The sequence below is a fragment of the Paraburkholderia sp. MPAMCS5 genome (assembly GCF_036016995.1).
Lineage (GTDB): Bacteria > Pseudomonadota > Gammaproteobacteria > Burkholderiales > Burkholderiaceae > Paraburkholderia.
In genome coordinates this window covers 1-57,654 of the sequence record NZ_JAYXBK010000025.1, presented here as the reverse complement: position 1 = coordinate 57,654, position 57,654 = coordinate 1, and the positions used below count along the sequence as shown (strand labels likewise).

43 protein-coding genes and 5 pseudogenes are annotated in these 57,654 nt (G+C 60.9%); 16 read left to right on the top strand and 32 right to left on the bottom strand.

Annotated features, from left to right (window positions below; all coding sequences use genetic code 11):
• Window positions 1–178 precede the first annotated feature (178 nt).
• Window positions 179–517 (top strand): integrase core domain-containing protein, encoded by a 339-nt coding sequence (locus tag VOM14_RS31530; RefSeq protein WP_442955606.1) that lies wholly within the window; start codon window positions 179–181, stop codon window positions 515–517.
• A gap of 37 nt (window positions 518–554) precedes the next feature.
• Here VOM14_RS31530 and VOM14_RS30310 read toward each other — a convergent pair whose 3' ends face one another.
• The 8 genes from VOM14_RS30310 to VOM14_RS30275 form a co-directional block, all read right to left on the bottom strand.
• Entirely contained in the window at window positions 555–1,682 is a 1,128-nt protein-coding gene (locus tag VOM14_RS30310) for an ATP-dependent helicase (RefSeq protein WP_327632398.1), read from the bottom strand.
• 184 nt (window positions 1,683–1,866) lie between these two features.
• A complete protein-coding gene (locus VOM14_RS30305; RefSeq protein WP_327632397.1) occupies window positions 1,867–4,272 on the bottom strand; it encodes a S8 family peptidase in 2,406 nt (801 codons plus the stop codon).
• Window positions 4,273–4,486: 214 nt separating this feature from the next.
• A complete protein-coding gene (locus tag VOM14_RS30300; RefSeq protein ID WP_327632396.1) occupies window positions 4,487–5,461 on the bottom strand; it encodes an AAA family ATPase in 975 nt (324 codons plus the stop codon).
• A gap of 48 nt (window positions 5,462–5,509) precedes the next feature.
• Window positions 5,510–5,830, bottom strand: a complete 321-nt coding sequence (locus tag VOM14_RS30295) for a helix-turn-helix domain-containing protein (protein WP_327632395.1) — start codon at window positions 5,828–5,830, stop codon at window positions 5,510–5,512.
• Between the two features lie 1,021 nt (window positions 5,831–6,851).
• A complete protein-coding gene (locus VOM14_RS30290; protein WP_327632394.1) occupies window positions 6,852–7,727 on the bottom strand; it encodes a DUF3800 domain-containing protein in 876 nt (291 codons plus the stop codon).
• Between the two features lie 554 nt (window positions 7,728–8,281).
• A complete protein-coding gene (locus VOM14_RS30285; RefSeq protein WP_327632393.1) occupies window positions 8,282–9,280 on the bottom strand; it encodes a tyrosine-type recombinase/integrase in 999 nt (332 codons plus the stop codon).
• On the bottom strand, window positions 9,277–10,233 hold the full coding sequence (locus tag VOM14_RS30280) for a tyrosine-type recombinase/integrase (protein ID WP_327632392.1): 957 nt from the start codon (window positions 10,231–10,233) through the stop codon (window positions 9,277–9,279). Before VOM14_RS30280 ends, VOM14_RS30285 begins: the two co-directional genes overlap by 4 nt.
• The gene (locus tag VOM14_RS30275; protein ID WP_327632391.1) at window positions 10,230–10,697 is read right to left on the bottom strand and encodes a tyrosine-type recombinase/integrase; all 468 of its coding nucleotides are present in this window, start codon (window positions 10,695–10,697) and stop codon (window positions 10,230–10,232) included. The genes VOM14_RS30280 and VOM14_RS30275 overlap by 4 nt, the downstream gene beginning before the upstream one ends.
• 202 nt (window positions 10,698–10,899) lie before the next feature.
• Between VOM14_RS30275 and istA (VOM14_RS30270) the strand changes: the two genes are divergently transcribed.
• Both istA (VOM14_RS30270) and istB (VOM14_RS30265) read left to right on the top strand, forming a co-directional pair.
• Window positions 10,900–12,396, top strand: a complete 1,497-nt coding sequence (istA, locus tag VOM14_RS30270; RefSeq protein WP_327632390.1) for an IS21 family transposase — start codon at window positions 10,900–10,902, stop codon at window positions 12,394–12,396.
• A complete protein-coding gene (istB, locus tag VOM14_RS30265; protein WP_062092298.1) occupies window positions 12,393–13,214 on the top strand; it encodes an IS21-like element helper ATPase IstB in 822 nt (273 codons plus the stop codon). Before istA (VOM14_RS30270) ends, istB (VOM14_RS30265) begins: the two co-directional genes overlap by 4 nt.
• Before the next feature lie 259 nt (window positions 13,215–13,473).
• Here istB (VOM14_RS30265) and VOM14_RS30260 read toward each other — a convergent pair whose 3' ends face one another.
• Complete coding sequence (locus VOM14_RS30260; protein WP_327632389.1) at window positions 13,474–15,153, bottom strand: phage integrase family protein; 1,680 nt, start codon at window positions 15,151–15,153, stop codon at window positions 13,474–13,476.
• A gap of 359 nt (window positions 15,154–15,512) precedes the next feature.
• Here VOM14_RS30260 and VOM14_RS30255 point away from each other — a divergent pair.
• Together VOM14_RS30255 and tnpC (VOM14_RS30250) are read left to right on the top strand one after the other, a co-directional pair.
• Window positions 15,513–15,782: pseudogene (locus VOM14_RS30255) on the top strand (transposase); the annotation flags it as partial.
• Window positions 15,758–16,357, top strand: a pseudogene (gene tnpC / locus VOM14_RS30250) (IS66 family transposase); the annotation flags it as partial. The pseudogenes VOM14_RS30255 and tnpC (VOM14_RS30250), both read left to right, overlap by 25 nt.
• 306 nt (window positions 16,358–16,663) lie before the next feature.
• Here tnpC (VOM14_RS30250) and VOM14_RS30245 read toward each other — a convergent pair.
• Window positions 16,664–17,077, bottom strand: coding sequence for a type II toxin-antitoxin system VapC family toxin (locus VOM14_RS30245; RefSeq protein ID WP_042304111.1), 414 nt, complete (start codon window positions 17,075–17,077; stop codon window positions 16,664–16,666).
• The gene (locus VOM14_RS30240; protein WP_042304110.1) at window positions 17,077–17,310 is read right to left on the bottom strand and encodes an antitoxin; all 234 of its coding nucleotides are present in this window, start codon (window positions 17,308–17,310) and stop codon (window positions 17,077–17,079) included. The genes VOM14_RS30245 and VOM14_RS30240 overlap by 1 nt, the downstream gene beginning before the upstream one ends.
• A 653-nt stretch (window positions 17,311–17,963) precedes the next feature.
• Between VOM14_RS30240 and VOM14_RS30235 the strand changes: the two genes are divergently transcribed.
• Window positions 17,964–21,977: a CheR family methyltransferase gene (locus VOM14_RS30235; RefSeq protein ID WP_327632388.1), complete on the top strand. Its 4,014-nt coding sequence runs from the start codon at window positions 17,964–17,966 to the stop codon at window positions 21,975–21,977.
• Between the two features lie 879 nt (window positions 21,978–22,856).
• On the opposite strand, the gene VOM14_RS30230 is transcribed toward VOM14_RS30235, so the two are convergent.
• A complete protein-coding gene (locus VOM14_RS30230) occupies window positions 22,857–23,510 on the bottom strand; it encodes a response regulator transcription factor (protein ID WP_327632401.1) in 654 nt (217 codons plus the stop codon).
• A gap of 1,013 nt (window positions 23,511–24,523) precedes the next feature.
• On the opposite strand from VOM14_RS30230, the gene VOM14_RS30225 reads away from it, so the two are divergent.
• The 3 genes and pseudogenes from VOM14_RS30225 to VOM14_RS30215 form a co-directional block, all read left to right on the top strand.
• Window positions 24,524–24,754 (top strand): hypothetical protein, encoded by a 231-nt coding sequence (locus VOM14_RS30225; RefSeq protein ID WP_327632387.1) that lies wholly within the window; start codon window positions 24,524–24,526, stop codon window positions 24,752–24,754.
• A 364-nt stretch (window positions 24,755–25,118) separates the two neighbouring features.
• On the top strand, window positions 25,119–25,544 hold the full coding sequence (locus VOM14_RS30220) for a response regulator (protein WP_327632386.1): 426 nt from the start codon (window positions 25,119–25,121) through the stop codon (window positions 25,542–25,544).
• Window positions 25,545–25,906: 362 nt separating this feature from the next.
• Window positions 25,907–26,160 (top strand): annotated as a pseudogene (locus VOM14_RS30215) (hypothetical protein); the annotation flags it as partial.
• A 2-nt stretch (window positions 26,161–26,162) separates the two neighbouring features.
• On the opposite strand, the gene VOM14_RS30210 reads toward VOM14_RS30215, so the two are convergent.
• Complete coding sequence (locus VOM14_RS30210; RefSeq protein WP_327632400.1) at window positions 26,163–26,435, bottom strand: DUF1488 domain-containing protein; 273 nt, start codon at window positions 26,433–26,435, stop codon at window positions 26,163–26,165.
• Window positions 26,436–27,544: 1,109 nt separating this feature from the next.
• Here VOM14_RS30210 and VOM14_RS30205 point away from each other — a divergent pair.
• Window positions 27,545–27,940 (top strand): type II toxin-antitoxin system HicB family antitoxin, encoded by a 396-nt coding sequence (locus VOM14_RS30205; RefSeq protein ID WP_042304026.1) that lies wholly within the window; start codon window positions 27,545–27,547, stop codon window positions 27,938–27,940.
• Window positions 27,941–27,986: 46 nt separating this feature from the next.
• Here VOM14_RS30205 and VOM14_RS30200 read toward each other — a convergent pair.
• Both VOM14_RS30200 and VOM14_RS30195 read right to left on the bottom strand, forming a co-directional pair.
• A pseudogene (locus VOM14_RS30200) lies at window positions 27,987–28,357 on the bottom strand (IS3 family transposase); the annotation flags it as partial.
• Window positions 28,358–28,473: 116 nt separating this feature from the next.
• The gene (locus tag VOM14_RS30195; protein WP_042304025.1) at window positions 28,474–28,677 is read right to left on the bottom strand and encodes a cold-shock protein; all 204 of its coding nucleotides are present in this window, start codon (window positions 28,675–28,677) and stop codon (window positions 28,474–28,476) included.
• Window positions 28,678–29,074: 397 nt separating this feature from the next.
• On the opposite strand from VOM14_RS30195, the gene VOM14_RS30190 reads away from it, so the two are divergent.
• The gene (locus VOM14_RS30190) at window positions 29,075–29,215 is read left to right on the top strand and encodes a hypothetical protein (protein WP_327632385.1); all 141 of its coding nucleotides are present in this window, start codon (window positions 29,075–29,077) and stop codon (window positions 29,213–29,215) included.
• Window positions 29,216–29,522: 307 nt separating this feature from the next.
• On the top strand, window positions 29,523–38,126 hold the full coding sequence (locus VOM14_RS30185) for a GH36-type glycosyl hydrolase domain-containing protein (protein WP_327632384.1): 8,604 nt from the start codon (window positions 29,523–29,525) through the stop codon (window positions 38,124–38,126).
• A 62-nt stretch (window positions 38,127–38,188) separates the two neighbouring features.
• Here VOM14_RS30185 and VOM14_RS30180 read toward each other — a convergent pair whose 3' ends face one another.
• The 4 genes and pseudogenes from VOM14_RS30180 to VOM14_RS30165 form a co-directional block, all read right to left on the bottom strand.
• Window positions 38,189–39,058, bottom strand: coding sequence for an ADP-polyphosphate phosphotransferase (locus tag VOM14_RS30180; protein ID WP_042304030.1), 870 nt, complete (start codon window positions 39,056–39,058; stop codon window positions 38,189–38,191).
• Between the two features lie 352 nt (window positions 39,059–39,410).
• Window positions 39,411–39,731 carry a hypothetical protein gene (locus VOM14_RS30175; protein WP_126878239.1) on the bottom strand — a complete coding sequence of 107 codons (321 nt, stop codon included), beginning with the start codon at window positions 39,729–39,731 and terminating at the stop codon, window positions 39,411–39,413.
• A 457-nt stretch (window positions 39,732–40,188) separates the two neighbouring features.
• Window positions 40,189–40,344, bottom strand: coding sequence for a hypothetical protein (locus VOM14_RS30170; RefSeq protein WP_327632383.1), 156 nt, complete (start codon window positions 40,342–40,344; stop codon window positions 40,189–40,191).
• 264 nt (window positions 40,345–40,608) lie between these two features.
• A pseudogene (locus VOM14_RS30165) lies at window positions 40,609–41,555 on the bottom strand (tyrosine-type recombinase/integrase); the annotation flags it as partial.
• A gap of 777 nt (window positions 41,556–42,332) precedes the next feature.
• Between VOM14_RS30165 and VOM14_RS30160 the strand changes: the two are divergent.
• Together VOM14_RS30160 and VOM14_RS30155 are read left to right on the top strand one after the other, a co-directional pair.
• On the top strand, window positions 42,333–42,569 hold the full coding sequence (locus VOM14_RS30160; RefSeq protein WP_327632382.1) for a hypothetical protein: 237 nt from the start codon (window positions 42,333–42,335) through the stop codon (window positions 42,567–42,569).
• A 676-nt stretch (window positions 42,570–43,245) separates the two neighbouring features.
• Window positions 43,246–43,452 carry a hypothetical protein gene (locus VOM14_RS30155; protein ID WP_042304023.1) on the top strand — a complete coding sequence of 69 codons (207 nt, stop codon included), beginning with the start codon at window positions 43,246–43,248 and terminating at the stop codon, window positions 43,450–43,452.
• 181 nt (window positions 43,453–43,633) lie between these two features.
• Here VOM14_RS30155 and VOM14_RS30150 read toward each other — a convergent pair whose 3' ends face one another.
• From VOM14_RS30150 to VOM14_RS30115, 8 genes are all read right to left on the bottom strand, one after another.
• Window positions 43,634–44,503, bottom strand: a complete 870-nt coding sequence (locus tag VOM14_RS30150) for a slipin family protein (protein WP_327632381.1) — start codon at window positions 44,501–44,503, stop codon at window positions 43,634–43,636.
• Window positions 44,500–44,946 (bottom strand): type II toxin-antitoxin system HicB family antitoxin, encoded by a 447-nt coding sequence (locus VOM14_RS30145; RefSeq protein WP_042304021.1) that lies wholly within the window; start codon window positions 44,944–44,946, stop codon window positions 44,500–44,502. Before VOM14_RS30145 ends, VOM14_RS30150 begins: the two co-directional genes overlap by 4 nt.
• 42 nt (window positions 44,947–44,988) lie before the next feature.
• Complete coding sequence (locus VOM14_RS30140; protein WP_327632380.1) at window positions 44,989–45,261, bottom strand: hypothetical protein; 273 nt, start codon at window positions 45,259–45,261, stop codon at window positions 44,989–44,991.
• A gap of 421 nt (window positions 45,262–45,682) precedes the next feature.
• Complete coding sequence (locus tag VOM14_RS30135; RefSeq protein ID WP_327632379.1) at window positions 45,683–46,018, bottom strand: hypothetical protein; 336 nt, start codon at window positions 46,016–46,018, stop codon at window positions 45,683–45,685.
• Between the two features lie 209 nt (window positions 46,019–46,227).
• The gene (locus VOM14_RS30130; RefSeq protein WP_126878242.1) at window positions 46,228–46,812 is read right to left on the bottom strand and encodes a DUF1003 domain-containing protein; all 585 of its coding nucleotides are present in this window, start codon (window positions 46,810–46,812) and stop codon (window positions 46,228–46,230) included.
• A 285-nt stretch (window positions 46,813–47,097) separates the two neighbouring features.
• On the bottom strand, window positions 47,098–47,463 hold the full coding sequence (gene tnpC, locus VOM14_RS30125) for a Tn3 family transposase post-transcriptional regulator TnpC (RefSeq protein WP_042304019.1): 366 nt from the start codon (window positions 47,461–47,463) through the stop codon (window positions 47,098–47,100).
• Window positions 47,460–50,456 carry a Tn3 family transposase gene (locus VOM14_RS30120; RefSeq protein WP_327632378.1) on the bottom strand — a complete coding sequence of 999 codons (2,997 nt, stop codon included), beginning with the start codon at window positions 50,454–50,456 and terminating at the stop codon, window positions 47,460–47,462. Before VOM14_RS30120 ends, tnpC (VOM14_RS30125) begins: the two co-directional genes overlap by 4 nt.
• A 55-nt stretch (window positions 50,457–50,511) precedes the next feature.
• On the bottom strand, window positions 50,512–50,982 hold the full coding sequence (locus VOM14_RS30115) for a hypothetical protein (protein WP_327632377.1): 471 nt from the start codon (window positions 50,980–50,982) through the stop codon (window positions 50,512–50,514).
• A 487-nt stretch (window positions 50,983–51,469) separates the two neighbouring features.
• Between VOM14_RS30115 and VOM14_RS30110 the strand changes: the two genes are divergently transcribed.
• Entirely contained in the window at window positions 51,470–51,628 is a 159-nt protein-coding gene (locus VOM14_RS30110; protein WP_327632376.1) for a hypothetical protein, read from the top strand.
• Window positions 51,629–51,715: 87 nt separating this feature from the next.
• Here the strand turns inward: VOM14_RS30110 and VOM14_RS30105 are convergent, their stop codons facing one another.
• The 3 genes from VOM14_RS30105 to VOM14_RS30095 form a co-directional block, all read right to left on the bottom strand.
• Window positions 51,716–52,234 (bottom strand): SET domain-containing protein, encoded by a 519-nt coding sequence (locus VOM14_RS30105; protein ID WP_327632375.1) that lies wholly within the window; start codon window positions 52,232–52,234, stop codon window positions 51,716–51,718.
• A 73-nt stretch (window positions 52,235–52,307) separates the two neighbouring features.
• Window positions 52,308–52,730, bottom strand: coding sequence for a hypothetical protein (locus tag VOM14_RS30100; protein ID WP_327632374.1), 423 nt, complete (start codon window positions 52,728–52,730; stop codon window positions 52,308–52,310).
• A 34-nt stretch (window positions 52,731–52,764) separates the two neighbouring features.
• Window positions 52,765–53,802: a DNA-binding protein gene (locus tag VOM14_RS30095; RefSeq protein ID WP_327632373.1), complete on the bottom strand. Its 1,038-nt coding sequence runs from the start codon at window positions 53,800–53,802 to the stop codon at window positions 52,765–52,767.
• Between the two features lie 522 nt (window positions 53,803–54,324).
• Between VOM14_RS30095 and VOM14_RS30090 the strand changes: the two genes are divergently transcribed.
• Window positions 54,325–54,531 carry a hypothetical protein gene (locus tag VOM14_RS30090; protein WP_442955605.1) on the top strand — a complete coding sequence of 69 codons (207 nt, stop codon included), beginning with the start codon at window positions 54,325–54,327 and terminating at the stop codon, window positions 54,529–54,531.
• Between the two features lie 183 nt (window positions 54,532–54,714).
• Here VOM14_RS30090 and istB (VOM14_RS30085) read toward each other — a convergent pair whose 3' ends face one another.
• Together istB (VOM14_RS30085) and istA (VOM14_RS30080) are read right to left on the bottom strand one after the other, a co-directional pair.
• Window positions 54,715–55,515 carry an IS21-like element helper ATPase IstB gene (istB, locus tag VOM14_RS30085; RefSeq protein WP_327632372.1) on the bottom strand — a complete coding sequence of 267 codons (801 nt, stop codon included), beginning with the start codon at window positions 55,513–55,515 and terminating at the stop codon, window positions 54,715–54,717.
• Window positions 55,508–57,031, bottom strand: a complete 1,524-nt coding sequence (gene istA / locus VOM14_RS30080) for an IS21 family transposase (RefSeq protein ID WP_327632399.1) — start codon at window positions 57,029–57,031, stop codon at window positions 55,508–55,510. The genes istB (VOM14_RS30085) and istA (VOM14_RS30080) overlap by 8 nt, the downstream gene beginning before the upstream one ends.
• Window positions 57,032–57,654: the final 623 nt, after the last annotated feature.

The following is a 57,654-nucleotide window of genomic DNA, read 5'->3' as shown; positions in this document are numbered from 1 at the left end:
TGCGACGGTGCACCTGGCGAGCGCATCGCTCCTCGCCCTGTCAACTTCTGCATCCACCCGGCTGGTCGTCCCATAAACACCTCCCCGATTAAAGGTGTTGCGACAACCGGTTGAATCCGCCCAATATACTTCCATTGCCTTTGGACGGCGCTGCCGCGAAGCAGGTGTACAGCCATCGATGGGCACGGCTGGCGATGCTTACGACAACGCGATGTGCGAGTCGTTCTTCGGCACGCTCGAAGCCGAACTGCTCTGTCGCGAACACTTCGCGACCCACGAACAGGCAAGGCGGCATTTGTTCTCGTTTCTGGAGAGCTGGTACAACATACGCCGCCTCCACAGCAGCATTGGCTACTGTTCGCCGCTCGAATTCGAAAACCTGCATGCGCAAGATCAAAGCTTATCGTCGCGCGGGTTGTCCACCGCCGGGCAGCGTCGTGGTCGTGACAGGCGACCCGCCGCCCGGCCGTGGACAACCCGCGATTCAACCTTATCGGGAGGTGCCACACCGCATTAGACTCAACTGCAGATCCGTCCGTCGAACCGGGTCAACCTCAGGCGACCTGATTCCAATCGGTGAGCTGGCCGCTGTCTCGAAGTCGATGGAGGAACGCCAATACCTCTTCGTGCCAGGAAAGCCCATCCTGGGCGCCAACCCTAACCACCGTCGGCACCGCTGGAAACGTCGCATCTTGTGGTTCAACAACCTTGTCGTATCGAAACGTCCGCGTACCGTCGGTCCAGATCTGGTCGGCCATCCATCCATTGTAGAAGCTGATGATGCCGGGATGGGACCGGTAGTTGGTCGTCAGCGTGATGCGCTTGCATGTCCCCGGCGGGAACTGCTCCGGAAACTCGAGGATGTTGCGGATTGTGGCCCCGCGAAACCGATACAGGCCCTGATCGTCGTCGCCGACGACGCATAGGTTGCGCCGTTCGCCCATCAACAACTTCAAGATCCTTTCCTGAATCGTGTTGGTATCCTGGTACTCATCAACCATCAAGTACGTCAGTTGCTTCTGCAGCGCCAGCAGCACGTCGGGCTGTTGTTCGAGCAGACGCAGCGCTTCCAACTGAATACCGGAGAAGTCCAAGGCGTTGTTTTCGAGCAGCAGTCGCTGATACAGCTCGAAACACCTACCGAGCGCCGCGACTGCCGCATCATCGGCTCCCACCAACCCGCCGACGTCCAACGCTTCTTCGGCCACGGTGTTGAGGCGCTTCAGCAACAGCTCGGACTGTCCCCAACGGCTGGTGTGCTCATCGCCCAAAACCAGATCGCTGTCTTCGATGGCACGAAAATCTGTGAGGTTTTTGTACAGGAAGAACTGTTGATCGAACTGGTCCATCAGCGTGAAACTTCGGCGCAAGCGGGTGAACTCCCGGTAGTCCTCCAGGAGCCGCAAACAGATCGAGTGGAACGTTCCGAGGTACATCTCGTTCAGGTTGAACGGGATTTCGAGTTCGTTGAGCCGATTCGAGACGCGGGTGGTCAGCTCGCGGGCAGCCTTATCCGTGAACGTGACAACAAACAGGTTCTCGGGAGCAGCGCCGTGATTCGTCACGAGGTTCACGATACGCTCAACCAGCGTGAACGTCTTGCCCGAGCCCGGGCCCGCTATGATGAGTACAGGCCCCTCGGTGGCCTGGATGGCCTCAAGTTGAAATGCGTTTGCCGTCATTGTTCAACCTTATTGCCGGGTGCCAACACGGCGTTCTCGACGCCATACTGCATGGGTGTGTTCGGTAACCAAAGATGGTGTTTGAGCGTCGATAAGACGTGGTCACTTCCCCAATATGGCCGTTCGACAGTGCCACGGACGGCATGCAATTTCTCCTTGATGGCCGTTCAACGAGCAATTCCCGCTACACGGGCTGGATGCCAATAGCCGGCGTTATGCGAGCGCGTATTTCCTGATAGACAGCGATTCCTGAGCCGACGCCGACCTCCAGCGAGACGCACAGGGCGAACTTCACCTTACCGGCCAGGTCGCCAGCGTCCGCAGCACAGTTCACCTTGCACACGAAGCGGTCGCCATCCACGAACGCCACGGCGTCTTCACCTTCCAGAATCTCGTGCTGTACCGTGCCGCGCATAACTGCCTTTTCGTGGGCGCTATTGAGGCGTTTGATGCGCAACTGCTCCTGCGGCGGAGTTACCCATAGCTTGGCGCGGCGATAGCTTTGATGAGCGAAGTTGATCGGAGACATCCAGGCCAGAGTGAGCGTCAACCGTCGCCATGCCCTTTTACCTGCAAGACTGGGTGGCAGCGGTGCAGAGAAGACAAACGCTTCGTCGGCGCCCAATTCACCGACGCCAAGCAGCGTCGCCCGTTCAGCGGTGCAAGTCACGGCTCGATCCACATCGACCACGCCATACCCCAACCAACGGGTGACGAAGTCTTTCTCGGCTATCCGCCTCGAATTTGCATTCTGAATAAGCTGGAAGTCCGGGCGTTGGGCCAGGAGCCTGTCTGACCATTCGCCCCATTGCGCACCATGTACCAACAAGGCCTTGAGTAAGACCGCATCGAACTCGGCGGCTGGAGCATCGGCGACTTGCACACGCAGCGATTCGATCACGTCGTACGCGTGCGCCGCAGCGCGGCTGGCCAGCGCGGCAGCGTTGCTGGTACCGCGACTGTAGGCTGTCTCGTTGAGGGTTTGCCCGGGTAGTGGCGGTACGGCTGCACGATGGCCAGGTGCGGCGCTAGCCGTAACCGCATCGAGCACGCTTACCGGCGCACCCGCCAACATACGTTCGCGATGGAGCACGCGGCCGCCGGGCATCAGGATGTCGGGTTTGACCGAACGCCGGTACCCGTGACCCACACGGGAGAGCGGGCTAATCCCTCCAATGGCGAACAAGTCGAAACGGTCTGGTACCACGGGAGGCTGCGCGTGATCTGCATGCAGGGCACCGACAGTCAGCACGTTCATGGCCTCCGCCGGCGCGATGAGTCGGCGGTCCATACTCTCGGCGGTCAGCGCCGTGAAGGCTAAGCCCGCACGGTCATCCGGCGTCATGCCGAGCAGGGTGTTGCTAGGGCTTTGCAGTGCGAGTGGGCGCAGGTCATTGCCGGCGCTGACAATGAACAGTAGGGAATACCGAAAAGCGAGCCAATCGAGCAGGCGCGCCCAAGGCGACATCTCGCGCACAAACAATCGAGTGTCGTCGCCGACGGAAAGATTGATGATGCGTACCGTCGGTGCCACAGCTTCCTGGCCAGCTTCCCCTTCGCAAATCCGTCTTACCGCGCGATGAATCAGGTCGATCAGCAGTTCGTCGTCCGGCGTGTGCTCGCGACGGCGCGGGTTGAAGGTGTCCAGAGGGTCCGGCCGCAGAATAGGACGGACATACAGTTTCCGATCCAGCGGCGCGGGAAATCCATCCAACTCACCGTGCAGGATCAGTGATGCCATGGACGTGCCATGCACGCGGTCCTTGGCTTCGTATTCGACCTCCCAGCCATCCGGATCATCGACCACAAGTCGGCCTGCCAACAAAGCATGATTGCTGAGTGGCAAGCCATCCAACAGTGCGATCACCGGAGCCTTGTCTGCCCCGGCGGGTATCTCTGCCTGCACGATGAGTTGAGGCTCGTTCACACCGTCGGTGACCGACTGCGCCTTAGGCCGGAAGAACATGATGCGATCCGATAGCACAAGTTCCGGCGTTTCTCCCGCCAGGATAGTCGCTATAGCTGCCGCAGGCAGCTCAACCAGAAAGCCGTGGTAAGCAATTTCGGGGATCAACGCACGGCTTAGAACACGACCATTCAGCCGCTGGACCAGTGCTTCCACCTCGACGCGCGCCGTCTCATTTTTCTGCGGTACGCTGAAGTGCCAGGCTTCAATCTCGAACCGTATGGCAGCCATGCCATTGTCGATGCCATCCTGCCAGTATCGGCGCATGTCGGCATCGACGCGATCGCCGATGCTCCAATGACGAATGGTGCGCAACTGCTCAAAGACGTGCTTGAACGGTGCCAAGCCTCGCGCGAACTGCACATCGGGATTCTGTTGGTGGCGATTCCATAGCGCCAACAGTTGTGTCAGCGCTTCCTGATTGGTTCCGAGCAGGAAAAGACGCCCGGCGTAAGGCTTATGTTGTTGCCCCCGGCTTTCGGCATAGAAATCTTCGTCGGGTTCGATTTGCTCCTCGGCCCATTCGAGCAGCCAATCCAGACCAGGCACCTTGCTGACGGCATTGGCGAAGTTCTGTACCGTGCCTGCAACTTCCAGCACGAGGATCAGCTCGGGGTTCTCCATCGGCGCGGCCTGCTGCAGCCTGAGGCGTTTCGCCTCGAAGGCTTGTTGCAGTACTGCGAGTTGTGGCGCTATACGCGCTCTCTGACGTCCGATTCCAGGGAAGTGAACTGAACCACTACCCCCACCTAGCGAGTTCCGACCAGCTTCAGTTGGCGCGGAGAAAAAAAGAAGCGGATAGTTTTCATTCGCCATAAGTCAGCGTTGCCCGTTCTTGTTATTGGTCGATCGTGAATCGCGTCTTCCACTGGTTGAGGCGTTCAACAATGATGCGTTTAAGATTGGCAGCAGGAAGCGCCAGAACGTAGCGGCGCTGTATGTCTTCACAGAACTGCTCCAGGTCGGAGAAGCTTGACGCCTCGAGCTTTGAGGCCAAGGTCTTCGGCGTTATGCCGAGGGGGGCGTCCAGTCGCTTTTGCAGACGCACGAACCATTCTTCTTTTTGCGCCACGGTGGGCTCCGGCAGCGCGAGGCGCAACTGGAAACGGCGCCACACGGCACGATCCAGCAGTTCAGCGTGGTTGGTGGCGGTCACAACGACTACATGGCTGGGCAGTGCATCGATCTGCAGCAGCAGAGAGCTGACCACGCGCTTGATCTCGCCGGTTTCGTGCGTATCCCCTCGCTCCTTGCCAAGGGTATCGAACTCGTCGAAGAACAGCACACACTGGTGCGTGCGCACGAAGTCAAAGAGCCGCTTCAAGCGGCCACTAGTCTCGCCAAGGAAGCTGCCGATCACCGCCTCGTAGCGCACGACGAACAACGGCACCATCAGTTCGGCGGCAAGCGCTTCAGCTAATGAAGTCTTGCCGTTACCCGGCGCGCCGGACAACAGTACTCGATGCCGAGGCTCTACTCCGTAGGAGCGCAGCAAGTCCTTACGATGCTGCTCCTCGACCAGCTCGCGACATGCAGTGAATACGGTTTCATTGAGCAATAGCGAATCCAAGGTTCTCCTTGGCTCAACTTCATACAGCAGGCCACCGTGTCCGCCATCGAAAGAGCGCACAACCTCGGCCGAGCGCGGGCCCGATTTGGCCGATCCCAGGTTCTCGACTAGCTTGTCGGCCAGTTGATGGTGATGCTTGGCGCGCTCTTCAGCCGCCATGGCTTCGACGGTCGTGCGCAGTAGTTGCTGGTCGCCCTGGCTTCCTGCCTTGACTAGGCTTACGAGTAGGTCTGCTCGCGACATGTGCTTACCTTGCCCAATATCTGTTTCATGTGTGTACTGCGGGTCCGTCTAAGCTGCGACAGTGATCGAAGCGCGGCTGGTCTTCCTTGCAGGCCTGACGACGATCTCAACATGCTGACCGAGCGATACCAGCGCCTGCATCAGGCGTTCGAGTGAAATGTTCTGCAGCTTATAACGACGAACCTGCGATATCTTCGGTTGCGTCATCCCGGTAATTTCGGCAACTTTCATCTGGCTGAGGCCGCGCTCTTCAATCAACGCGTTCAACTTGACAGCAAGGATGGTCTTTGCCGACAGATCCCCCGCATCGTTAAAGCCGGGGGTAGTTAGCACATTGTCTGTGCCGCCGTGCGTCTCTCTGCGTTGCATCGTCATCTCCCGCCTAGTCGTACCGCGCGTCAACGACATTTTGCGCTCCCGACTTTTGGGGGCGCTAGCGGCATTAGTCCGGATTATATCCGTTCATGTATAGAAAACAACCGACAAGAGGGCAGCGCCTGTGGTCTGACGTCACAAGGGGACTCGTAAGGGAGCACTGCTTTGCAAAACCACGCGCTCGTGTCTGGCCTACGACACGCCCGCTCCAGCGGGTTGTTCGCCTGTTTGTCGATAGTCGGGGGGTCCGGAAGCACCCGCGGCGGTGGATTCGAAAGCGCGAACACGGCATCCGCCTAGATAGTCGGCTGTCCGGCGGCGCCGCTCATCACGAGCCCGCGATAGATCGCAAGCCGCCAGATCGTCCGTGTAGGTGCGTTCGGATCTCTGCGCCGCGCGATCGGCAAAGGTGCCGGCAGCGAGGCTCTCGTCGAGGCGCGCGCCCCAGCCTTGATTTGCAAAGAGCGTTTCGAACGTGCCCGTCACATACCGGAGAATGCGGCAGATCCGGTGCCGCGCGCGCAATGCGGTCCGCCCTTGCCTTCCGGCCGTTTCGCAGGCAATAGCACGTCGTTTCCACCCCGGCAAGAAATCGCTACATCTGATAACTGGAGTTATCACGAGTGGTGATTTTCCTTGGCAGATTTGACGCGCTCCGCCATACTTCGCCGGAACGCCTGCCTAGCAAGGCTTTGCGGGCAAGCCCAACATCACCTCTGAACCGGGAGCTGCCGCCGATGCCGCCACCGACGTGCAATGAAGCGAAAGTAGAAGCGTTTCGGAAGTGAAACTAGCATCAGCGTAGGCTTAAACCTGGTGACCGAACGGGGACGCTCCTCGCCCCAATAGGGCTTATCGCTCGATAGACCAGCGCGGACTATTAAGCATACACTCAAGACACGGAATACCGCGGATCGGCTGGCGTACAAAAGTCTTGTCAGCAGTGTCTGTCGCCCCCATAATGGTGACCAAGTGGACTGGGAGTTCCCGGTCGGCGTCAAAGCCTCGGTGAGTCTCACCGGGGCTTTTCGCTTTCTCGCGACGGGAAAATCTTCAGTCCCCAGTCCTCGTAGCCTTCTCCCAGACGTTCGCGCCCGCCGCTGCAATAGAATTTTCGTTTCAGCACCTCGAATGCGCGGTTCTCCTGCCCCGGGCGAATAACACTCATCCCGACCGGCCGGGCCACAAGGTCAGCGAGTTGCAGCCCGGGCGAATCGACCTTCTTGTCAGCAAAGATGACGTCGAACGGCAGGGAGATGCCCAGTCGGTTGGCCCCGTCACAGATCCGACGAAACTCAAGCTCGAGCTCGTTATCCTCCTTCTTGCCGCGGCATTCGACGACCACGTGCGTCAGCGCGCCATCCTGATTCTTTTCCTGAAGGAATTCGTAGAGCGTTTCGAGACAGAACCCCAGCGCAAGATGGTAGGGGTTGTTCTCCGCGTCGCCGCGCTCACGAAGCCGGGTCTTGTCAATGACACAACTGATCAGGATGAAGTTGCTGAGCTCAATGATGCCGGTCAGCTCGGAGATGAACTGCTGCTTGTGCTCGCGATTGACGAAGAAACGAAAATCTCCTTTCTCCTTCCGGATTTCATGTTCGTGGAGGACCACCAGGTCGTGACCGAAGTGGTTGAACTTGAACTTGTGTAGCGCCGGCACGACCTTTTCGCTGTAGTGCCGCTTGTAGAACACACAGAAAGCCAGCACGAACACCGGATAGTTGGCGTCCAGTGTCTGCATGCCGTGATCACCACTCTCATCCACGTAGACGACAAAATTGCTGTATTTGCCCGGCACCGACGTCTCGCCGGCATCATCGTCCGCGTCATGGTGCGGCTCATCGCTAAACAGCGAAAATTGCTGCGGCATCGGCGTTGGATCGTTGCTCATGCGTTGGTTACGCTCCCTTGGTCGTCTTCGCGCCGTGCGCCGGATTCTCGACGCAACTGCGGCAACTCACGGCGGTGTTTTGGCACGTACCGCCGGGATCCTGTCCCGGTCCGGCGAGCCGACTATTTTACTGCCGACCGATGCGCATCCGCTTTCCCGCACGAGATGTCGGTCGGCCAGCCCCTGATACACATGACGGCACGCAGCCGGGAGCGTCGCTCGGTGTGTGCTCGGAACAGTTGCGCGTCCTGGCAGCTTATTACCACCATTTTCTGCGCAAAGCGCTACTCTTTATCGGTTCGCCTCGTTTGGCATTGAGCTGGCAAGGAGGTCTGAAATCGCGTCGCTCGCCTGTTGGCGCGACGGCATCGTGCCGCTCCGGACCCGCGAGAGAACATCCGGTGACAGCCAGACATCCTCCATTGGGGGATGAACAAGGTAAACGCTAATGCTCTGCAGAGCATAAGCGCTTTTAGATACAGTTCCGGGTTGTACGCAGTTGGTCCGCTGACGATCCGATGTTTCTGGATTGCCGGCGGATCAACTGTAAATAATCAGAGCTGTTGAAGGAAGGCAAGCACGCTGTCGGTGGGCTTGAACCGAAGGGAAGTTGCGTCTGTGGGCGCCAGCTTCTCAAGGGCCCGCTCCTTTGTTGCGAGGTCAGCGTCGATGTACATGTGCGTGGTCTCGATACTCTCGTGACCGAGCCAGAGGGCGATGATACTGATGTCGATGCCGGCCTGCAGCAAATGTGCCGCGGTCGTGTGCCTCACGACATGCGGAGAAATGCGCTTGTCTGCCAGGCTTGGACAATGCGAACTTGCCCGGCTGATGGCCTGCTGCAGGATGTAGTCGACACCGTTACGCGATAGTTGCCGGCCACGGTGACTGGGAAACGCGATCGTCGTGCGGGTACCCTCCAGTTCATGGAACCATGCCTTCAGGATTTGGGCAGTATTTGACCACAATGGGATGCTCCGCTCCTTGCGGCCTTTCCCCTTCAGGTTAATGAACGTGCTGCTGCCGAACTGAACCTGCGCCTGCTGAAGCGCCGTGATTTCTGAAACACGAGCGCCGGTGTTATAAAGCGTCAGCAGCAATGCATGATCACGGCGCCCCAGCCATTGGGACCGGTCAGGCGCAGCAAGTACTGCATCAATTTCGGCGCGGCTGAGCGACTGCACAAGCCGTCGATCAGTTCGCTTCACAGGTATGGCAAGAACGCGTGTGGCCAGCCCGGCCAGTTCTGGATCGCACAGCGCAATCCATCGGAAGAAACTGCGGATCGCCGCAAGCCGGACATTGCGCGAGCGTGCTGAGTTGTGTCGCGTAAATTCCAGATGATCGAGAAACGACAGAATGATTGGCGCATCCAGCGCGGCCACACGCAATGACGAAGGCTCGGTGTGGGTTCGATCCCGTACAAATTGGAGCAACATGCGAAACGTGTCCCGGTAACTCGAAACAGTCCGAGGACTGACATGTTTATGGGCGAGCAGATGCTCGACGAAGAAGCCCTGCAGCAATGGGCCGATCATGGTGGTGGACTTCATTTCGCTTCTCCCAGGCTGACGTATTCCCGAAATGCCATCGCCGCGGTCAGCAGGAGCGCGGGTGTCGCGGTTAGGTACCAGTACGTTTCCACGGGACTGACATGTCCCAGGTAGACCGACAGATTAGGTATCCATTGCTGGACTGGCGCCCCCGCCAGACTCCATTGCGTCAGTCGCTCTACGGCGAACGTGTGTCGGAGGCTGTGGAGGGTTGGTCGCCGGGCGTCGGAAGACGGCAGCATGCCTAGCCGACGCGCCGTACGTGTAAACCAAGTCGCGAAGAATCCGTAGTCGATCGCCGTTCCGATTTCGGACATGAAGAACCGATCCGACAGCCCGGCGTATCCCAGTTGCTCGCGAAGCCGCACGTAGGCCTTTAACTTCTCCGCTGCCGTCACATGCAGCGGCACGATCCTCGACTTGCGACACTTGGTCTCAAGAACGAGGATCCTTGGCGGATCAGCGTCGAGTAGCACGTCGTTGATAGTCAACCGAATGGCCTCGCCTGCGCGTATTCCGGTGCTGGCCAGCAGGCCTATCATCGACACGTACACGTGCGGCCGCAGTGTGCGACGCGGCCGCATCGCGGCGGCGGCATCAAGCATGCTGACGAGTTCCTGTTGCGTGAAGATGTAGGGCCGATGCCTCTGCGGCCGCGCAAGCAAGCCGGGCCCGGGAATCTGCGTTTCCGGAACGCTAGCCCGCAGATAGCAAAGGAATCTTCTGACTGTGGAAAGGCGGATTGCCTGCGCAGCAGGACCTCGGACGGACGATGGCCCGCATGCCCAGTTCACCGCGAGTTGAGAGTCAATCGGCCACCGTCCGTTAGGGGAGATCACATACTCGACGAAGTTTCTCAGCAAGACCTTTCTGGCTGCATCGTTAAATCCCAGCGCCTCCCGAACAGCAAGATAGGCATCAAGGTGGCTGCGCAATTCCAGAGGGCCGTTCATGATCTCGCTCCCGGCCATGGCAGCGCCACTTGCACGAGCGTGGCGACATCGAGCTTGGCATAGATCGCAGTCGTCGCCAGCGAAGCATGTCCCAGCACATCGGCGACGTCTTTGAAACTCGCTCCACGGCACACCATCCGGGTTGCGGCCGAGTGGCGTAGCGCGTGTGCAGCGGCCGGGATGCCCACCACGCCCGCTCGGGTCATCGCGCGGCGGACGGTTCTCGATATTACCGAAGAGTCCAGAATCGGCCCGTACGGCTCTTTGGTGCTCAGAAAGATCGTGCGGCAGAGGCTGGCAGGACGTTCATGATGAAGATAAGCATACAGAGCCTCACCAACATCGCGAGGCAAAGGCAAGCGTCGTTCGCGATGGGATTTCCCGGGGGCAATACCCACGCACCCTTCTGCCCAGTTGATATCATCGAGCGTCAGGTGCCTGACCTCGCAGGCTCGCAATCCCATTCTCGCCAGGATTAGCACGATGGCATGGTTGCGCAGCTCCTGCGGTGGACGGCGACAATCATGTTGGCCGGTGTAGCGGCGAAGGTTTTGGCCGGTGATGTGGAGTCAAAGGCGGCGTAGCCGCCGAAGGCGACGCATCACCGGCGGCGCCGAGTCGGCTGGGTTCTACGATGGCTGATCGAATAAAAAAGCGATCAGCTACATGTCTGGAACCCGCATTACCGACCAACAGGTTCGCCTCTACATGTCTAAACGCAAACATCACTCGCAGGAGATCGCCGCAGCGAAGGCTGGCATCAGCGTACGCAGCGCCCGGCGCATAGAAGGAGACGCCACGATGCCTTCCCAGAAGCCGCGCGGCTACTGGCGCTCACGCCCCGACCCGTTCGCTGACGTCTGGGACACCGAAGTCGTTCCGATGCTTGCAAATGCGCCGCAACTTCAGGCGATCACGATCCTGCGCAAACTGCAGGACGATCACGCCGGACAGTATCCCGACAGCACACGCCGCACACTTGAGCGGCGCGTGAGGCAATGGAGGGCGATGTCCGGTCCGCCCAAGGAAGTCTTCTTCCCCCAGCAGCATGAGCCCGGCGCACGCGGTCTGTCCGACTTTACCGACATGGCCGAAGTGCGCGTGACGATCGCTGGCATCCAGTTCGATCACCGCCTGTATCACTTCGTGCTCGCGTTCTCACGCTGGGAATACGTCAACGTCGTTGAAGGCGGCGAGAGCTTCGAGGCCCTGTCCATGGGATTGCAGAACGCCCTGTGGCAAGCGGGCGGATGTCCGCGCGAACATCGCACCGATAGCCTGTCAGCGGCGTTCAGAAACCTCGCCGACGAAGACGACTTCACGGCACGCTATGCGGCGCTGCTTGAGCACTACGGCATGCACGGCACGCGCAACAATCGTGGCCTTGGTCACGAGAATGGCAGCGTTGAATCGTCGCATCGCTATCTTAAAGAAGCCGTCGATCAGGCGTTGATGTTGCGCGGTCATCGAGACTTCGCCGATCGTGCGGCCTACAACGAGTTTCTGCGCGAGATCGTCATGCGCCGTAACCGGCGTAACGCGGCGGCGTTCCGCCTTGAGCGCGCACAGCTCATGGATCTGCCGCCAAGGCGCACGACCGACTTCGTAGAGGAAGAAGCGCGCGTCACACGCTGCAGCACATTCACTGTGCGCGGCATTCTGTACAGCGCGCCATCGCGCCTGATTGGTCACCGCCTGAAGGTGCGCGTTTATGGTGACCGGCTTGACTGCTATCTGTCCGGCGCACTGGTGCACAGTACCCCGCGAGGCTCGCGTGCCGGCGATAACCGTCGTTCACTGGATTACCGACACTTCATCGAGAGCCTCAAACGCAAGCCACAGGCCTTCAAGGGACTTGCGTTTCGCGACGAGCTGTTTCCGCGTGAAGCCTATCGCCGGACCTGGGAACAGCTGGAGGTGCGATTGGCGCAACGCGAGGCGTGCAAGACGATGGTCGGATTGCTCGAGCTCGCCGCGATGGATGGCGTCGAGGCTCTGTTGGCCGCGCGCCTGAATGCCTTGCTCGTTGACAGTAATCTGCCCGATCTGAAGGCGTTGCGCGAGGAATTTGCGCCACGTCATGCCACTTGCCCAGTCGTCAATGTCGAGATGCCACCCGTAAGCAGCTATGACGACCTGCTGCACAAGGAGGTGGCGGCATGAGCACACCCGCTTACGATGCTGGCCGTCTGGCCCTGATGCTCAATGAACTGCGCCTGCCGACGATCGCCCGTCTGTGGCCCGAGTTTGCGCAGCGTTCCGATAAGGAAGGCTGGCAGGCTACACGGTTGCTCGGAGCGCTGCTCGAGCACGAACTGGCCGAACGGGCGAAACGACGCATCGAACGACACCGTGCCGAGTCGCATCTGGACCCGACCAAAACGCTTGCAACCTTCGACTTCAGCATGGTGCCGATGGTCTCGAAGGCGCACGTTATGGCACTCGCGACCGGCGACGCATGGCTTGAGAAAGGCGCCACGGCGCTTCTGTTTGGGCCACCCGGGGCTGGAAAAAGCCATCTGGGTTCGGCCATCGGACACGCGCTGATCGACGCAGGCTACCGGGTGATGTTCACGCGCACCAGCGAGCTCGTGCAGAAGTTGCAGGCTGCACGGCAGAGCCTGCAGTTGCCGTCGGCCCTTGCCAAACTAGATCGGTTCGACCTGATCATCCTGGACGACCTGTCGTACGCCCGTAAGGACCAGGCTGAAACGAGCGTGCTGTTCGAACTGATCGCCGAAAGATACGAGCGCCGTAGCCTCCTCATCACGGCTAACCAGCCGTTCTCCGGCTGGAACGACGTGTTCCCGGATCCCGGCATGACCGTCGCTGCAATTGACCGGCTCGTCCATCATTCGACGATCTTCGAGATGAATGTCGAAAGCTACCGTCGTCGCACCGCCAGCGACAAACAGAACAGCCGGCGCCGACAATCATCCAGCGACAATCAAAAGGAAGGAGCGACAAACATGGCTGAATAACCGCCGACAATCAACCCGGTCGACCGGCCAAGATGGTTGTCGGTAAACCGGCCATCCTGCTTGACGTTATCCACTGCGGACTGCTATCCAATGCTGCTCCGAGCACGCGTTCGGTTTCATCGATAGCGAGATGGACAGGCAGTGATGCGTGTTTCCATTGAGGCATTGAAGGGGGATGAACAAGGTAAGCGCAATTTCCTATCATAATCCTCGAAGTTATGAAAATTCTTTTGCCTATTCGTAAATCGACATAAACGAGCTACCGCTTGAGGTCGCGTGCGGCGAACGCCTGATCGAACTGCCGGGCTCGCTGCACTTCATCGCTGTGCAGATAGGTTGACGTCGTCGAGATCGACGAATGGCGCAGATTGTCGCGCACCATGATTAGCTCGGCGCCTCGGGTCAGCGCATGTGACGCGTGCGTGTGGCGCATCCAGTGTGGGCTCGCGCGGCGCAGCTTCTCGGCTGTCGCGGGCCGCTCGTCCTGGATCGCATCTGCGACCAGCACGAAGAACCGCCTCAGCACGCGCCAAAGCCTTGTGCTTTCGATGTGCGCGCCGTCCCCCTCGAGGCTCGCGACGAGCGGCGTCGCCGGATTCCAGCGCGCGGGCGTGACCGGCAGGCCCCGCTGCACGAGAAACTGGTCAAGCGCTGTCCGCGCAAGCGGTGGCAATGCCACCTTGCCGCGCTTGCCACCCTTGCCGAGCACGTGCAGCCAATGATCGCCGTGCTCGTCCCGGCGAATGTCGGCAAGCGTCGCGCCGACCAGTTCGCTCGCGCGCAGGCCGGTCGCATAGCCGAAGTCGAGCAGAAACCGCAAGCGCTGCGCGGCCCGCACGCTCCAGCCATAAGACCATTCGAGGCCATCGGCCAGCGTGCGGATCAGCCGCCACTCGCCCTCGGAGAAGCCCCGCGACGCGTCCAATCCGGCGCTCGGCCCATGGCTCTTGACCTTGACGCCGGCGAACGAATTCGCGAGCACATAGCGCTGCTCGACCAGCCAGCGGAACAGTGCCGACAGGACATTCAATGCGTACGCTGCCGAGCGGGCTGACAGTGGGCCGGTAAACGGCCGCCATTCGACACTGTGCCTCGGCCGGGATGGTCCGACCCAGCGTTCGCGCGGCGTCGGCCGCCGCAGGAATGCCCGGTAGGCGATCGCGTCGTCGGTGTTGAGCGACGACAGCGCGCGGCCTCGTTCGACGATTGCCCACAGGATCAGGCGTTCCGCCTCTTTTCGGTAAGCGCGCTGCGTGGCCGCCGATTCGTGCAGCGACAGCCAGGACTGGACCGCTTCGTAGTCGTTGGACGCGTTCAGCAGACAGGCGGCCTGCGGTGCGCGGAACTGTCCGTGCGAGCCGTCGACTTCGTTCGGCACGCGCAACTGCTCCCATGGCACGACGTCTCCGGCCGGCGCCGCGACGATCAACGCCCGCGCCCGTTCGGTTAGCGCCGGATGGGCGGCAAAGAATGCCTCGATATGCCGTGCGCTCGCGACACCGAGACCATCGATTGCCGCCCACCAGCGGCGCCGGCGCGGAATCCGCACGGTCAGCTCGGCCAGCGTCCGGATGCCGTGCGCCTGCAGGGTGGCCACCGCCCGCGGCGGCAACCACCGGTCGATCTCGTCGGCGATGTGCGGCACCGGTGCTGGCAGGCTGCGCAACGTTTCGATTGCACGCGCAACGGCGTCGGCCGGCCTGGGCCCCCTTTCGCCGAATACCTCCGCCAGATCGTCGCGATGGCGGCTTGCCGCATATGCGACCAAGGCACGCCGGATGCGGCCGAGCACGCCGCGCGACGACGCGCCGGCTGCTCTTCGGTCGCCCAGATAGCGGGCGACCGCGGCCCGTGCGTCAAGGCCCGCGTACCAGGCGCGCAGCGCGGCCAGTTCGGCGTCGTCGGGAAACATGATCGGTTCGGTCTCACGCGTTTTCATGATCGGCAGTTTAGTTCAAAATGGGCAATGGACTGATAATGTTATTTATCAGTCCATCCGTATTCCGTGCACCCCAAACCGAGCCCAGAGCAGCCTGGTCTCGCCCTCCGGTCAACTCCTGAGGCATGACCTACGGGGCGGCAGCAGACGTTAAGGGTTATTCGATGCCGGCCCTCATTCGCGTGACGATGGGCGCGCGACGACGTGTGCGGGCCGGGATCGAATAACCGCTAACGCAGGCAAAGAAAATAGGCTTACCATTGGTTTTTGTGGCTTCTCACGCTGCTACAGTCCGAGGTCTTTGGAGTAGCCCCACGTATCTGAGGACACAAGGACTCTCTTAAAATACGGATAGTCTTGTGACCATCACGAAGCCTAGTCATTACGTGGAAAGCATCGAAATTTTGAGCGGACCGGAGCGTCGTCGGCGACGCACGGTGCAGGAAAAAATCGCCATCGTGCAGGAGACGTTAGCTCCGGGCGCGTCGGTATCGGCAGTGGCCCGACGGCACGGCGTCAATCCGAACCAGATGTTCGGCCGGCGCAAGCAGCACCAGGAAGGCAGCCTGGCGGCAGTCAAAGCGGGTGAGACAGTCGTCGCGGCGGCACCATCCAGGGAACTGCCTGCATGGCCCACGCTCGCCGAAAGATCCATGATCTACATGCCGTCCGTCCCAATGCGCTAACGGAAGAAGCGCTGCGCCGGATCGGCGCGCTCTACAAGATCGAGGAGCAGATCCGTGGCAGACCACCTGATGAGCGGCACAGCGTGCGCCAGGCGCGAGCGGTGGCGCTGCTCGACGACATGAAACGCTGGTTCGAAGCAACGCTCGCCACGCTTTCTGCAAAATCCGACACGACCAGGGCGATTCAGTACGCGCTGAATCGCTGGTCGGCGCTCATCTACTACTGCAGCGACGGGCGTGCGGAAATCGACAACCTGATCGCCGAGCGAGCACTGCGCGGCGTCGCCCTCGGCAGACGGAATTACTTGTTCGCCGGCGCCGACTCCGGTGGCGAACGTGCCGCCGCGATGTATAGCCTGATTGGCACGGCGCGCTTGAACGGCCTCGATCCCGAGGCGTATCTCACCTACGTGCTCGAGCGCGTCGCTGACCATCCGATCAACCGCATCGACGAACTGCTGCCGTGGAACGTGGCGTCGTCGCTACCCTCTACTGCCCACGTGGAGCCTATCCGATAGCATCGCGCTCCCGTCGTCAACGATCTACGCTACGGTGCTGGTCGAGTGCTTACCCTGTACGCAGCGGAACTTCGGGATCGCGGCGAACATGCTGGTCATGGAGGACCAGGACGCGTTCCATCGCTGCCTGCTCCTCTTCGAGCAGACACGGTCCGCTGCCATAGACGTGTCTGCCGATGGAAACAATCTCGGGTTCTTCCAGCGGTGGCAAATTCGCAGCGCCCCGAAGAGCGTTCACCGCTTCATGCTGGGCATTCCGTGCGCTGCCAGGAGTCGCGAAAGAAGCCAGTGGCCGGCGAGAGACGTTCAGCCGCGCTTGCGCACGAGCCAGTTCTCGATGTGCAGTCCGGCGATGCGCGCAAACTCGCCCTCGTTGTCGGTCACCAGCACCGCATCGAGCGCCAGCGCGTGCGCCGCAATCAGCATATCGTTCGCCCCGATCGGCTGGCCGGCGCGCTCGAGCGCCGCGCGCAGCTGCCCGTAGAAACGGTCCGCATCGCCGTTGAGTGCCATCACGGGCAGGCTCGCCAACACGCTTTCAATGCGGCCGGTGAGTTCGGCCGACCCTTTCTTTTCCGCACCGAAACGCAGCTCGGCGGCCACGATGATCGAGGTGCATAAACTGTCCGGGTCGCACTGTGCGATGCGCGCGGCACACGCACCGCGCGTATTACGCAGGGCGTCGGAAATGATGTTGGTATCGAGTAGATACAGCGGCATCAGAGCTCCACGGGCTCGGCCGGCAGATCGCCTATGTCGGGGAACCCGACGTCGAGCGGCGCCCACTGCGCCAGCAGCTCGCGCAGGGGCGTGACGGGCAGCGGCTCGATAATGAGACAGGCTCCTTCCCGCCGGATGACAGCTTCCTCGCCGGGCAGCTCCAGCTCGCGTGGGATACGGATGGCCTGGTTGCGGCCGTTACGGAACAGCCGGACGTGTCGACCTTCGATCATGGCTGACCTCGCAGTTGATTGGCATATGCCAAAGCATATGCTAAAAGAGGGCGGCGCGCAATTTCGCCTCCGCTCAGCTCGGGGCGGCTTCAGAATTCGGACAGAAAAGCTGTTGGCCTGGCGCCCATTATTCCTACTAAAACATGTTATCAAGATAATACTGGCGCACCGGTGGCCACCCTCATGGTGAGACTTTACGGGACAACCCCTTCATGCCAACCGGGGTGCCCTCAAGAAACGGATTTTTACGTACGCTAAACCGCATCGACGAACTACTGCCCTGGAACGTCGCGCCGAATCTGCCACGCTTACGTCTACGCCGGGCGCGGCTGAGCGGCACTGGGGTGCCCGGCGATCTGCAGTCTTGCGTTGCGCCAAACTACGCAGCCACCGGGCAGCGGTAAATGGCCAAACGACAGCCCATCTGGCGAACGCACCGGTGCGACTAGCCCCTCCGAACGCATGGTGGGAACAGGGGACTCGAAACTACTGGCGCGACAGGCCCCGAACGTGCACTGTGTGAGCACCCCAGCCGCAAACACGGATCGGCGCACGCTCGTGGCAGCGTCAGAGGCGCGAATCCCGGATGCGCACGCGAACTGAACCGCTTCCCCGGCCACCAGGCTCACTGACCAACAGGCGCAAATTCGAACATGAACGCCAACACCTCCTCGCCGGCGAGCGAGCCACCGCGGGCCTCACGTATCGTCGCGATCGGCGGCTCGGCCGGCGCGCTTCAGGCGCTTGGCCGGTTTTTCCGCGCGGCTAGTGTCATACGGCCCGATATCGCTTTCGTGGTCGTGGTGCATCTCGCTCCGGACGCCGAGAGTCATCTGGCCGAGTTACTGGCGCGGGCCACTCCCCTGGTCGTGTCAGTCATCGAAGACGGAGCACCGATTATGGGCGGACATGTCTATGTCATCCCGCCAAAATTCTCCGTCAGCGTTTTCCATGGACTGTTCCGGCTATCGCCCGCCGTCGGCCGGCCGGAGATTCCCATGCCAGTCGACCACCTGTTCAAGTCGCTTGCGACGGACCAGCACGAGCGCGCGATAGGCATCGTACTCACCGGCGCCAACGCAGACGGCGCAGCGGGTCTACGCCTGATCAAGGCGGAAGGCGGCATGGTGATGGCGCAGGATCCGGAAACGGCCGAGCACGGCGCCATGCCAGCGTATGCCATCGACACCGGTCTGGTTGATTACGTGCTGCCGGTGGAGGACATGCCGGCGGCGCTCATCGAGTACATCGGACGCTCGGAAGCGGTCATACTGTCAAGTTTTGCACCCGACGGCGATTCCCCCGACCTCGAGCCGGTGCTCAGAACCCTGGCGGACGCGGGTTTCGAGTTCAGGGGCTACAAGCGCGGAACTCTGGCGCGCCGCGTGGCGCGCCGCATGAGCGTCAACCGCGTCGCCAGTCTCCAGCTCTATTGCGACCTGCTCAGACGCCGGCCTGAAGAGGTCGAGGCACTCGGTCTGGACATGATGATTGGCGTCACCGAGTTTTTCCGCGACCCGCAGGCCTGGCAGGCGCTGTCCGAGCGGGTCTTGGCGCGCCTACTGGACGAACCTGCAGGTGACCAACCGTTGCGCGTCTGGATCCCCGCCTGCGCGACGGGTGAGGAAGCCTATTCGATGGCGATGCTGCTGGCCGAGGAAATCGAGAAGCGCGGCGAATTGCGAAAATTCATGATCCTTGCGTCTGACGTGAACCGCGTGGCGCTCGTGCGTGCGCGGCTGGGCATTTACGCTCCCGGCGTGGCGTTGCCGCTCGGAGAGGCGCGGCTCGAACGCTTCTTTCATGCGCGCAACGATGGCTATCAGGTCCGGCAGGAGATTCGCGAGACGATCCTGTTCACGCCACAGAACCTGATCGCCGACCCGCCGTTCTCCCGCGTCGATCTCATCAGTTGCCGCAACCTGCTGATCTATCTCGAGCCTGACGCCCAGCAGCGCGTGTTCGAACTGTTTCACTTCTCGCTCAATCCGAACCGCTTTCTGTTCCTCGGGCGCTCGGAGAGTACCGATCCCGACTCGACCCAGTTTCACGAGGTGTCCAAAGCCTGGCGCATTTACCAGCGCAGCCCCGTAGCGAGTCCCGGTGTCTCCGGCTATCGCTTTTCGACACGCACCGTGCGTCGCGAGGAGTTCCCGCCCGCGAGCCGCGTAGGTGTCCGGAACAAGGGCTACGCGGAGCTGGTGAATGCCACCTTGCTGGCCGAGCACCACGCGGCGTCCATCCTGGTCAACGCTTCGCACCAAGTCCTGTATGTGAGCGGCGCGGCGGACGAATATCTGAGCCAGCCTGCGGGCGAGCCGACCGGTAATCTCCTCGACATGACGCGCGAAGGGCTGCGCCTGAAGTTGCGGATCGCCCTGCGCCGCGCACTGGATAACAGCTCAGGGACACCGGTGAGCGAAATCGTATCGAACGCAGAGATGCCGGCAATCAAGATCACCGTGACGCGCCCGTTCGATACGGCGAATTCCGGCAAGGCCCTGCTCGTGCTGTTCGCCCGGCTGCCTGTGGTCGACCGCCCTGCGTCGCCGGTTACATCGGGAGTGGATTCGGACCTCTGGCACCTGGAGCGCGAGCTTCGCACAACCCAGGCGGCCCTTGGCGGCACGATCGAGGAACTGGAAGAAAGCAACAGCGAACTGAGGGTGTCGAACGAAGAAGTGCTTTCCATGAACGAGGAACTGCACTCGGCCAACGAGGAACTCGAAACGTCGAAAGAGGAACTGCAGGCGGTCAATGAACAGCTAAGCCAGGTGAACGCGCAGCTCGAACAGAAGCTGCACGAGCTGGAGGCGCTCAACGCGGACGTCACGAGCGTTCTGGCCAGCACGGAAATCCCGACCGTGCTGCTCGACGAGCACGGCATCATCAGACGGTTCACACCCAGTGCTGGTCGGTTGTTTGGTCTTGCGCCCGCAGATACGGGCCGCGCCATTGCCGAGGTGCTCGGCGCACCCCTGGGCGATGCGCTAATGTCGGACACGGAACACGTACTCGCCGGCCTCACCCGCTCCGCGGAAAAGGAGGTTCAGACGGCCACGGGCCTCTGGTATCTGCGCCGGATCACGCCCTATGCCGCGGCTGACGGCAGGCTGCCCGCTGGCGCAGTGCTCACGTGGATGGACATCACGCCCGTCAGACGCGCCAATGAGCGCTCGCGGCACCTGGCTGCAGTCGTGCAGGACTCCAACGATGCAGTCACGGTATTCGACCTGAAAGGCCACTTCCTTGCATGGAATCGGGCTGCCACCCGTATGTATGGCTACAGCGAGGAGGAGGCGCTGGACATGTCTGTCTCCGACCTGCAGCCGAAAGGGGCAAGACACGATCATCTTGACTTCATCCATCAGGCGTTGCATCACGAAGCGCTCCATTCCTACGAAACGCAGCGGGTCGCGAAGGATGGCCATGTGGTCGATATCTGGCTGACGATGTCGATTCTGCTGGATGATTCGGGCAACGCGGTAGCGGTTGCCTCGACCGAACGGGACATGATCGACCGCAGTGCGAGCAACGCGCAGCTCCGGGAGCGCGCGGAGCAACTCGCACTGGCCGACCGGCGGAAAAACGAGTTTCTGGCCATGCTTGCCCATGAGCTACGCAATCCACTGGCGGCGTTATATTCGGCCGGCAACCTGCTCGCGTCGGCGGCGGCCTCCGAAGCCCAGAAGACCTGGGCCGTGGGCGTGATCCAGCGCCAGGGCGCCGCCATGATGCATCTAGTGAACGATATGCTTGACATCACACGGATCACCAGCGGCAGCATTGAACTGAACCGGCGGACTGTCGCGCTGAAAACCATCGTGCAGAGTGGCATAGAGGTCTGCCAGCCTATCGTCGAAGAGCGTCATCACCGGCTGTCGGTCTCGCTGCCCGACGTCCCCCTCTTTCTCTACGCGGACCCAACCCGGCTCTCGCAGGTCATCGAGAACATCGTGATCAATGCGGCCAAATTCACTGCGCCCGGAGGATCCATCGAGCTGCGGGCGACCGCCACGGCTCATCGCTTGTCGCTGAGTATCAAGGATAACGGGCGAGGCATTCCGCCGGACATGATCGGGAGCCTGTTTGACATGTTCGTTCAGGGTCCCGCATCCGACGCACCGCGCCATCGCGGGCTGGGTGTTGGCCTGTCCATCGTCAGGCGCCTGGTCGAACTGCACGGCGGATCGGTCCGTGCGCTCAGCGACGGTCGCACCGGTAGCGAGTTTATCGTCGACCTTCCGCTAGATACGACGTCGCCCACCATCGGGCGCGACGCGATGCCAGTACCGGCCACCGCGCTTCCTAAACGGATTCTCATCGTTGACGACAACGCAGACGCGGGCGAAGCGCTTGCGACGCTGTTGACCATCGCGGGACACGAGGTGAAGACCTGCCTCGACGGTGCTTCGGGCATCGCCATGACGGCGAGCTTCGACCCGGAGGTCATCCTGCTCGACATTGGATTACCCGACATGGACGGCTATGAAGTCGCGCAAAGATTGCGCGCCGCAGATACGGGACGGCACATGACATTGATCGCACTCACGGGGTACGGGCTGCCTGTGGATCGTAGTCGGTCAGCCGCGGAAGGATTCGACCATCACCTAACCAAGCCGGTCGATCCCGAAGACGTGGTTCGACTGTTGGCCGCACCGACCTGAGTCGCTCGACAGGGCGGCCGATGATGCACCGGCCGCCCTCTGACTCTGCGCGATGTCTCCTGCGCTATATGTTGCCCATCGTGAGAGACAAGTCAGGAACGCACAATAGGCAGGGTGCTGGGAGCCGCCTGCACGCGCGAAATGGTCCCTTCTTCGGAGCAAGCCGATTCGCTACATCTGCGGACCAGTCAAAGGCGTCGTCATTTCTGCAGCGGCGAGTCTGCTCGCAATTGAAGAAGTGCTGGAAAAGCTGGGTAGTCTGCAGTTCCGCCTCCGCGGTGAGATAACGAGAGAGGTGGATAGCTGGCTTGCCGAAGCTGCACGATTGAGCCGGTGCACCTGCGAGCGATGCAGCGAGCCAGCGACGTTGCGTGGCCGCGAGGATGGCCGCGTACTGATCCTCTGCCCAGCCTGTGCGGCGGCGATGGGCTACATCGTTGAATGACGCGGCACCGACACGGCCTTTCATCATGAATTCACGGACGATGTGCCATGCCACAATTTATTGAACACATTGACGCAATTGCGCGGAAGCCCAAGCGGGACGTCCTTTATCTCGAGTTTCTGAAGGCGCAGCGCGCCTCACCGCTTGGACTACCGGCCTGCGGCCGTCGCGATCTGCGCGATGGCGGAAACCAGGCATATGATGAAGAAGATCAGTGCCCGCAAGGCGTGTCGGTAATGCACGCAAGCGCCACGGGAGGAACATCCCTACGCACAGTTTCATGCGAATCGCCGGGCTCCGGGCGAAGTACTCGCAGTCCCCTAGTGGCTGCGGCCGCTCCCTTCGAGTCATCAAGACGTTGGGTTACCAGCGACCAATTTCCCTCTGGCATTTGCCATTCGTGGTAAGCGCAACGACACAGCACGTTACCCGATTCAAAGTGCATCGAGCCCGTCTTCCTCAACGAGGCCGTGGCGCATCGCGTAGCGGACAAGCGCCGCGTCGCTGGCAAACCCCATTTTTTTCAGAACGTTCGTCCTGTGGGTGCCGATGGTCTTGGTGCTCAAACCAAGCTTTTGGGCTATCACGGTTCGCGATTCGCCTGCCGCAATCCGGAGAAGTATCTCCAATTCCCGCGCCGATAGCCGCTGGTGAGGCATCGCTGAAGCCGTGTCGCTTAAGCCTTGGGCAAACTGGTTGGCCACCGCAAGACTGACGTACACGCCACCTGCGGCAACCCGTCGGGCTGCATCGATGAAATCCACGGGCGAACACGCCTTTGTGATATAGCCCGACGCACCGGCTTTGAATGCACGGGCGGCATACGATTCCTCCGCTTGCATTGTTACAACGAGAATACGCAGGGAGGGATTCGTAGTCTTGATCAGAGGAATAAGATCAAGGCCGTGGACACCCCGCATCGACAGACCCAGCGTCAGGAGGACAGCGTCGGTGATTCTCGCAAGCGCCAGCGTGCTGGCACCATCAAAAGCTTCACCGACAATATCGAAGCCGCCACTGGCTTGCAGGGTCTGCCGCAAGCCTTCGCGTACGACGCCATGGGCGTCAGCTATCGCCACATTTATCACTAAAACTCCAAGGAGAGCGGTTTGTGCCCCCCTTGAGCATGCTCCGGGGGATACGCATGTCGAGCGCCAATTTGTAATAAGCGACGCGTTCCGGTTTTCCATACCGGACGTGTCAATCTCGCTGTGGAACACCTCGGCTTTGGTAATTGCTGCCTGCATAGCAGGCGTTATCGAAGCGTTCCGCAATCGGGCAACGTCTTTTTTGGAGCGGAACAGCAGGCGACCACAGACGCCGGCCGATTTCTCTTTCTAGCCGGGGATAAGCGCTCTTTTATCGGTTTGGGGCGCGTCCCCCTCCCGAAAAGCTCGCCCTAACGTCGACCACCATTGACGTGACTGCGTCCGGTGTCCCAAGCACGGGACGGCTGCACTCCGGACCGTGCACCCCTGGAAGCCGAATATGCGCTGTACAAATCCGCCAGTACGCGTAGTATGGGTCTGCCGATATGCCTGCCCGCGTTTTCTGCAGTTCCGCAGCTGTCTTGTCGGGCGGCAGGGGCTCGCCACTTTTCACTGAAGACCGTGCAACACGGTCGATCACATCGGTACGCGATGTCGTCGCTCACGTTTCCCGCTCTTCCTTTTCCCGCACGATGACGCGACGGGAAAGGCTCGCCACGACTACGGGTTCCCGTTCCGTCCGGGGCTAAACGTTTCACGGTGATATATCTGCATATGCTTCCCGGTGCGGGCGTGGGCACAACTACGAGGAAGGATTCTAGGCAGGTGTGCGTATCAACAGCCGCACGGCTCGACGGAGTATTGCGCAGCCGTGCGTTTTGATTCCGGCGAATCCGTCCGTTGAGGTGCGCTGCGGACACGCGTTGCGCGTCGACGGCGTTCGCGAAACATTTTGGCAATACCTGCTTGGGGTGCGGACGGCGAGCCGGTAATGCGTTCACGAGAGGGCCATCCCGTAAGGGTTGACCACGATCAGTTTTTCAATCGATGTACCTAAGCAGCATTTGCGATCGGCAACGTGAGCAAATGGCGGCCAGGGAAGAATAGCCGGCATGCGCTCCTACCACGAACTGGAACTTGAGCTGTTGCATATCAAGGCGGTAGTTTCGCTCCTCGAGCGGACACAACCGTATCTGTCACTTCGAACGCCGGTCGCCAATCCCGCGTATTGGAAGGCCCGGCTTAAAGCTATAGTCGACGATCTTCCTCGCGATGCCGCCCTGGAAAAGCGGGCCTTCGACCTGCTCGCTCGCGTCCATCAACTTCGAACCGGCAAGTCATAGGGTGAACACTCGTGGCACGCCGTGGATGCTGCGCCGATGGCGTGACGTTGGCGTCCGCAGGGGCACACTCGGCGTTCCGCGCAAGTCTGCGCAACATTCATCAGCATATTCCGGGTCAAGTTTCGCAGCACGACCAGGGGCGTCGACTACTCGCCCAGCTGTACGCACGGGCATTCTCCGCCGGGCTATCCATCCGGGCCTCAAGATTCGCCTCGATAAAGTCTGGCAGGCTCGTTCGTTTTCTCCATGGGTACGGAGTTTGCGCGCAGGCTCCTACATCCTGCCATTGCGGACGAGATGCGCAACGACGGCCATCGGGCAGTGAGTCTTCCGCTGCCAGCCAACTGCGAGGCACACCTTCGCCATGAAATCCTTCCCCGGCACAACACGCTGGACGGCGCGCACCGTACAGCATGCAGCAACGCACACCAACCGCCGGCTGCTCGTCGTCGACGATTATCGTCCCGGCGCAGAGTCACTCACGACAGTACTCTCACTGGCAGGCTATGACGCACAGTGCGTTCTGGACGGCTCAGCGGCGCTACTTGCAGTCGCCGCACAAATGCCGGACATCGTTGTACTGGACATCAACATGCCGGGCATGGACGGCTACACGGTGGCACGAATCCTTCGCCACGACGTTACGGCCCAGCACCTCGTCATTGTCGCCTTTACCGCGCAGGACGAGCGTACGGTTCGCTCCGACGGTGTGGCCTCAGGCTTCGACGCCTACTGCCAGAAGGGGGCAGCACCGGGGCCGCTTCTGCGACTGCTTGAACAGATTCAATGACCGGGCTGGAATTTCCGCAATTAACCTGACAAGGGATGCGCCAGTATCGCTGGGGCGGCGCGCGCCCGCTGACCATTTCCCTTTGTTACCTCATCTTCACGGGTGGACTCGAAGCCTGATTCGTACGTACGGCGGCCGGTCACTGATCCGCCGCGCGCAATGTCGCGGTCGGAGTCGCCTTGCCGCATGCGGACAAGGACTTGGCGATATTCAAACAATTCGAACCTCCTGTTGACCATGCACGCTCCGCTCAAAAAGAACGGAGCGTACCGACCTGGAAAGTTCGAGCCGCGCCTGTGTCCCGGAAACACTGGCGCCTACACGCCGATCACAGATTGGCTCCATAGCGGCGATCCATGACGGAAGCGGAACTGTCAGAACTCATGGAGCGGTTCGCGCACGTCGAGACGTGCACGAGCAACGCGCCTTGGTGCTCGACGGCTGCTTGCCAGAACGCGAGGTGTGGATGGCCGCCGCGCCGATTGCGGTGAAGGTGCCGAAGGTGCCGAAGGTGCCGAAGGTGCCGAAGGTGCCGAAGGTGCCGAAGGTGCCCGATCGACCAGGATCGGGCGTAAAGTTCAATTCGTCCATCGTGCCGCGTTACGTGAGGAAGTCGCTTCAGTCAATCGAAATTGAATATCTCGTCTGTGGGCCGCCTTTATACAAGCTTCTGGCTAGTCCCATAATCCTGTCGCGATTGCGGTCGAAGACTGCGAGCAACTCGGACTCATCCAAACCCGTACCAGGGCTCAGCTTCGTCAGCATTGCGTCGTCGACGAGAAAGGCAATCTCGCGAGCGTTGTCGTAACCCCAGAAGCACACACAATGTCTAGACGTGTCGTGGATACGACTGGGATTCGGAAAGTTGATAACTCCATTCCCTGTTCCCATCTCGTTACCGCCTGCTGTCATATCGCCACTTGCTGGCGTTAACATCAAGGAGGGCGTCATTCTCGCGTCGCCTCCGGGCGCGCTCGCTTTCCGCCTTCTCCAGTGCAGCAGCACGCACCTTCTGTGTGATGAAAAAGTCACCTTGCTTGATGGGTGACGCTGAATACCCGCCAGTTCGTTTGAGCATGCTAGCTCCAAGAAGCTAAAGTTAAAGGGTTCGATGACCGGCCGGTTGCGGGCGGCTGCTCGCAGTTCGAAACGCAAACAATCGCTTCGCAATGCTGATCGGGTTTGCGCTCTTGTGAGCGGATCGCGCTATAGCACCAACCGACTCATCAAATCGGTCGGATTGAACATTCGTGGAGGAAATTTCCGGTCGCCGGATGAAGCCGGTCGAACAAGACGTGGCGAACACGGCAGGCATGACGCACGAAACGTGTGGTCGGACGTCTTTCGTCGGTAATCGTCACGGTGTTTTCTTGTCAGGACACCATATTGGCTGCAGACATCTCGCGGTGCCGATGCTGAACCGAAGGCTCCGTACGTCGAACCCATTGAGAGTGCGCTCTTTGGATCAGCAATGCAAGCTCGATTGCAAACGCTTACCGCTACCGCCGCCGGCATGCTCTGCGAATTGCGGTGAGGTCTCGTAGCCAATTTAATCCGTACGCTTGTCGGCGGGATGATGCGGTCCGGTCCCAGAGAGCAGTCGTTGTGCGGTCTCACCACCAGACGGGAAGGCGGGCAGGACGCCCGCTCCCCCTTTTGCGCCGCGCGAGATTTGGATTGCGCAGCAATGGCATTGAGCGCATTGTGGAGCCGACAAGTGCTACGCCTGAACACGCGGCAGGAATTCCCGCTGCACCGCGATCCATGTGCCCAAGGTCCAAGGGAGTTCTTGTCCGCCGTGACGGTTGTCCCCTTCGGTCCGCAGGGGACAAGATCGGGCGCTACTCAACGGTGTTTGGTACGGCAAGTCCCACCACCCTGGACGAGTCCGTCGATTTCGCGATGCAATGCGGCAAAGACGTCATCGCCAGGAAGGTGCTGCCGACCGGACTCCGACACGCCGAATATCCTGTCAGCCGACAGATCGAGGAGAGCAGGTCATGGAATATCCACTTTATGTGCGCCGCGATGGCTACACCGGCTTTCGCGCCAGCTTTCCCGATCTTCCACTCGTCGATGCCCGAGGCGATTCGTTGGGCGAACTGATGAGCAATGCGCAGGAGATGGTCGAGTTGATGTACGACCGCAGCGCACAGCTCATACCCGTACCTACCTCCAGTACATCCGAATTGCATGCACTCGACATGGACGACGGGGAAGGGATCTGGATGTTTATCGACATCAATCTGGCGCGGGTTACCTCGGAAGCTGTGGGCATTCAATTCAGCCTGCTTGAGAGTCTGTTGCAGCAAATCGATGCGGCGGCAAAGGAACGTCATATGACGCGTTCGGCGTTCATCACGCTGGCTGCAGTACATGAGCTTGAGAACCGATAGGGATGGCAGTCGTCACGGGGCCTGTACACCGCGGGTCTTTGTCGACGAGCACGTTACCGGCAATCGCACTGCGAGCACCGGCATCCTTGGGCAAGCCACGACGCGGAGGCCGCGCGAGTAAGCCCAGAGCCTGCATGAGTCGTTTAATCCGATGATGGCCGTAGTGACAGCCTAAAGCCAGCACGTCGCGCCAAACGCGGCGAGCACCATAGATCCGGTCGCTTGCCATGAAGCTTTGGCGAATCTGTTCGCCAAGAATCTGGTCATCCCGGCGACGCTTGCTCGATGGCCGCGTCAGCCACGCATAGAAGCTGCTACGCGAGACACCGAGCGCATCGCACATCAGACTCACAAGCCAGATACCCCGTGTTTCGCCATGAAGCCGAATTTCACATCGACTCCCTGACGAAGAAGGCGTCCATGAAACCGGCAGCAGCCCAAACAGAGTGGCTAAAGATAGGCATCAGCGGTTCGCTGAGCGCAGCAGAAAACGCGACTATGCAGGGTGCCCGCAAACGCGGGCACCAGTCGCCTTACAGCGGCTTGATATTTGCTGCCTGCAGTCCTTTTGGACCGCGTTTCGTTTCGTAGCTAACCTTCTGGTTTTCAGCCAGGGTCTTGAAACCTTCGCCGCTCACTTCCGAGAAGTGGGCGAATAGATCCTCCCCGCCTGCGTCGGGGGTAATGAACCCAAAGCCTTTGCTATCGTTAAACCACTTTACAGTACCGGTATCCATAACATTCCTTAAGAAAAATATGTGTCAGCTCCAATGGTGGAGTGTCCGAAGAGTCAAGGAGTGAGAGGACAACGAATACCGCTGACGCAGCGAGCCATTGATGAGCAGCAATCGACTTTCTTGAGCTTCGTGTCTCACCATACGCTGATGACTGTAGTCAAGCAAGAAGAATGCGAATACGCGGTTCATCCTGTTAGCTGCCGTCGCGCATGCCGTGCCGTGACGCGTATCGGTGCAGCGCATTGCACGCCACGTCCGACGCGCATCCTCGCTGGCTCGCACGGTCTGCCCCCTTTCCTGCAGGCTTGTGAAAATAGATCGCGACAGAATCGGAAAACGCGCCCAGAATGAATAACAAGGCGGTCGCTTTCGCGGTCGAAGTAATTGGAGAAGCATCATGGCAAAGGGGCAACAACGCGGCAATCGCGAGGCTAAAAAGCCTAAACAACCCAAAAAAGTGCCGTCTCCCGAAACGGATGTATCCTGGACGACAGCCCGGAAAAGTTCCGCGACCAGTTCACCAATGAAAAAGAAATAGCAAGCCAACACCTGATGGCGCAGACCGGGATCTGTGCCTCCTGATCTCATCTTACGCCGGCACCGTCTGTTGCAGAGCCATACAGATTGGCCCAAGGGCCGGCTTATTTCTCTTTGCTACCGGATTTGTCGCCCGACACACGCGACTGACCGCACGCGCCGTAGAGCCGGAGTTCGTCCTACCGGCAATCCGTCCTCGCGCCCACGGAACATCGTAACGATGGTGTCCGGCACGCCTTTCAACGACATCGCGCGGGGCGTTTTGCCCTGCCCGCTCAAGTCACCTCACCACAAAAAGGATGGCGTCGGTGCACACATTGCTTCAGTACGCGATACGATTTCGCTCGCGCTCGCCGCCCTGGATAGACACCGCGCCGGTGCGCGCTGAATTGTTTGGCGTAGAACGCCTCGAACAGCACGCGCAAAGCCTCGCCGCCGCGCAACCGGTGACGAAAAAGCCGCCCGCCGTATTGGCGCTGCACACACGGCTAGACGACAACGCTGCCGTCCTGCTCGCAGCTTACCGGGCGAGCGCCACAGAACTGGGCAGTGGCCGGGACGTAGAGCCTGCGGCCGAATGGCTACTCGACAACTATCACCTGGTCGAAGAGCAGATCCGCGAGATCCGCGACGACCTCCCGTCCGGCTACTACCGTCAGTTGCCAAAACTTGCCGCGGGTCCGTTCGCCGGCTATCCGCGTGTATTCGGGCTTGCGTGGGCGTTCGTGGCCCACACCGACAGTCACTTCGACCCACAGGTGCTACGCCGTTTCATCGACGCCTATCAACGGATTCAACCGCTGACGATCGGCGAATTGTGGGCGGTGGCGATCACGCTGCGGATCGTGCTGATCGAGAACCTGCGACGTCTAGCCGACGAGATGACCGCAGCCCGCACCGCACATGCCGATGCCGACGCGCTCACCGAGCGTCTGCTCGAATCCGGCAGCGCGCGTTCCGCACTGGAAGTGGATATCGCCGCGCGTTCATTGAGCACGCTGTCGGAACCGTTTGCAGCGCAACTCGCCAAGCGCCTGCGTGATCAGGATCCGCGCACCACGCCGGCGCTGGGCTGGCTGGAAGATCGGCTGAAATGCCAGGGCCTTTCCATCGATGAGGTCGTGCAGCACGCGCAGCAACACCAAGGCGCGGCGAACGTCACAGTGCGCAACGTGATTACCAGCATTCGCCTGATTTCCGACATCGACTGGACGGAGCTGTTCGAGAGCATGAGCCTTGTCGACGCGCGGTTGCGTGCGGGCAGCTCGTTCGGCACGATGGATTTTCCCACGCGTAATCTGTACCGCAGTGCGATCGAGCAACTGGCGCGCGGCTCATCCGCGAATGAACTCGACGTGACCGATCTCGCCCTGCAGGCGGCGCAAGCGGCGATTGCAGAGGCGGGCGATACAGCGCGCGCGGGACGTGCGGGGGAGCCTGGCTATCACCTGATCGCCGAGGGCCGACGTGCGCTCGAACACGCATTGGAATTTCGACCGCCGCCGCGTCTGCGGATGACGCGATTCAGTGCCCGTCTCGGCATTGGTGGCTACGTCGGTACGATCCTTGCAGTTGCCGCGATGCTGGTGGCGCTGGCCTTGCAGGCTCTGTGGGCGCAGTGGACCTCACAGCCTCAGGGCACCGACGCGTGGATACTCGCGTCGTTTGCCGTATGCGGATTCCTGCCCGCCACGGAGATTGCGACCGCGCTCGTCAATCGCGCGGTGACATGGTGTTCCGGCGCAATCACGTTACCCGGGCTCGAACTGACGGGGGGCGTGCCGTCATCGCTGCGTACACTGGTTGCCGTGCCGACGCTCCTGACAAGCGAGACCGAGTTGCGCGAGCAGATCGAACGTCTCGAGGTGCATCATCTCGCGGGCGCTGGCGGCGACCTGTCGTTCGCCTTGCTGGCTGACGGGCTCGATGCCGATGAGCAAGAGCTGCCCGGCGATGCGCCTCTACTCGCCGTCGCAGCCGACGCCATCGAAGAACTGAACAGCCGGCACGGACGGGGTCCCGGCGGTAGCCGTTTCCTGTTGCTGCACCGCCGTCGCGTGTACAACGCGAGCGAGAACAAATGGATGGGCTGGGAACGCAAACGCGGCAAGCTGCACGAACTCAACCGGCTGCTGCGTGGCGCGACCGACACGAACTTTGTGCCCATCGCGGGGCGCGCACCGCAGGTGCCGTCGGGCGTGCGCTACGTCATCACACTCGATGCCGACACGCGTTTGCCGCGCGACACCGCGCTGCGCCTGATCGGCAAGATGGCACATCCGCTGAACCGGCCGCAATTCAGTGAAATCGGGCAGCGCGTGGTTAGCGGCTACGCGATCATGCAACCCCGTGTAACACCATCGCTGCCCGTTGGCCAGGAGGGTTCGCTTTATCAGCGCGTTTTCTCTGGTCCAGGAGGAATGGACCCCTATGCAGCAGCCGTATCCGACGTCTATCAGGACCTCTTCGGCGAGGGTTCGTTTACCGGTAAAGGCATCTACGACGTCGACGCGTTCGAAGCGGCATTACGTGGCCGCGTGCCGGAAAACGCCCTGCTCAGTCACGATCTGTTCGAGGGCATCTTTGCGCGTGCGGGCCTCGCCTCGGATGTCGAGGTAGTCGAGGAAGTGCCATCACGTTACGACGTCACGGCCAAGCGCCAGAATCGCTGGACACGCGGCGACTGGCAGTTGCTGCCGTGGATCGTTGGGCATCGAGGCCGTGCACAACCAGCAATGCCGTCCATCGGACGCTTCAAGATGCTCGACAATCTGCGCCGCTCGCTGCTCGCCCCTACGATGGTTGCTGCGTTGGCGCTGTGCTGGTTGATGCCGGTGCGCGCCGGTCTTGCGGGAATCCTGGCATTGTCAGCCGTGCTCGCGGTTCCCGCGCTCCTGCCTACACTATTCGCAATCCTGCCGCGGCGTGCCGGAATTCGCCTGCGCAATCACTTCCGCGGGCTCGCTGCCGACATGCGGCTTGCCGCGCTGCAAATCGCTTTATCGGCGGCGTTTCTCGCCGATCATGCATGGCGTATGGCCGATGCGATCGTCCGGACGCTGGTGCGCTTGTTCATCACGCATCGCCGCCTGCTCGAATGGACGACGGCGGCGCAGTCGAAGGCCAGCCCGCGCCTCGATCTGCCCGGCTTTTATCGACAAATGACCGGCGGTATCGCGCTCGCACTCGCGTTATGCACCGGCGCGCTGGCCGTCGAGCCGACGCATTGGCCGCTCGTGCTGCTGTTCGGGTCGCTGTGGCTGGCCGCACCAATGCTTGCATTGTGGTCGAGCCGTTCGCCGGCGATCGCGGGGCGATTTGCGATGTCCGATGCGGATGCCCAGGGACTGCGCCTGATCGCGCGCCGCACATGGCGTTTCTTCGAGACCTTCGTTACGCCGCTGGAAAACATGCTGCCGCCGGACAATTTCCAGGAAGACCCGAAGCCAGTCATCGCGCAGCGCACGTCGCCGACCAATCTCGGACTGTATCTGCTGTCGGCCGTCGCCGCACGCGATTTCGGTTGGGCAGGGACAACAGAGACCGTCGACCGCATCGAAGCCGCATTCGCGTCAATGCAGAAACTTCCGCGTTTCAAGGGTCATTTCTATAACTGGTACGACACGCGAGATCTGCGGGCTCTCGCGCCCGCGTATGTTTCGTCGGTCGATAGCGGCAATCTCGCCGGGCATCTGATCGCGCTCGCCAATGCGTGCGAAGAATGGCTGCAAGCGCCACTTGCGCCGGCTGCGAGGCCCGGAATACGCGACAACCTGCAACTCGCGCGCGAGGCCGTCGACGCGCTGCCGGCGGCAAATGCGGAGCATGGCAAACGGCTCGTCGAGATCTTTGAAGAAATCGATACGCACCTGCGTGGCCCGCAGATGCTTGACGCCTTGTCGCCGTCGCTGATCCGGCTAACGCAGAAAGCCGCGCAGACGACCCGCGCGATCATGCCGGCCGGCGGCGACGACAGTTATGCAGATCTGATGTTCTGGATCGAATCCTTGCGTCGCAGCGTGAGTGAACACAGCCGCGATCGACGACAATCGGGCGCCGTGCCGCAGCTTCTGCCAGCACGTCTGCGCGCTCTTGCCGACACGTCGCGCGAGATGGCGCTCGGCATGGACTTCGCGTTTCTGCTCGATCCGGACCGCAAGCTGCTGTCGATCGGCTATTCGCGGGCGGATAACAGCCTCGATGCGAACTGCTATGACCTGCTTGCCTCCGAAGCGAGGCTCGCAAGCCTGCTTGCGATCGCGAAGGCAGACGTGCCCACGCGTCACTGGTTTCGCCTCGGCCGCGCGGCGACACCGGTCGGCAAGGGTTCTGCACTGATTTCGTGGTCGGGGTCGATGTTCGAGTATCTGATGCCGTCGCTGGTCATGCGCGCGCCGGTCGGCAGTCTGCTCGAACAGACCAGCCGTCTGGTCGTGGAACGGCAGATGTCATACGCGCGATCGCTCGACATGCCATGGGGCATCTCGGAGTCCGCGTACCAGGCCCGCGACATCGACTTGAACTATCAGTATTCGAATTTTGGCGTACCTGGACTCGGCCTGAAGCGCGGTCTCTCCGAAAACCGCGTAGTCGCACCTTACGCGACGGGCCTCGCAACCATGGTAGCCCCACGGGCCGCCCTCAAGAACTACGCGCAACTCACGAGACTTGGCGCCTTGGGCCGCTATGGCTTTTACGAGGCACTCGATTTCACCCGCGCACGACTGCCCGACGGCGAGCGCTTCGCGATCGTCCGCAGTTTCATGGCTCACCACCAGGGCATGACGATCGTCGCGATTGCCAACACCTTGCTCGATGCGAAGATGCGCGCGCGCTTTCATCGCGAGCCGATGATCCAGGCGAGCGAACTGCTGTTGCAGGAACGCATGCCGCGCGACGTCGCAGTGGCCCATCCGCGCGCCGAGGAAGTGAGCACGTCCGCAGCGGACGCTGGCACGATGTCGCCGACGGTACGTCGCGTCGCCGAAACGATGGCCGCCAACGGGCCGCCGATTACGCATTTGCTGTCCAACGGACGGTATGTTGTGATGCTCACCGCCACAGGCGCCGGTTACAGCCGCTGGCGCGAAATCGCGATCACGCGCTGGCGCGAAGACGCGACCCGCGACCATTGGGGCTCGTTTATCTTCCTGCGCGATACGCTCGGCTCACAAGTATGGTCTGCCAGCGCGCAACCGGTCGCTTCCGAACCCGAATACGGCGACGTCGTGTTCGGCGAAGATCACGCGGAATTTACCCGTCGCGACGGATCGCTAATCACCACGGTGGACGTGCTGGTGTCCGGTGAAGCAAACGGCGAAGTGCGTCGTGTCTCGCTCGCGAACAGCGGGCGCAGCACACGCGAAATCGAACTGACCTCATACGCCGAACTCGCGTTGGCTACGCCGGCAGCCGACAACGCGCATCCCGCCTTTTCGCGGATGTTCGTGCAGACCGAGCATCTTGCCGAATTCGCGGCGCTGGTGGCAACGCGGCGTCCGCGTTCACACGACGATGCCGAGGTGTGGGCCGCGCATTTTGCCGTCGTCGAAGGCGAGATCGTTGCCGAACCGCAGTACGAAACGGATCGGCTACGCTTTCTGGGCCGCGGGCGCAATGCGCGCTCAGCCGCATCGATCGCCGACGACCAGCCGCTCTCCAATACGACCGGTACTGTGCTCGACCCGGTCTTCTCGCTGCGCTATCGCGTGCAGGTTCCACCCGGCAAGGTCGTGCGCGTCACGTTCTGGACGGTGGTGGCCGAGTCGCGCGCACAGTTGCTCGATCTGATCGACCAGCATCACGACCGCAGCGCGTTCGACCGCGCTAAAACGCTCGCATGGACGCAAGCTCAGGTGCAATTGCGCTACCTCGATGTGGACGCAGAAGAGGCGGCGGACTTTCAGCGGCTCGCGGCGCCGCTACTGTATGCCGACGCACGCTTCAGGGCGACACCCGGGGCCATCGTGCGCGGCGCCGGTCCGCAGTCGGCCTTGTGGCCGCACGCAATTTCGGGCGATCTGCCGATCGTGCTGCTTCGCATCGGCGATATCGAAGATATCGCGCAAGTCCGGCACCTATTGAAGGCACACGAATACTGGCGGATGAAGCGGCTGGCAGTCGATCTCGTGATCGTCAATGAACGGGCTTCGTCTTATATCCAGGAGTTGCAGGGCGCGATCGAAACCGCGGTGCGGAGCAGCCAGTCGCGACCGCGCTTTGACGGCGAACTCGCGCAGGGTTCCGTCTATGTGTTGCGCGCCGACCTGATGAGCGTCGAGACCAGGGCACTGCTGCTTTCGGCCGCGCGTATCGTGCTGTTGGCACGCCGCGGGGCGATCGCTGCGCAGCTTGCCTACCTGTCGCAAATGCCGGCACGGGCATCCGCGCCGCGCCGGCAAAAAAAACCGCGGTCGGCATCCGCGCCCGCGCCTGCCGATATGTCCGCCGTGCCGACGCCGGGCGCCGGGCTCGAATTTTTCAATGGCCTGGGCGGCTTCGGCAGTGACGGCCGGGAATACGTGACCGTGCTCGCAGCGCAGGCCAGCACGCCCGCGCCGTGGATCAACGTGATCGCCAACCCCGGCTTTGGGTTCCAGGTCGCGGCAGAGGGCGCCAGTTACACGTGGGCCGAAAACAGCCATCAAAACCAGCTCACGCCGTGGTCGAACGACCCGGTGGAAGACCCCGTCAGCGAAGCCATTTACGTGCGCGACGAAAGCACCGGCGACGTATGGACGCCCACGGCGAATCCGATTCGCGACGGGGGGATCTACATCGCACGTCACGGCTTTGGTTACAGCCGCTTCGAGCACGAAGCGAACGGTATCGCACTCGACCTGCTGCAATACGTACCGTGTGCCGATCCGTTGAAGATCAGCAGGCTGACATTACGCAATCTGTCCGCCCGCCCACGGCGGCTATCGGTCACGGCATGGCTCGAATGGGTGCTCGGTACCTCGCGCGGTGCATCGGGGCCCTTCGTCGTGACGGAAATCGACGCGCTCACGGGGGCGATGCTGGCGCGCAACCCATGGAATATCGCATTCGGTACACGCGTCGCATTCGCGGACCTGGGCGGCCGGCAAGCGGCCTGGACCGCGGATCGCACCGAATTCCTCGGCCGCCTCGGCGACCCAACCGCACCTGCGGCATTGACCGGCAACGTGCCGCTGTCCGGCGCGACCGGTGCCGGACTCGATCCATGCGCGGCCCTGCAGACTTTCATTGATCTGGGCGCATACGAAAAGGTGGAGGTGATCGCATTCGTCGGCCAATGCGCATCCGTCGCCGATGCACGGGCATTGATCGAACGTTATCGCGCGGCGGACCTCGACGCTGTCCTCGCCGAAGTGACATGCCATTGGCAGAACGTGCTGGGCGCCGTCCAGGTCAGGACGCCGGATCGGGCGATGGATCTGATGCTCAACGGCTGGCTGCTGTATCAAACGCTCGCGTGCCGGGTCGAAGCGCGCTCGGCGTTCTATCAGGCGAGCGGCGCGTATGGCTTTCGCGACCAGCTGCAGGACACGATGGCACTAACACATGTGCGGCCTCTCGACACACGGCAGCATTTGCTGCGCGCCGCATCCCGGCAATTCGTCGATGGCGACTTTCAGCATTGGTGGCTGCCGCACTCGGGGCAAGGTGTGCGCACACGGATCTCCGACGACCGCGTGTGGCTCGCCTACGCGGCTGCGACGTATATCGGCTGCACGGGCGATCGAGCCGTGCTGGACGAGGTCGTGCCCTTCCTCGACGGCCCCCTGCTGCAGCCCGACGAGCACGACGCCTTCTTTCAGCCGATGCTCGCGGAGGAGTCTTCCTCGTTATTCGAACATTGCGCACGCGGTCTGGATCAATGCATCGAATTGACCGGTGCGCACGGTTTGCCGTTAATCGGCACCGGCGACTGGAACGACGGGATGAACCGCGTCGGCGCAGACGGCCGTGGAGAAAGTGTCTGGCTCGGCTGGCTGCTGGTGCGGACCATTGAGCTATTCGCGCCGTTCGCCGCATCGTACGATCCGGCGCGTAGCGAGCGCTGGCACGCGCATGCGCTGTCGGTGCGCGAGGCATTGGAGCGTGACGCTTGGGACGGCGAATGGTATCGTCGTGCGACTTTCGACGACGGCAGCTGGCTCGGTTCGAGCACCAACGAAGAATGCCGGATCGATTCGATTGCGCAATCGTGGGCTGTACTGTCGGGCGCGGCAGATCCGCATCGCGCGCGGCTTGCGATGGCGGCGCTGGACAAACACCTGATCCGTCCGGATGACGGGATTGCGCTGCTGTTCACACCGCCGTTCGACAAGTCATCGCACGATCCAGGCTATATCAAGGGCTACCCGCCGGGACTGCGCGAGAATGGCGGCCAGTATAGCCACGCGGCGATGTGGGCGATCTTCGCGTTCGCGAAGATAGACGACGGCAACCGGGCTGCGGGTTTGTTTTCGCTGCTCAACCCGGTCAATCACGCGCGTACGCCGATCGAGACCGAACGCTACAAGGTCGAGCCCTACGTGGTCGCAGCCGATGTCTACTCAGTTGCGCCTCATGTCGGGCGCGGCGGCTGGACCTGGTACACAGGGTCGGCTGGATGGATGTACCGCGCGGGGGTCGAGGGCATTCTGGGAATTCGCAGGGAAGGGAATTTTCTGGTGGTGAATCCGAGTATTCCAGACTCGTGGCCGGGCTTTGAGGCAACGATCTGCGTGCATTCGACGCGCTACGACATCCACGTGGAATCTGTCCCGGGAGATCGTGCTACGCACATTGTGCTCGACGGTCAGGCTGTTGAGTGCTGTGGCGAAGGCGTGTACGTGCCACTCGATGCCGGCGCGCACAGGCTGTCAATGTCGTTGCGCTCGGGTGTAGCCGAGGAAGTGGAGTCGCGCGAGCCGACCGTGTAACGCGCGCGGGGCCATTCACATGACGCCCCGTTATGAGGATCGACTCTCAAAACATACGAACGTCAAACTTCGAGGCGTCTGCGAATTGCCTGCAGTTCCCGGCGCCGGCTTGCGGTCGATTTGGGATAAGTCATCTTAAGCGACTCGAGTGCGTCCAGTATGATCCGGGAGACGATCAGCCGTGTATTTTTCTTGTCGTCGGCGGGCACGACGTACCATGGGGCACATCGGGTACTGGTTGCGGCGAGGCATTGCTCATACGCCCTCCTGTACTGGTTCCAGAATTTGCGCTCGTCGATATCCGCTGCACTGAGTTTCCAGTTCTTGTCCGGATCGTCGATGCGGTCCAGAAAGCGACGGCGTTGCTCAGCCTTGGACAGGTGGAGGAAGAACTTGATGATACGCGTACCATTTTTCTCAAGGTGACGCTCCAGATCCACGATCGACCGATAACGCTCCTGCCAGATTGCTTGCCTGTCGAGTGACGCATCCGGCAGCCCTTCGCCAAGCAGAATCTCAGGATGAACACGGACGATCAGAACTTCCTCGTAGTATGACCGGTTGAAGATGCCGATTTGCCCACGCGCGGGCAAATCGCGGGTGGTGCGCCAGAGAAAATCGTGTTCCAGTTCGGCGGGCGTGGGATGCTTGAAGCTGAAAACCTGGCATCCCTGCGGATTCACGCCCGACATCACATGTTTGATCGCGCCGTCCTTGCCGGCCGCGTCCATGGCCTGGAAGATCAGCAGAAGTGCATGGCGGTTCGACGCGTAGAACAGTTGCTGTAGCGAACTCAATCGTGCCACGTGCGCGGTGAGTAGTTCCTGGTAATGCTCCTTTGACGTGTACAGAGGCCCCACCCTGGTTAGCCATTTGCCAAGACGGACCTTACTGCCCTCTTCCACACGAAAATCTTCCGACCAGGTTTTCATCTTGATACCGCTTGCGGTCATTGCTACGTCAGTCGCCACCGATCTGTCGTAAGCCCCATATCCCTGGAAATTCCACGAGGATGCCGCCCCTTCACCCCGAAGGCGAGCCGTATGCTCCATGCATGTTGGTCGTCGGTGCGCTCAACCCAACATTGGCTGACGCGACGGACGAGCCCGCTGCGGCTTGTTCCAAATCTCTTTGAATTACTCTTCGCCTATCCGGCGGCGGACGGGTCATTGCACGTCAACGGATACGCGTGCCTTACCCTTTGTCTGCACGCTCCGAGGAATTCCTTTCAGTTGCCGCGTGAGGCAGAACGCTCCGCTTCCAGACGAGTTCGTCGCCAGGAATTCAACGTCTGGGGCCCTTCATACGCTCGGTTTCCATGGCCGCATTCCGCTCCTCGTTTGCCTCAACGGGTTCCATGGCTTCGTCGATGGACGCTGCGGCGCGCTCGGTGGCCGAGATGGTCTCGTCGATAGCAGTGGCTCCGGGCTCTCTATCTTCGTTGCGCGGGGGTTCCAGCATGTCTTTGAGCATCGCCGTCAACTCCGGCGTGTCCCACGGCTTTCCACGCTGCTTTTTCTTCTTTATGAAATGCCTGACTTCTGCGTCCTGCTCCGGCGTCAAGGGAAGACCGCGAAAAGTATTTTGCGGGATAGCGTCGGCCATGGTGCTGCTCCGAAATTTGTCCTGCTGAAGTTGAAGGCTGTCGCAGAAAACGCCCGCGGATGTCCATGTTGAAAGCGCAAACAGCAGACGAACAGGTTGGCCATTGACGTCCCCACCTTGTCGCGGTGTTGGAATCAGACATCTCCATGCAACGGATAATCGAACATCTCCGATTCGGCCTCACGTTACTAGGGCCGCCCTATTGCGAAGATCACCGGCCAAGCCGCTATCGACGCAGTCCTCCGCAAAGTAAACACGATCAGCGAAACGCTTCGTGCACCGTAACGATGATATTACACGTTGAACGCATGTCGCTTTTGCTACGCACCGTCATTGGTCGAAAAGCGGAAGGAGAGCCGAGGCGCAGTGGAAAGCGCGTTGGGCGATAACATGCCCATTACCCAGGACCGCTCTGTCACCGATATCGTAGACCGGAACCGCATCGTCGACCGCGCTCTCAATGCTTACGGTGCATCCAACCCATGTGATGTCCGTCAAGCCACTGAACCATCCTGTCGCCCTTGTGGTCGCGCATGTAACGTTGCGCGAGCATGAACGCGACGACCAACAGTACCGCCAGACCGACCACAACGCTAATCATCGACTGAGTCATGGCAACCTCCTTGTCGGGTCGCGACCATTTTTAATTATAGGTGATGCGTTCACAAATATTGCCATCCCGCCGGGCTTCCAGCACAGCTGGTCCAATGGAAGCAGCCCGCTTTGGTTCAGGCGAATTCTCTGGTACGTCAGACAAAAACCGGCGTTTGACCCGCCCCCCGTGGGTTAAGACTCGGTGGAAATCAACAGGTTAGGAGGTTTGCGAAGTAAAGTTGGCGCTTTCTGGAGGGGACTGATGGCCATTTGGCCTCCGTCGCTAGCGCTCGGGCACACCAAACGCCTGATCGAACCGCCTCGCCCGTTTGACCTCATCGCCGTGCAGGTAGGTTGACGTGGTCGAGATCGACGCGTGGCGCAGGTTGTCGCGCACCAGGATCAGCTCGGCTCCGCGCGCGAGCGCATGCGAGGCACGCGTGTGGCGCATCCAGTGCGGGCTCGCCCGGCGTAGCTTCTCCGCCATCGCGGGCCGCTCATCCTGGATCGCGTCGGCCGCCTGCACGAAGAACCGTTTCAGAACGCACCACAGCGGCGTGCTTTCGATCCCGGCGCCATCTTCCGCGAGGCTGGCCACGATGACCGTTGCGGGGTCCCATCTTTCCCGTGTGACCGGCAACCGGCGTTGCGTCAGGTACTGATCGAGCGCCTTGCGCGCCGGTGCCGGGAGCGTCACCGTGCCAATGTTGCTGCCCTTGCCGACAAGGTGCAACCAGTGATAACCATGCATCGTCGATGCGGACGTCGCCGGGCGTTGCACCCTGTCAACTCACTGCCTCTCAGGCCGGTGGCGTACCCGAAATCCGGCAGGAACCGAAGGCGCTTTGCGGCCGCCCCACTCCAGCCATAGGAGCATTCAAGTCCTTCTGCGATCGCGCGGAACAGCAGTCATTCGCCTTCCGTAAAACCGCGCGTGGCGTCGAGGCCCGTCTTCACGCGCCCTCGCACCTTGACGCCCGCGAACGGATGATTGGCAAGGGCATAGCGCTGCTCGACCCTCCAGCGAAACAGTGCTGCAAGTACGGACAGCGTGTAGGCGGCGGAGCGCGTCGAGAGTGGTCCGCTGAACGGTCGTCATTCCACGCTTTGTCGCGGCCGCGACGGCCCGACCCTGCGTTCGCGCGGTGTCGGCCGTCGCAGGAACGCCCAGTAGGCGATCGCATCGTCGGTAGTCAGCGAGGACAGCGCGCAGACCCGCTCGACGATCGCCCTTCGGTTTCATGCGTTTTCATGCTTGCCAGCTTAAATCGAATTCGCATACGGCCTGGTAAGGCGGAGTTTTTTTGCGAAGCGGTGACGGGCACGCGCTGGCCGAAGCGACAACCGTTGTGCGGTTACCGCTTCGCAAAAAATTCTTTGAGCTAAACCGCTCTGCAGGCGGTCGCGCCTATGGGCATTGAATCGAAGCGGCCGGGTGTAAGGTCGCCGATGGCGGTATGCGAGCCACGGAGATGAGGGGCGCAGGTTGCGAATTCGCCGACCACGAATACTGCTCTACGCATTCGGTCGCCGCACCGGAAATGTGGCGACGTAGGTTGGATGCGCACACGCATATCCTCGATCATGCGTTGACGTAGTTCCGACATGGCAGACTCCTTTCGAAACGGACAGGGCAGAAACTGCACTGCCATCGTCTCATTTGAAGGAATGCTCGCCGCGAACAGAGTCGAAGCCGACGACGTCGGCCAACCACCTACTACCGCGCCAGCGGTTTAGTTCAATATTATTTACCAGTCCATCCGTATTCCGTGCACCCCAAACCGAGCCCCAGAGCAGCCCGCTCTCGCTCTCCGGTCAGCTCCTGAGGCATGACCTACGGGGCGGCAGCAGACGTTAAGGGTTATTCGATGCCGGCCCTCATTCGCGTGACGATGAGCGCGCGACGACGTGTGCGGGCCGGCATCGAATAACCGCTAACGCAGGCAAAGAAAATAGGCTTACCATTAGTCTTTGTGGCTTCTCACGCTGCTACAGTCCGAGGTCTTCATGCAACGAACAGTCGCATATCGCGGATTCGAGATTCACATTGATCTGCTTTCCACATCAGCGGATATGTTCGATGTCTGGTTTCGCATCAAAGGCCCCATCCAGCCTCCTGGTGTGGCAGCGCTCGGCGAGCGCATCAAAATCCGGGGTGGTCCGTTTTCAGAACGCTGGGCCTACCTTGTTGCGGAGATCGCCGGCCAGGCCGCTGTTGATGTAATCCTCGGGCCCGCTGAGTAGAAACGCACTACGGGACGCGTCGTACCTCGTAACGCGGGCGTTACATGCCGCACGTTCTGCCTTCGTCGTGCGCACACAATTCCTCGAAGAGCGAAGAGAACAGCGAGACGTGGCGGACAACGCGACGGGCGATGACATGCCCGTTACACCCGAGAGCCAGTGACCAGGCGGAACACCGAAACAGTGTTGAGAAAGGCAAGACGGCGCCCTGAAACAGCAGGTTTCCTGGCAATCGAGGCTTGGTGAATGAGTCCGGCCGGCGCTTTTCCTCAGATAACCAAAAATATAACGAATGCTCCAAAAGGCTAGACTGGCATCCGCTCCGCGAATGGATGTGTCATAGGCACTGTCACTGACCGACATAGTATGTGACTTTCGGAAGAGCCGGGGCACAGAAGTGCCATTTCTCTACCGCGTAGTCTATTGGTCGGTATAGAGTGAAAAGGATGATATGGCGTACGCAATGTGGGGCATCGTGATCGGGCGGGCACTGTTGGTCGGCAGCGCCGCTGCGGCGAAATCGGCGCAGCCTCCGGCGGAAGCGGGAAGCCCGTTGGCTGGATGAACGCCATGTCATGGACAGGCTGCGCAAGCAATTCGGACGGTAGCTTCAAAAAATTGACGCACCTCGGCAGATTGCCAAGCGGTAAAGGCTGTTTTTGAAGGAGCAGACGAAATGACGCTGAATTACGCAGGCAGGTCGCACGACGAAGCCATGGCGGCACGACACAGGCAGAAACAAAAAGCGCAGGAACAGGCTGGCGGCGAGATGGCGGTAGAAGGGACGGAGGTCGACGCCGAGCATAGTTGCGGCGAACTCTCCGAGCGGGGCAAGCAGGTATGGCGAACTGGAAGCGGGATCAACGGTGGGGGGAAAGAGTGAGGTGGCATCGTCGATCTGATGCGATGCGGACCGAGCAATTCATTCCGTCCGCATCGATCATGAATCGGAAACTGGTGTTAAACCCAGCCGGTGAACATGGGCAACGCAGCGAAGCGCTGTGCGGGCCGGCGGCTGTCGCGTCCCGCTCCGCCAGGCAACCCAGCGCTCATGCCCAATCGAGCTACGCCGCAGTCTTGAGGGGCGCCAACGCAGCCCCGGCCACGTCATGTCCTGCAATTGCCAGCGCTAGCGGCGGATTCAGACTGTCCACCATCGAGCTCGGAATCAGGATCATCGCGCCGCGTTCCTTGGTCGTTTCGTAGATGATGTTCATCGCCCGCAATTGAAGCGCCCCGGGATGGTTTTCATAGACCTGCGCTGCTTCGACGAACTTCGCTGCAATCTCGGCTTCTGCGGAACCCAGAATCACGCGTGCCTGCTTTTCGCGTTCGGCCTGTGCCTGCCGCGACATGGCGTCCTGAAGCGCGACTGGAATCGCGACGTCCCGAATCTCCACGGAGCGGACGGTAATGCCCCAGTCGGCCGTCTTGCTTCCGATCTCGTCACACAAATGCGCGTCGGCGGCTTTTCGATCGGAGAGCAGCGCAGCCAGCATTGAGGAGCCAATCATTTCGCGTAGCGTCGTCTGTGCGACACGATCGATCGCCTGCCGGTAATCGGTGATCGCAAGCGCGGCCTTTTGCGCATCGTGGACGTGCCAAAAAATGATCGCGTCGACATTGACCGGCACGGTGTCTTTGGTCAGTGCCTCTTCTGCGTTGAAGGCAGTCGTCTGGATGCGCTCGTCGATGATCGCAACCACGTTATCCAGTACAGGGATGATCATGAAAAAGCCCGCACCTTTGACGCTTTGCAGTTTCCCGACACGCAGGATGACGAACTTCTGCCAGACATTGGCAACCTTCACCGATAGTGCGATGAGGATGGCAATGACGAAAAGAGGGGGAGCCAGATACAGACTCACCCATTCGCCAACGACCAAGCCCGCCAGCGCGAACGTGGCGGAAAGAGATAGTGTGATGGGATTCATGGTAGTTCCTCCGTCGTGCAGGCAACACGCGCGCACGACGATTGCATTCTTATGGGCTCAAGTTCATGTACGGCAGCCAGCGTGATGAACGCTGAGAGCGTCATATGACGCTCTCTTGCCGCCGCAACAACTCGCTGCAGCACACTCTCAAGCAGGCTCAATTGAACGCCCACGGCCTTCGAGGTAACCCGCGTAAGGTTGATGCCGATGAACATCCAGATCCCTTCTCCGTCGTCCACGTCGAGCGCCCGCAATTCCGATGTACTGCAGGTGGGGGCGGGTATGAGTTGCTCGCTGCGGTCGTACATCAACTCAACCATCTCTTGCGCGTTGCGATTCAGTTCGCCCAACGAATTGCCGCGCGCATCTGCGCGGGGAAAATCGGGAAAACTGGCGCGAAAACCGGTGTCGCCATCGCGGTGGACGTAAATTGGATATTTCATGAGCTGCCCCCTTGAGCGGTCGACTGACTGGCATTCGGCGTGTCAGAGTTCGGTCGCCTGAACCTTGCCGTCTATGATGTCTTTGCCGTATTGCATCGCGAGGTCGACGGCGTCGCCCTCGTTGGTGGGACTTGCTGTACCGAATAACGTTGAATAGCGCCCGGCCTTGACCCCGGCGGCCGGAATGGGGTCAATTCTCACGATGCACGAGAACTGCCTTGGACCTTTGGCATACGGATCGCGATGCAGCGGGAATTCCTGGCGCGGGTATGCGCTGAGTGCGTACCCTCTGTATTCGATGGTCGGGATGGACATGATGACGTGCTCCTTAAGCGGTGCTGACCGTCATCGAACAGTGTTTATCCGGATGCGAAAAAGGGCGGTCAGGTACATCTGGATCATTTCACAATGCGCTCAATGGCATTGCAAAGCAAACTATATTTTGACGGCACAAAATGGGGAAAGCCGGCGTCTTGCCGGCTTCCCACTAGGCGGCGAGACCGCCCAACGACCCGCTCGTGCAGGGCGTCGTTTTCTTGCTTGCGCGCAAACCGCGCATCGCTATCGCCTATGCGATGTCAGTTACTGGGTTGCCGGGCGTGCGCGCACTAGCCGCATGCTTGACGGCTTCCTGCATCATTCCCTGGGACCGCATCACCCCACCGATTGCAGACAGCATCGCGGTGTAGGCGGCGTCAGAACCAAAGGGTGCGGTCTGCCCAAGATTGGCTGCCAACTACTTGCATATGACGTTGTACTGGTTATGCAGGTCCTCGCCCGCCCGTGTCACGGCTGCCAAGAACTGCGAATCGATCTGTTGGACCTGCTCCGCATACGCCAGGGCGGGCTCGAAAAATTGCTGCGGCAGGCCAACCGCACCAGTGGATGACGGTAGTCCAGATGGCAACGATGACAAGGGGGATTGCCCCCCGTCCAGCATCCCCTTTATGGCCGCGAGATTGAGTTCCGTCAGCTTCAGCAGGCGCTCGAACCCTTCATTTTGCAAACGAAAAATTGCCGGTAAAGTATGCCGGCCGAAGTCAGCGGATTGTTCAACGGTGGTGGTATTCATTGTATGCTCCCGAATCGACCCGGCACGTGCGTCCAAGGGATTTCGGAGGCGAGTGTTTCGCTAAAGATCAGCAGGTCGGAGCGACTAGTACTGTTAATGCTGTGTCGCAACAATACCGACTGTATCTCCTTCCTGGCGGATGTACAGCGATTCCGGAAAGGGACCCCGCCGGACCGAATAACAGACCGTCGCTGTTCGATCATATCGTTTTACTCAGCGGGCGACCCCGACGCTTTGTCGCTCGACGTCCTGCTGGACACGAGCAGGTTCTTCAGCGCTTCCATCTGTTCCTTCTGGATGTTCAGCAATTCGGTCAACTGTTTATCACGCAGGATATCGACCTTTTCATGCAGCAACATGATCTCGAGTTCGGCTTTCAGATTGATTTCGTAGTCGTGCTCGGCGGACATCCGGTCCTTGTACGACTGCCGGTTCTGCGCCATCAGGATGATGGGCGCTTGGATGGCCGCAAGCATCGAGAGAAACAGGTTGAGCAGAATGTAGGGGTATGGATCAAAAGTCTCGCTGTACTTGGCTAGAATCACCGAATTCAAGCCAACCCAGACAATCATGATCACGATAAAACACGTGATGAATATCCACGATCCGCCGAAGGCCGCCACGGCATCGGCTGCGCGCTGGCCTCGCGTCATCGAGGCATCCAGTTCTTTCGCCGCATCTCTTGCTACGTGTCTGCGCTCCGCGACCAGTCGCGCAACATTCTTGGCGCGCTCGTCCAACGTTTCATAGGGTACGCCGAGAAATTTCTCGGCAAGCTCGGCGGGGTTTTGCATTTTGCACTCGCGGTAGTCGTGTCTGTCGAAGAAAATCCTCTGCTACGGCCAGATCGCTGAAAACGCTTCGCGACAGCGATGTGAAATCGGCGAACACTGCTTGGACGCTCGCGCTTTTTGGAGAGCATCGATACCATCGGAGTAGTGTGATGGCAAAAGGTCAGTTGCGCAGCAATCGCGAAGCAAAGAAACTTAAGCAGCCAAGATCTGAGAGGAGCCGGCGTTTGAGTGTCCGTCTAAGCGCGCGGGCGAGCGGCTGGATCTCGATCAGTGGGCGGGCGCCGTTCAACCTTCGCCAAAACCGTCGTCCGGATGTAGCGCTTCGAGAGGCTCGAGGATCGCTCTCAGTTGAGTGAGTTCCATGACAAATTCGTCAATCAGATCGAGCGCGTTCAGCACCTGTTCGGGCAAGGTGCCTTCGCGTCGCGACGGCACCGACGGTGCCCCATTCAACACGGAGTGCGCCATGCTGTGGATCTCCAGCAGATCATCGCGTAACCCCTCGGGATCATGAAGCTGGGTGCGGATGCGGTCGACGATATCGACGGCGGCCAACAGGCGTGTTGTGTCGTAGCTCGATTCAAGCCGCTCAAGCGCGGCGGTGTCGACATCGCCGAAACGGGTTGTAGTGATGGCCGGGCGTGCAGTCATGGGCGGGATGCGTAGGTACGGGCAGCATGGCCGAACAACGGGTCCTTCATCCAGGCTTCCGGCCGACGATCCAGGTGCAGTTTATAGTGGCCGAAGCGGCGGATGTTGTGGGTCGGGTACGGACTCAGAAACTCGATGTCTTCGGCACGCACTCTCTCGCCGTTTGCCGCCATCTCGCGCAGCGCCTGCATCATGTCCACCGTGTTCTGCAAGATCACGGCCGACGCGACCAAGTCATTGTAGCGTAGCCGTTTCTGCTGCTCCTCCGGCTCGTTCTCGGCGATCACGTCGCCTCCGAACGACAGCCATTTGGAAAAGCCATTGTACGACTCGATCTTATTCGTGTTCGCAGTGACCTCCTGCCGCAATTCGAGGCTACCGATCCACTCGAGTAGGAACACCGTGCGAACGACATTGCCGAGCTCGCGCGCGGCCAGGTACAGCCGGTTCTTGCGGCTTTCTGAGCCGAGCCGGCGCAACAGCAGTGGCGACGAGATTGTCCCCGCCTGAATCGACAGCGCGACCTGCATCAGCTCTTGCCAGTGCTGCTCGATCAGGACCCAATCGATGGTCGCCGTGAACAGCTTGTCGATGTGCTTGTATTTGGTCTTGCTGTCCGGCCGGTACAGCACGAGATCCTTCCAGTTGCGAATCCGCGGCATCAGGTTGATGCCGAGCAGATATGTGAACGCGAACACGGCGGCCGACTGGCCCTGCGTGTCCGCATGGACGGTGTCCGCCTTGACGGACAGGCCCGCTTTCAACAGGCCCTCTATCACATATATCGCTTCCCAGACACCGGGCGGAATGAAGTGCTGGAACACCGCGATATAGTTGTCGGCAACGTGCCGGTACGCGACCGCTCCCATTTTCCGGTAGCGGAAGTGATAGCCGGCGAGCAGGTTGTTGTCGTAGAAGTCGTACTGCGTGCCGTCGGCCGCGACCGTCTTGCCATCGCCCCAGTGTTTCGGCAGGTCCAACCGCAGGTACAGTTCGATCAGCTCGCGTTGTGCGGTCTCGAGCTTGTCCAGGCTCATATGCCGACGGTTGACGAACGACAGCATGTGCGCGGTGACATCGGAATCCAGATGCCGGGCCGCCTGGGTCGGGCCGAGATTGCAGCCCATCGCGAAAATCGTGAGCAGGTAGCGCTCGGCGGCCTTGCGAATCTGCGGATCGCTCCCGGACAACGGCCCGAAGTGCCGCGTGAAATGCGTCCAGTGCTCGATGTTCGCGAGGATGTCCAGCATGTTCCTCGTCGGCAGGCGAGCGTTCAGCCGTTCCTGCAACGCAGTCGCGCTCGCCGGGATCTCCTTCGCGATGGTTTTGCGCAAGATCGGTTCGCCGTGACGATCGATCACGACGTGCTCGCGCTTGCGCGGCAACTCAACGTCCAGCTTGTGGGAAGCGTCTGTGAGCCATTGACGCAGGTGGCGCACGAAGTCACTGCTGGTCGTGGGCATGCCGAGCTTGTCGCAGTAGTCCGGCAGCTGTTGCTCGCATTGCCGCCACGGCAACAGGTGGTCGCGATAGTCCGCGTACGCGTCGGAGCCCGACACGCATAGATCACCGACCCGTAGTTCCTCGGCCATGTACGAGAACACACAAAGCTCGAGATACCGGCGATTGGTCGGAGACCCCTCGCCGTGCGAGCGCCGCACGAGCTTGCGCCACCGCGGCGCGGCAAAGCTCATGTCGACATCCGCATCGATCCACTCCCGATGCAACGATTCGTTCTCCAGCACCGCATCGAGTGCATTCAGCAGCGAGCGAACCGGGCTGGTCGAATCCCATTCGAGCGTACGGACGACGCGCATCATGACCGAGCGGTGCGCCTTGAAGTGCTTCCAGAGCAGCGGCAGATAGTTGCGGCCGCTGAAGGCGCGGATCGCCGCGCAGCTCTCGCGCAACGGCTCCAGATCGCCTTTCGGCGCAAGCAGCTTCCTGACCGCTCGGGCGATGGCCGTCTCGTCGGATTCATCGGCGAGAATGTCGACCACGCCGTCTAACAAGCCGACGAGATCCTCGACCTGATCACGCTGTTTTCGCTGAATGGCGTCCAGTTCGTCGCTCGCGCGTTTGTGGATGGCGCCCATGCGCCGTACGAACATGTCGGCGAGATCGTCGCGGGCGCGCACGCGCATGCGGTTGAGCAGCGCAACGAGCAATGTATAGCGCTTCTCGGGCTGTGTGTCGTTTCTGAGCGCCGACGCGTCGAGCGCCATCGCCTGGTTGGCGAGCGAGCGCAGCTTTGAGGCTGGAATCCCGGCGATGGCCAGTGAGAAATCGCCGAGCTCGTCGAGCCAGGCGACCTGGTCAATCAGCAGGTCCAGATGCTGGCGCGATGGGCGTTTCGCATGACGCTTGATCCGGTTGTAGGCAGTCTGCCGGCTCGACAGATCGCGCGCGAGCAGCCGGTCGAGCGCGAGTTTCTGCGCATCGGTCAGGCGTCGCGTGACGCGTTTGAAGAGCCTCGACTGCGCTCGGGCGTGGATCTGCTCGGTCAGCCGGTCCAGCGTCGAGAACGCCGGCAGTTCGATATCGCGCGCGATGAGTTCGTCGATCGTCGCGTTGATGATGTCGACAGGCTGGTCCATCGTCAGCGACGCCGTGTGCGCCGCCCGTGTCGCGATCGCATTCGCATCGGTGCCGTAGTACGGCTTCACGTTCAGGTGGGCTCGAACTGCCGCGTAATGCCGGAACAGCGTTGGGGAGGTCTCAGTATCGTAACCAAAATGCACGGTGTCGCCGATATCGGCGGCCGCCCGGACGTGATCGATGATGGCGGTTGGGATGGTATGGAGTGGCGGGAAATAGTGCAGTTGCTGAAAGACCTTCAGCAGCACCAGCAGGCCCAATCGAGGTCGCTCGCCCCGCGTTGACCGGCGTGCCCATTCGAGTTCATCGGACAACGGCGTGTAGCAGGCTTGCAGTTCCCGGGGCGCCAGAACCTCGGGGAAGCGCGGGTACGCGGTGCGTTCGAGGGTTGCCATTGCGGATCTTCCGGATCGCAGAGGGCCGCTCAGATTAGCGCAAGAAAAATCGGGCTTACTGCGTCAATTCGCAATGATCGCTGCAATCTTCATAACCATAAAGCTTATGATAGGAATTTGCGCTTACCTTGTTCACCCCCCTTGAAGGAATCGCGGCTTCTAGCCCAGTGTTCACCACTCCGCAGAAAACGAGATATCTGAGCCAGGCCCGCATCGCAGTACCAGGCTGATTGCGCGAATGCCCGTGAAGGCGACCGGCCTCCTGCCGAACGAAAGTGGTAAATACCTCCGCCCGCAACACGGAGCGATCCGGAACGGTGGCTACACGAAGCTCAGCCAAGAATCGGCGAACGTAGAAACAATATTGGTGGCGGGTTGATGCAGCAAGTCCAACCACCTGTGACAGATGACGGTCGAAATCGTCAACCCATCGATTCAGTTCGTTGGGTAGCTCTACGGATAGTTTTGTCCTCGCAGATCCTAGAGGCCGGGTCCCGAACTCGTCGGAAGAATTCGTCTTGATCATAAGCTTCTCCTGTCGACCACAATGGCCGATCGGAAAAGCTTGCTCTTATTATGCGAACCAACACCGAGTGCTACTGCGCGGAAACCGGCATCCATCGGTCGCTGTTGTTATCGATGAGTGCCCAACTGCGTACAACCCGGAACTGTATCTAAAAACGCTAATGCTCTGCAGAGCATAAACGCTTACCTTGTTCATCCTCCCCATTGCGCCGATGCCGCCCTCGATCATCTGCTGCAGGAAACGCGATTGCCTGCGTCCCGTTAATTCTGCCAATAGCCGCAACCTTTGCTCGATCTGTGGGTTGACGCGTACCGCGACTACCTTCCGCTGATTTTCGGCGGTTCGTTTCACCGCATACTCCTGTCGTGTTCTTCGTGCCGCAAACGGGCGCGTTCGTGCGGTGCTTCTACCACGGTGAATCGCAGCTCGCAACGCTAATTCGCGGACGGGGCTCCCGTACCAGGCTACCAGCAATTGCCAGGCGTGAATGAAGAACGATGACTGCAACGTTGAAACCGAGCGCAATGCCGAACAGCGCGAGAAGGCCGCGCAGTTCAATAAGTGTGGCGGCCAACTCGGCGTGGTGGACGGCATCGATATGCGACAGCTGCGCCACCTGGTTGGGATGGACGCCGACGTGGCGTAACTGCTCGACCAGCTTAAAGGATGCGGTTGCCGCCCCACGATGCGGTGCTTTCGCGCGTCGCCCCAAGCAACCGCTGCGCGCGACGAGTCATCGCATGGATCTCCCGGCGCCAATCCGATTCGACAGGGTATCCGGATGGCGTCTGTCACGACGCGCTTGTGATCCGTTTGCCGAGGCCAGCATCGAACCAGTACACCGTTTCGCCCCACAGCGACACGCATAGTCAGCGATCAGTTCGGGAGTAATCGCGTCATCGATAGTGAGTCCATAGGCGATACAAAGCTCCTCGCCCGGCATCAGGTCTTTGAGCGTCTCGATGAAAACCCGCCCCCGCTCGTCCTCGATCGCCTCGCAGTTCGGCTGGCAGGAGTGGTTCAGCCAGCGGGCGCTGTTGCCCCCTACGCTGCCGTCGATCACGCGCCCGTCAGCCAGTCCAAAGATGAATGTGTGGCCGCGCACGCCGGATCGCCGGTACCGGGCAGAGGCCCGTCGCCACGATGTCACCTCACCGCGATATTCGAAGATGCGCTGGCCGGCTGGGATTGCCTGCAGCGCGAACACGCCTCGCCCGTGGACCGCTGATTTCCTGACCGTCACGCGCCGCACTTCATCACTCCCGAACCGTTGAAGGCTGCGAGCATAGCGAGCGGCGCGCTGCGCGGCAACCGGTAGCGTCGCGTCAGAACAACCGGGTCTGCCTGGGGTCGCGTGGCGGGGGTCGGGATACGTCGAGGGTTGGCCGGGATTCATTAATACCCGAAGCTTCAGATATTCGCGAATCCCGGCCAGGCCTCACGTCAGTCCGGCTCGTTTGCCGGCGTTTGCCGCTCCTGTCTCCGAGCCGCTGTAGCCGGGCCAGCATCACGCATTGCACTGCCCCATCGTTGAAGCGCAACTCGAACCCGCCGGTTTCGCCGGGCAGACACGGCGCCGTTGCGCGGAACGACAGGCGCAGACCCTGCCGCTTCGCGCGGGCCATCATCTGCGTGCGGCTCATGCCCGGCCAGCAATCCGACATGAAGCGCGTCACGGTCCCGGGCAGGGACTCAGGCGCGACGCCCGGCGGAAGCGTCAGTCCGGCGAGCAGATAGATATCAGCCATGCACCCGTTTCCCTGGTGGCGAGTACCTTTGCGTTTATACCGTTTTTTTGCGCCGCGTTGCTGCTTTGGCCGTCGTCGGCACCGTGCGGGACGAACGGGTCGTCCGTGGTGCCTTCCGGACTCCAGCCGATGCGGACGACGCCCGGGTTTCCCGTGCACGCGTTTCCGCTTCCCGCAGCGTCGTCATCTCGGTCTGCAGCCGCAGGTTCTCCGCCTGAACAGCGTCAAGCCGCCCCTGCAGCACGCCAGCCTGATGACGCGCGTCGCCCAACTGCGCCTGTATGGCTTCAATCGCACGGCGACGGTCGGCGTCCTTGTGGTCCGCGCGACGCATGGCTTCGTCCAGCTCCTTCTGCAGCTTCGCTGCAGTACTGCGCTCGCGATCGATCTCCAGCAGGGCGCGCTTTTCGGCAGCCCGGAGGCGGTCCTCGGCGCGTTCCGCCGCTTCGCGTTGCTTCCCCAGATCGCGCGAAAACCCTTCCCTCACCTCAAGAAGTTCGCGATCACGCGCAGCCAGCGCCGCCCTGATCCGCGCCAGCTCCCCCTCCAGTGCCTGCCGCTGCGCGTGGCCTTCGGCCTGCGCCCTGTCCAGTTCGCGGATCTCGACCTGCGCGGCCAGCAGCGCGGCGGTGCGCTGCTCGAGCGCCGTCTCGGTGCGACCCAGTTCGTCCCGGGCGGCGACAACCGACTGCTGCGCCTCGACGCGCTGCGCCTCGACCTCGTCACGCAGTGCGTCGAGCGCGGCCTCCGCTGATGCGGTCGCGCGCATCCAGAGGGTGGCGACCAGTTCGCCAGCGGCGGCACCGAGATCGTCGGGCAGGTCGGGATGGTCGATGCGTACCCGGCTCTTCTCGCGCAGTTCCGCCCAGAACTCGCCGAGCACCGCAGTCGGCGTGCCCATGCTGCCGCGCCGGACCAGCTGATACAGACGGTTGGCGGTTGGCGTGATGCCATGCCGGAAGAACAGCAGCGCGCAGACCTCGCGGTAGAGCTCGCGGGTCTTCGGGAACGCCACCTTCAGGCGCTCGATCTCGGCGGCCAGCGCCGCGTTGGGGGACAGGGCATCACTCATGAGGATTCTTCCGACCGATTTTCTTAAATATTACTACGTAAACCGTTTTATTTCTAACGTCCTCTGTGTTGAATTTTGACATTAATCCTATAATGTTGAGATTCATGCCCAGTGATGCGACAATCGCCGCGTGACCGTTGGTTGGCATAAAACTGTTCCCGTTTTCTGCATAATTTTGTTCCTGGTCCTACTTCGTCGCGTGCAAATGGCGGGACTCTCCGGGGTCGATGTTCTCCAGCCGGGTGATCAACGCGTCGAACACCACGTTGAACTCCCACGTCATCGCCATAACGAGCATGCGGTGAGCGGCGCGTCACGGACCCACTCGCAGCAAACGACCGTGGGAGAAGACACAAAATCACTTCGAGCGCCCGGCTGAGGAACAATATGGTGCAGAATTTCTTGAAGTAAATTTGTTCCCGCTGACCCGCGCTGCGGTTGTTTCATCGCGGTCTCACGGGAACAAAATTATGCAAACCAACGGTGACACTCTGAACCCGTCCGCCCTTTCCCCACCCGCCCATGAAAACCGCCCTCCTCGCCCCCCGCCCGCTGGACGCGCTCGAATTGCCCGCGGACCTCGACGGTCGCGACGGCACCAACCGGGCTCGCGGTCACGCGCAGATTGCTGCCCGCGACGACCTCGCCGCGGTGCGCGCGTGGCTCGCGCGGGTCGCCGACAAAAAGACCACGTTCGAGAATTACCGCAAGGATGTCCGCGCCGAATGAATTCTGAGCCACCGCGCCGATCGAGTTTTGAGCCGGGGTGGAGACCGGTCTGAAGCAGGACCGGTTGTGGATAAGTGTATGGGTTTCGGGAGTGCTTGTCCTCCTTCGTGTGAGGCCTCATTGCGCAGGGGAAGCTGCGAAGGGCGTAGCCCGTAGCGGCTTCCCCTGCGCCGCAAGCGACGATCAGGCTGATTCGTTCTCGCTCGCACTGTCGGCTCTGCGCGCTGCTTCACGCGAGCGGATACGCTTCTTTGCACTGGCGCTGCTATGGCGGAAACGGTAGCTTTCGTTGCCGGTTTCCAGGATGTGGCAGTGATGCGTCAGCCGGTCCAGCAATGCCGTGGTCATCTTCGCGTCGCCGAACACACTGGACCATTCGGCGAAGTCCAGATTTGTTGTCACCGCAACGCTCGTATGCTCGTACAGGCGACTCAGCAGATGGAATAGCAACGCCCCACCGGCCTGGCTGAAGGGCAGATATCCGAGTTCGTCCAGAATGACCAGGTCGAGGCGCAGCAGGCTCGCCGCGATCCTCCCGGCGCGTCCCTGCGCCTTCTCCTGCTCCAGTGCGTTGGCCAGATCCACGGTCGAGTAGAAGCGCACCCGCTTGCCGTGGTGCACGATGCCGGACACGCCAATGGCGGTCGCCAGATGCGTCTTGCCCGAGCCCGGGCCGCCGACCAGAACCAGGTTGTGCGCGCCCTCGGTGAACGTCATGCCGGCCAGTTGCGTGACGAGCTGGCGATCGACCGGCGAGCCATCGAAGTCGAAGCCGGCGAGGTCGCGATGCACCGGGAACTTCGCCGCGTTCATCTGGTGGCTGACCGAACGCACGGCCCGATCCGCGACCTCGGCCTGCAACAGCCGTTCGAGCAGCCATTGCGAAGACGCCGCCTCGACATTCATCTGTTCGAGCAGTTCGGCCCAGCCGGCAGCCATGCCGTGCAGCCGCAAGTGTTTGAGTTCGACGATCAGATCACGCATGACCGGCCTCCGGCTGTTGCAGCGCCGGGCGCAGCCCGTCGTAGCGCGATGTGTCGGCCAGCGGCGGTGTCGTCAGTTGTAGCGCAGTATCGATCTTCGGCGGCATCTGCACGCTGCGCATGCGCGACAGCACGTTCACCACATGCTCGACGCTGACACGCCCGGACGGCGGCGCCTGCTCCAATGCAAGTTCGACGGCAACCACTACGGCATCCAGACCGCTTTCCGGCACCAGTGCCAGCACCTTGGCCATTACCCGGTCACCACCTGGCTCGCGTAGTAACGCCCGACGCAACCGTTGCAGCGGATCGGGCATATCCTGGAACGGCGCGCCGTTGCGCAGTGCGCCGGGCTTGCGCTGGATCAGCGGGATGTAATGCTGCCAGTCGTATCGCACCAGACCTTCATCGGCCAGCCGATCGTGTTCGGCCACCACGGCGTCATCACCCACCACCACAACACGGCCAGGATAGAGCCGCGTACTGAGCATCTGGCCTGCGAATTCGCATGGCACTGAGTAGCGGTTGCGCCCGACCACGACCAGGCAGGTCGAGGAGACCCGTGCTGCGCGCTCAACATAACCGTCAAACGGTGTTGGCATTGGCATCAGATGGGCGCGCTCCTGCTCGAACACATCGGCAACGCTCAGGTTCCGATAGTCCGGGTGCTTCACCTGCTCCCACAGCGACCGGCATCGGGTTGCCAGCCACGCATTCAGCTCGGCGAAACTGCCGAAGCGTTGTGCACGCGCCTCAATCCAGATGCGCAGACGGCTGTCATGCACGTTCTTCTCGACGACGCCTTTCTCCCAGCCACTGGCGACGTTGCAGAAGTCCGGATCGAACAGGTAGTGCGAACACATCACTGCGAAACGCGGATTGACCGTGCGACCCTTGCCTTTGTGCACCTTGTCTACGGCCGTTTTCATATTGTCGTAGATGCCCCGGCGGGCCACCCCGCCGAAGGCCGCGAACGAGCGCGTATGGGCATCGAACAGCATCTCGTGCCCCTGACTCGGATAGGCAACCAGCCAGAACGCCCGCGACGCACATAGCTTCATGTGCGACACCTGCAGCTTGCGATAAATGCCGCCGACAACCAGTCCTTCCTCGGACCAGTCAAACTGGAATGCCTCGCCCAGCTCGAATCGCAACGGCACAAACGCCGATTTCGAAACCGCTTTGCCTCCGCTTTGCCGCCAGGCCCGGATGAAATCGGTGACCCGCGAGTAACAGCCGTCGTAGCCGCCGCCCTTGATCTCCTGGAACAGCATCCAGGCGGTGCGCCGCTCCTTCTTCGGTCGCCGCGCGTCGACATTGAGCGCCTGCACCAGCACCTCATGAAACGGCGTCAACCGGGTCGGCTGCGAGCGCCGCTGATACTTCGGCTCCTCCTGAACATCCATGTTCAGATACTTACTAATCGTGTTGCGCGACAGGCTTGTGAGACGCGCTATCTCGCGTACCGACTTGTTCTGGCGGTGGAACATCCGCCGCACCTTGCCAATCATCGTCATCGGGATCATCCCCAAACACCCTGCCAGAAAAACTAGCAGGATAGGTTGATTGTCCGGCTCAATTTTCAGTCGGCGCGATCCCTACATGTGGCTGAATTTTCGGTCGGCGTAAACAAACAAGGACGACCCATCGCATTAGAGCGTCGATCGACGGCCGCGATAAGCCGACTTCGTTGGATACTCTTCTGGGTAGGGAGCACGCTCACAATATCGATATTGCAACCTCTTCTCGTGGTGCCGTGAAGAACGCCGTCCAAGGCGTCAGGCTCGCCGCGTTGCCAGCATTGAACGGTCCGGGCACTGGGGCCCAGAACATTGCATGCGCGTGCCTGTCGAGTCCGTCCACGGTCGCCTGGCTGATCAGGCGGATCAGGCGGATCTGTTTCTGTCACTCGTCAGGGCCCGTCAATCGGCCTCGCCCTCGAACAGCGCGCGGCGCTGCGGTCGGACATTGGTGTGTTCAGATCCCCTACTTCCTGCGCGTGCGCCGGCTGCCGGTTGAGATACGGTCAAGTCTGGTGTATGAGCGGTTGATAGCCGGCGACGTCAGGCGGCGAGTTTCTGCTGACCGGGTTGATCGTCTTGCACCGGTTCGCCGTCCCTGAAGGCAATGCCTTCCAGCA

What these genes read in the sequence shown, in the direction of transcription:
- VOM14_RS31530 (WP_442955606.1), top strand. Translation starts at nt 179, where the DNA reads ATGGGCACGGCTGGCGATGCTTACGACAACGCGATGTGCGAGTCGTTC.
- VOM14_RS30310 (WP_327632398.1), bottom strand. Translation starts at nt 1,682, where the DNA reads ATGACGGCAAACGCATTTCAACTTGAGGCCATCCAGGCCACCGAGGGG.
- VOM14_RS30305 (WP_327632397.1), bottom strand. Translation starts at nt 4,272, where the DNA reads ATGGAGAACCCCGAGCTGATCCTCGTGCTGGAAGTTGCAGGCACGGTA.
- VOM14_RS30300 (WP_327632396.1), bottom strand. Translation starts at nt 5,461, where the DNA reads ATGTCGCGAGCAGACCTACTCGTAAGCCTAGTCAAGGCAGGAAGCCAG.
- VOM14_RS30295 (WP_327632395.1), bottom strand. Translation starts at nt 5,830, where the DNA reads ATGCAACGCAGAGAGACGCACGGCGGCACAGACAATGTGCTAACTACC.
- VOM14_RS30290 (WP_327632394.1), bottom strand. Translation starts at nt 7,727, where the DNA reads ATGAGCAACGATCCAACGCCGATGCCGCAGCAATTTTCGCTGTTTAGC.
- VOM14_RS30285 (WP_327632393.1), bottom strand. Translation starts at nt 9,280, where the DNA reads ATGAAGTCCACCACCATGATCGGCCCATTGCTGCAGGGCTTCTTCGTC.
- VOM14_RS30280 (WP_327632392.1), bottom strand. Translation starts at nt 10,233, where the DNA reads ATGAACGGCCCTCTGGAATTGCGCAGCCACCTTGATGCCTATCTTGCT.
- VOM14_RS30275 (WP_327632391.1), bottom strand. Translation starts at nt 10,697, where the DNA reads ATGGGATTGCGAGCCTGCGAGGTCAGGCACCTGACGCTCGATGATATC.
- istA (WP_327632390.1), top strand. Translation starts at nt 10,900, where the DNA reads ATGTCTGGAACCCGCATTACCGACCAACAGGTTCGCCTCTACATGTCT.
- istB (WP_062092298.1), top strand. Translation starts at nt 12,393, where the DNA reads ATGAGCACACCCGCTTACGATGCTGGCCGTCTGGCCCTGATGCTCAAT.
- VOM14_RS30260 (WP_327632389.1), bottom strand. Translation starts at nt 15,153, where the DNA reads ATGAAAACGCGTGAGACCGAACCGATCATGTTTCCCGACGACGCCGAA.
- VOM14_RS30245 (WP_042304111.1), bottom strand. Translation starts at nt 17,077, where the DNA reads ATGCCGCTGTATCTACTCGATACCAACATCATTTCCGACGCCCTGCGT.
- VOM14_RS30240 (WP_042304110.1), bottom strand. Translation starts at nt 17,310, where the DNA reads ATGATCGAAGGTCGACACGTCCGGCTGTTCCGTAACGGCCGCAACCAG.
- VOM14_RS30235 (WP_327632388.1), top strand. Translation starts at nt 17,964, where the DNA reads ATGAACGCCAACACCTCCTCGCCGGCGAGCGAGCCACCGCGGGCCTCA.
- VOM14_RS30225 (WP_327632387.1), top strand. Translation starts at nt 24,524, where the DNA reads ATGCGCTCCTACCACGAACTGGAACTTGAGCTGTTGCATATCAAGGCG.
- VOM14_RS30220 (WP_327632386.1), top strand. Translation starts at nt 25,119, where the DNA reads ATGAAATCCTTCCCCGGCACAACACGCTGGACGGCGCGCACCGTACAG.
- VOM14_RS30210 (WP_327632400.1), bottom strand. Translation starts at nt 26,435, where the DNA reads ATGGGAACAGGGAATGGAGTTATCAACTTTCCGAATCCCAGTCGTATC.
- VOM14_RS30205 (WP_042304026.1), top strand. Translation starts at nt 27,545, where the DNA reads ATGGAATATCCACTTTATGTGCGCCGCGATGGCTACACCGGCTTTCGC.
- VOM14_RS30195 (WP_042304025.1), bottom strand. Translation starts at nt 28,677, where the DNA reads ATGGATACCGGTACTGTAAAGTGGTTTAACGATAGCAAAGGCTTTGGG.
- VOM14_RS30190 (WP_327632385.1), top strand. Translation starts at nt 29,075, where the DNA reads ATGGCAAAGGGGCAACAACGCGGCAATCGCGAGGCTAAAAAGCCTAAA.
- VOM14_RS30180 (WP_042304030.1), bottom strand. Translation starts at nt 39,058, where the DNA reads ATGAAAACCTGGTCGGAAGATTTTCGTGTGGAAGAGGGCAGTAAGGTC.
- VOM14_RS30175 (WP_126878239.1), bottom strand. Translation starts at nt 39,731, where the DNA reads ATGGCCGACGCTATCCCGCAAAATACTTTTCGCGGTCTTCCCTTGACG.
- VOM14_RS30170 (WP_327632383.1), bottom strand. Translation starts at nt 40,344, where the DNA reads ATGACTCAGTCGATGATTAGCGTTGTGGTCGGTCTGGCGGTACTGTTG.
- VOM14_RS30160 (WP_327632382.1), top strand. Translation starts at nt 42,333, where the DNA reads ATGCAACGAACAGTCGCATATCGCGGATTCGAGATTCACATTGATCTG.
- VOM14_RS30155 (WP_042304023.1), top strand. Translation starts at nt 43,246, where the DNA reads ATGACGCTGAATTACGCAGGCAGGTCGCACGACGAAGCCATGGCGGCA.
- VOM14_RS30150 (WP_327632381.1), bottom strand. Translation starts at nt 44,503, where the DNA reads ATGAATCCCATCACACTATCTCTTTCCGCCACGTTCGCGCTGGCGGGC.
- VOM14_RS30145 (WP_042304021.1), bottom strand. Translation starts at nt 44,946, where the DNA reads ATGAAATATCCAATTTACGTCCACCGCGATGGCGACACCGGTTTTCGC.
- VOM14_RS30140 (WP_327632380.1), bottom strand. Translation starts at nt 45,261, where the DNA reads ATGTCCATCCCGACCATCGAATACAGAGGGTACGCACTCAGCGCATAC.
- VOM14_RS30135 (WP_327632379.1), bottom strand. Translation starts at nt 46,018, where the DNA reads ATGAATACCACCACCGTTGAACAATCCGCTGACTTCGGCCGGCATACT.
- VOM14_RS30130 (WP_126878242.1), bottom strand. Translation starts at nt 46,812, where the DNA reads ATGCAAAACCCCGCCGAGCTTGCCGAGAAATTTCTCGGCGTACCCTAT.
- tnpC (WP_042304019.1), bottom strand. Translation starts at nt 47,463, where the DNA reads ATGACTGCACGCCCGGCCATCACTACAACCCGTTTCGGCGATGTCGAC.
- VOM14_RS30120 (WP_327632378.1), bottom strand. Translation starts at nt 50,456, where the DNA reads ATGGCAACCCTCGAACGCACCGCGTACCCGCGCTTCCCCGAGGTTCTG.
- VOM14_RS30115 (WP_327632377.1), bottom strand. Translation starts at nt 50,982, where the DNA reads ATGATCAAGACGAATTCTTCCGACGAGTTCGGGACCCGGCCTCTAGGA.
- VOM14_RS30110 (WP_327632376.1), top strand. Translation starts at nt 51,470, where the DNA reads ATGAAGAACGATGACTGCAACGTTGAAACCGAGCGCAATGCCGAACAG.
- VOM14_RS30100 (WP_327632374.1), bottom strand. Translation starts at nt 52,730, where the DNA reads ATGGCTGATATCTATCTGCTCGCCGGACTGACGCTTCCGCCGGGCGTC.
- VOM14_RS30095 (WP_327632373.1), bottom strand. Translation starts at nt 53,802, where the DNA reads ATGAGTGATGCCCTGTCCCCCAACGCGGCGCTGGCCGCCGAGATCGAG.
- VOM14_RS30090 (WP_442955605.1), top strand. Translation starts at nt 54,325, where the DNA reads ATGAAAACCGCCCTCCTCGCCCCCCGCCCGCTGGACGCGCTCGAATTG.
- istB (WP_327632372.1), bottom strand. Translation starts at nt 55,515, where the DNA reads ATGCGTGATCTGATCGTCGAACTCAAACACTTGCGGCTGCACGGCATG.
- istA (WP_327632399.1), bottom strand. Translation starts at nt 57,031, where the DNA reads ATGACGATGATTGGCAAGGTGCGGCGGATGTTCCACCGCCAGAACAAG.